Below are 45,980 nucleotides of genomic sequence, written 5' to 3'. Positions count from 1 at the left end.
CCCGCGGAGCGGGTACCACATCGCTGCGCGATGTGCAAGCGGGGCGGTCGCTCCGCTCCCTCCGCCCACGCGGAGCGTGGGCGCCTCCCTCCGCTGCGCTCCTGGAGGCAGTGGGGCCGGCCGCTGCGCGCCCGGATGGCCGCGCGGTGCGCGGCCGGGCCGATGGGGTCGGTGAGTGCAGGTAGTAGGGCCTCCAGTGCGGGAGTTGGGGGAGCGCGGGGCGCTCCCGGCGGGTCCGCTGCGCTCCCCCGCCTGACGGTCCTTCCGGCTGCGCCTCCAGAACCTTGGGGCCCGCTGGCGCGGGCCGGGCTGGCTACGAGGGGTGGCGGTCGCTCGTTCGCGTGAGTTCTAGTGTACCGCGTGCATCAGGTTGATGTGGCATGTACCGTTGGCGGAAACACGGGACACCCACCAACCACCGGGAACCTCCCCGGAATTCCGAGAGGAACGACCGCAGATGACCGGTCACCACGAATTTACCGGACCCGATCCCGCGCTGAGCAGCGATTCTGTGCGCCAGGTGACGCAGTACCAGACGGCGGGCCTGAACGCCCGGTTGAAGGTGTTCGCGCTCCTGGAGGCACAGGGCGTGCCCGCCAGCGAGGCGGACGACCTGGTGGCCGCGCTGGAGGCCGGAGCGGTCGCCGGGGCGCAGTGCCAGGTGGTGGAGCTGGGCGGCATGGCGCCGGCCTCTCGGGGCTCGCTGTTCGCAGACGGGTGGGATGACGGCGTGAGGGCCGTGAGCGAGGCCTTGGTGGGCATCGCGAACCGGGAGTGGTCCCGGCGCGGCGACCGGTCGGCCGGGGCCGCTGAACTGGCCGTGCCCATCGCGGACGTGAGGCAGCGTGAGCGGGCCGACCTGGTGCGGCTGGAGAGGTTCGTCCGGGAGGCCGTGCTGCCGGGCACTCACCCGCACACCACGGCGCGGCGCCGGGTGCTGGAGGCGCTGGGCGAGGCCGGCGGTCTGTGCACGGCCCGGACGCGGAACGCAGACGGGGACGTCGTGGTCTGCACGCTCGATGCCGGGCACTACGACCCGGACGACAAGCCGCCCTTCAAGGACGGAAAGCCGGGCGGCTGGCACAAGGCGGATGCGTCGATCTGGAACGACCTGAGCGCGGCCTGCACTCCGCACGCGGCCCTCTGAAAGGCCACAGGGATAAGAATCGGGGAGGGCTAGAAATGTTTTTGGTTCCACTCAAGGAACACCAGGTCGACCAGAAATTGAGCTTTCGTAGCTGGATTGGATTTCCTGCAAGATCGCCTGTTCCTCCGGAGGGGGCGCGTGCCATGGGGGTGTCCGCGACCGGGTCCGGTAAGACGATCACCACTGCTGCGTGCGCTCTGGAGTACTTCCCGGGCGGGCGGATTTTGGTGATGGTGCCCACGCTGGACCTGATCGTGCAGAGTGCCCAGTCCTGGCGGCGGGTCGGGCACCGGGCGCCGATGGTCGCGGTCTGCTCGGTGGACAAGGATGAGGTCTTGGAGCAGCTCGGAGTGCGCACCACCACCAACCCGATCCAGCTCGCCCTGTGGGCCGGGTCCGGGCCGGTGGTCGTGTTCGCTACGTACGCCTCGCTGGTGGACCGTGAGGACCCCGCCGATGTCACTGGCCGTCGGACTGTTCCTGGGCCGTTGGAATCGGCTCTGGCGGGCGGGGAGCGGCTGTACGGGCAGCGGATGGCTCCGTTCGACCTGGCCATTCTGGACGAGGGGCACATGACCGCGGGGGACATGGGCCGACCGTGGGCAGCGATCCACGACAACAGCCGCATCCCCGTCGACTTCCGGCTCTACCTGACCGCGACCCCGCGGATCCTCGCCGCGCCCCGGCCGCAGCGGGGCCGGGACGGGCGGGAGATGGTGATCGCATCGATGGAGGACGACTCCAGCACCTACGGCACTCGGATTTTCGATCTTGGGCTGGCGGAGGCGGTGGAACGCTCGATTCTTGCGGGGTTCGAGATCGACGTGCTGGAGATCCGCGACCCGGACCCGATCCTGGGCCTGTCCGAGGACGCCCTGCGCGGCCGACGCATGGCCCTGCTCCAAGCCGCGCTGCTCGAGCACGCGGCGCAGCAGAATCTGCACACCACCATGGTGTTCCACCAGCGGGTGGAGGCGGCGGCCGCGTTCGCCGAGCAGATGCCGCGCACGGCCGCTGAGCTGTATACCGCCGAGGCCTCCGCGGCGGCGCTGGTAGGTGCGGAGGAGCTGCCCGCGTCGTCGATCGATGCTGAGCTGTACGAGCTGGAGGAGGGCCGTCATGTGCCTCCGGACCGGGTATGGGCGGACTGGCTGTGCGGGGACCATCCCATCGCGCACCGGCGTGAGGTGATCCACCGGTTCGCCAACGGCATCAATGCCCGGAATCGGCGGGTGCACCGGGCGTTCCTTTCCTCGGTACGGGCGCTCGGGGTCGGGGTCGACATCACCGGACTGCGCGGGGTCGAGGCCGTGTGCATCGTCGGCTCGCGCAGCTCCCAGGTGGACGTCGTCCAGAACATCGGACGCGCTCTGCGCCCCAACCCGGACGGCACGACCAAGACCGCCCGGATCATCATCCCCGTCTTCCTCCAGGCCGGGGAGGACCCGAAGGACATGGTCGCCTCGGCCAGCTACCAGCCCCTGGTCGACATCCTCCAAGCCCTGCGCTCGCACTCGGAACGCATGGTCGACCAGCTCGCCTCCCGCGCCCTGACCCGCGGCACCGAACGGCGGCGCATCCACATCCGGCCCGCGGCCGGCCCGGAGAACGAGGACATGCCCGAGGAGACCAGCCAGGCGCAGCAGGAGGTCGACCGGGTCGCCTCCATCGTGGTCAACTTCGCCTCCCCCCGCGACGCCGCCGACATCGCCGCCCTGACCCGCTGCCGCGTCATCCGGCCCGAGTCACTGGTCTGGCTCGAGGGCTACCAGGCCCTGGTCCGCTGGCGTGCCGAGAACGAGGTCACGGGCCTGTACGCCGTGCCGTACGACACCGAGACCGCAGTCGGCGTGACGAAGGACTACCCCCTGGGCCGGTGGGTGCACCAGCAGCGCCGCGCGCAGCGCGCAGGTGAACTCGACCCCCACCGCAAAGAGCTCCTCGACGACGCCGGGATGGTGTGGGAACCCGGCGACGAAGCGTGGGAGAACAAACTCGCCGCACTCCGGTCCTACCAGCGGGCCACCGGGCACCTCGCACCCCGGCAAGACGCCGTCTGGGGCGAGGGCGAGGCGATGGTGCCCATCGGGCAGCACCTGGCGAACCTCCGGCGGAAGGGGCAGAAGAACGGTCTGGGCAACGACCCGGAGCGAGCAGCGGTGCGTGCCGCGCAGCTGGCGGCGATCGACCCGGACTGGAACTGCCCCTGGCCGCTGGACTGGCAACGCCACTACCGCGTCCTCTCCGACCTCGTCGACGCCGACGGCCACCTACCCCACATCCAGCCCGGCGTGCTCTTCGAGGGCGACGACATCGGACGATGGCTCACACGGCAAAGAGAAGCGAGCACCTGGACACAACTCTCTACCGAACAGCAGGAAAGGCTGACATCGCTGGGCGTGCAGCCCACTGAGGCCCCGTCTCCCGCCCCGACTGCAACGCCTGCAGCGAAGGGGCCGGGCAAAGCGCAGCAGGCGTTCCAGCGCGGGCTGGCGGCCCTCACCCAGTGGGTAGAGCGGGAGGGTGCCCACCGGCCGGTACCCCGTAGCCACACTGAGGAGATCGCGGTTGACGGCGAGACGGAGCCGGTGGTCGTCAAGCTAGGCGTGTGGGTATCGAACACCCGCGGGAGGCGCGACAAGCTCACCGCAGAGCAGCGCGACGCGCTACGGGGGCTCGGCATGGAATGGGCGGCGTAGAGGCAGGGGGAAGCCTGTGCCGGTCGCGCGTGCCGGTGAAACTGTGGAGTGCCAGGTGACGGATTCGTTTTCCCCGTGGCCGGTGGCCGGTGTCGTCCGGCTGGCCCCGCTGGCAGGTGAAACGACGATGTCCTTCGTGAACCGGCTGGCCGCTCGCTACAACGTCACCGTGACGGGCTTGTTGTCTGCGATGGCGGGCCCCGGCGTGCGTGGTGTCTGGGGAAAAGACTGTCTCGTCGGCGAGGTGTTCCTGGCGTCCGCAGTGCGGCGTCGGCTGGCCTCCCTCTGCCAGGTGCCGGAGTCGCATCTGTCCCGCGCGCTGCCTTCCTGGGATGAGGGCGCTGACGCGAAGGCGAACGGTGACCAGCCAAACGTGCGCTTCGCCTCCGGCAGCACGGTTCCTGCCGTCATGCTGGGATGTCGTCTGTGTACGGCGGCCCGGACAGGCGCTCCGTGTTCTGCTCGTCTGTACTCCGGCCTGCGTTCAAGGATCTGCGTCAGGCACCAGTGCTGGTCCCTCGACTCACTCGCGCTGGACAGAGTCACGCTGGTCGAAGGCCAGGTGGGCCTCGCCGGGGTACCGGAGGTGATCCGTGCGCACCAGCGCCTTCTGCCGCTGCTGCGCCGTAGGGGCTCGTGCGAGAACGCTTTTGCCGTGGCCCAGGCGGTCGTTGCCTCCTGGTGGGATGCGCGCTGGCGGGACGAGGTGCTCTGGCCGTCGCGTCTTGGCCGTGTCTGTGTCGATCTCCCCGAGGGTGAGGTAGCAGTGCTCACCCGGGACGTGGTGACGTATCCGGAGGCTGTCGCGGTCACGACGGTTCTTTCTGACCGGTTGTGGCGACAACGGGTCTTGGAGGACACGCGCGGTCAGATGCCGCACACGCTGGCCGAGGTTCCCCGTCTGCTGACCAAGCTGGCTCGCTGTCTGGGCCGACCGTGGCTGGTGGAGCAGCTTGCCTCCTCCAGCGCAGGAGCCTTGTTCGCCTGGGTGCGGGCGTGTGTGCGGCGGGAGCGCGGAGCAGTGCCCGAGGAAGACGTGTGGGCGGTTCCGGTCGCGCACCGGCCTCATGGGCTTGCGGCGCAGGTGCGGGAGCTGCGCCTCCAGCACGTCGGCAGTGCTCCGGTGGGAGGAATGCCGTCCCGTGCAGAGCAGGCGTACCAGGTCGGCTTGGCACACGCCCGTTCATACGCGGCGCGTCACGGGCATCTCGCTGTTCCCAAGTACAGCCGTCACGAGGGATTTGCTCTGGGGCCGTGGCTGGCCAATCAGAGAACCGGAGTAGCAGCGCTCCCCATAGAGCGGGCACAGGCGTTGCATCGCATCGATCCCTGGTGGAATGGTCCCTGGCCCATCTCCTGGCGACGGACGTACCACCGCGCCCTGGTACACGTGCAAAAGCATGGCCTCGTCGACGCCACGGCAGGATTCCCTGGCACCAGTCTCGCCTTGGGCGAGTGGCTCCATGAGCAGTGTTCCCGGTACGACGACCTCCACGTGGGCCAGCAACGCCTGCTCGCAGATCTCGGGATCCGGCCCGCGCACGCCCGCTCAGCACGCCCTCGCCGCAAAAGCCTGGCTCTGGCCTTCGCGACCGGCCTGGACTACGCCCGAGCCTTTGCCGCCGTCCACGGCCACCTCGCCACGTCCAAGAGCACGCGGCAGGACGGTTTTCCTCTTGGGCAATGGCTGATGAGCCAACGCAGCCGGGCCCGGATGGCGGAGAAGGAAACCGACCGGAGCCGTGCACTGTCCGCCATCGACCCGTGGTGGAACCCGCCATGGCCCTTGGCATGGCAACGCGCCTACCACCACGCCCGCAAGCAGTGCGGCAGCCATCAGCCTCTGGTGCCGAGGGATGGCTTCGCCGGGGTGGGGGCGTCTGCCGCGTCATGGCTGTACGCGCAGTGCGCCCTGTTCGAAGAGCTCCACCCCCGCCAGCAAGGTCTACTGCGGGAGATGGGCATCACCGCCGAGTCCGCACAAACGAGGCAGACCGCGCGGTACCGCCGCACCGGCGCTCGGATCGACTTCGCCGTGGGCTTGGCCCATGCCCGGGACTACGCCGGCGTTCACGGCCACCTGGCGCTGCCGCACCCCGTTCAGCACAACGGGTTCCCTCTGGGCAGGTGGCTCGCCAGCAAACGCGGAGAGGCCGGAGCGCACGCGCGCCGCACACCGGCTCCGTGGCCGGGCATGCAGGCCCTCGCTGCTCTGGATCCGTGGTGGTTTCCTCCGTGGGCGTTCGCCTGGCAGCGCGACTACCACCGTGTGCGTCTCCTGCTCATCGCCGGCCTCGAACCACCGCCCAAGCTGCGCTCCTGGATCAGTGAGCAGCTCGCTCAACGCCACGCCTTGTTGCCTGGCCAGCAGCGGCTCCTGCAGGAACTGAGAATCTTCCCGGTCTGACCACGGGTGCAGGAGCTCGGCGTCGCGCCCGCCGTTCACCCGTTCGGGTGGCGGATCCGGATCACGGCGTTCAGCAGCCCACCATGGGCTTGGCTGTTGAGCGTGGAGGGGCACGAGCACAGCAGGCAGGTGCAGCAGGCTGCCGCAGGGGGCGCCGGTGCGGGAATCGAAGCCGCGTTCGCCACGGCCGCCGGGCAGGTGACGCAGTTGCCGTGGGATCAGGCGGCCGCGTCGGTGCGGTTCGAGGACCTCGCGCCGGTATCCGCGTTTCCAATCGTTCCGGGCCGCCGGTGGGGGCCGGGCTGGTGGTGGTCCGCGACTACCGGACGGCACGTCGTACACGGTTCGGCAGCAATGCGCACCCAGCTGATGGTTCTGGACCGGGACCCGGACGTGACCGGCCTGTCCGCACGTCCGGTACGGCTGCTGTGGCGGGATCCCGACGAGCGGGTGCGCTCGTGGGTACCTCAGCTGTTTGCCCGGTACGCCGAGGGCACCGGCCTGCTCGCCGACTGCCCCTCCAGTCCGACCGCCGGGGCAGACAAGGCGCAGCGGGCGCGGATGGTCCTGGAGGCGGCGTGTGCCCGCGTGGGCTGGTCATATCGGCGCCTCGAGCCGCCTCCAGCGGTGGTGGCGGCGAACCTGCGATGGCTGGCCGGCTACCGCCACCCGCGCAATCAGGGCCCGCCCGGGCTGCGGGCCGCGTTGGCTGAGGCGTTCGCCGGGCCCCGGCCGCTGGCCGATGGCGCAGCCGCGGTGGGTGAGCCTCTGCACGTACTGCCGGCTGTCTATCACGCGCTGTGGTGCGGGCATCTGACAACGCCTCTTGATGAGCCGCTGCACGAGGAGACGCTGGTCTGCGCTGACGCAGAACATGGTGGTGGGAGCGTCGAAGAGCGTCTGGACGCCGGGGGCGGCCGAGGAAGGGGTGAGCTCAGTGGGCGGCACACAGGGTAAGAGCCAGCGGCCGGTGGTGGAGGTCGGCGCGCACGTCGCCTACCGGGGACAGACCTGGCAGGTCGCCGCTTTGCAGGGCCAGCGGGTCTACCTGCTGCAGGAGGACGGCGCGGAAATGAGCCTGCTGCTGGGGCGGTTGTTCGCCGATCCGGGCTTCGAAGTAGTGGGCGCATGCAAGCCGGACGCAGTGCCGCAATGGGGACTGTTCGAGACCGTTCCGGTAGCGGCCCAGCAGAGGGCGCTGGCCTGGCTGCCTCATATCCGGGAGGTGGAGACCGGGCTGCCGCACGCCCCGGGCAGCCACGACGGCCAGACGATGCGGCCGGAGTACGACCCCGAGCGGTGGACGCTGGCGCAGCGGGACGCGGCCAAGGCGAAGGAACTGGCGGCGCTTGGCTTCGCGCGGGTGACGCGTACGACGGTGGAGCGGATGCGGCACGCCTACCGCAAGCAGGGCTTGTGGGGGCTGGTCGACAAGCGTGCAGTGCCGGCCCGTGGGCGTCATCCGACGGGGTATGCCGACGAGCGGGTCGTGGCCGCTGTGCTGGAGGCGCTGCGGCGCCAGCGGGGCCGGTCGAAGGGGACGGTGAAGGGACTGCAGGTCCTGGTCGGGCAGATCCTGGAGGACACGCACGGGCGCGGGGTGGTGGAGATGCCGTCGCGGTCGACGTTCTACCGGCTGGTGAGCGTGCTGGCCGACCCGGCCGATCGTCCGGGGCGCCCGGCGCGTACCGCCACCGTACCCGCCCGAGCCTCGTCGGCAGCGCCGGTGGTGCTGCGGCCCGGGGAGCAGGTGCAGATCGACACCACCCGCCTGGACATCATGGCCGTCCTCGAGGACGGCAGCCTGGGCCGGCCGGAGCTGACGATCGCCGTCGACGTCGCCACCCGCTCCATCCTGGCCGCCGTCCTGCGCCCGCACAGCACCAAGGCCGTCGACGCCGCACTGCTCCTGGCCGAGATGGCTGTTCCGCATCCTGCCCGCCCCACCTGGCCCTCAGCGCTGCATCTGTCTCGGGCCGAAGTGCCCTATGAGCGGATGCTGTCGCTGGACGAACGACTGGAGGGCGCGGCCGCGCGGCCGGTGATTGTGCCCGAGACGATCGTCGTCGACCGCGGCAAGATCTACCTCTCGCAGGGCTTCGTCGCCGCCTGCGAGACACTCGGGGTGAGCGTGCAGCCGGCCCCGCCCCGTCGGCCGCAGGCCAAGGCCGTGGTGGAGCGGACCTTCGGCTCGATCAACGACCTGTTCTGCCAGCACGTCGCCGGCCACACCGGCTCCAGCCCCCAGCGCCGCGGCTTCGCGACGGCGGCCGAAGCACGGTGGACGGTCCCGCAGTTGCAGGACGTCCTCGACGAATGGATCACCTGCGGCTGGCAGAACCGGCCCCACGACGGACTGCGCCACCCCGTCCTGCCCAAAACCGCCCTCACCCCGAACCAGATGTGGGCCGCGCTGATCACCATCAGCGGCTACGTGCCGGTGCCGCTGAGCGGGGCCGACTACCTCGAACTGCTGCCCGTTCGCTGGCAGCCCGTCACCGAACGCGGCATCCGCCTCGACTACCGCACCTACAACCGTGACATCCTCGATCCCCACCGCGGCGAGCGCTCTCCCGTCGTGGCCAGGGACGGCAAGTGGGAGGTCCACTACAACCCCCATGACGCGCGCCAGATCTGGGTCCGTCTCACCGACGGACATCTCCACGAAATCCCGTGGATCCACCGCGACCACGTCCACCAGCCCTTCAACGACGCCATCTGGCGCCACGTCCAGGCCGAGGTCGAACTCCGCGGGGATCGCGAGCAGCACGAAGCCGACCTCGCCGACGCCCTCGACCAGCTCCTGCGCCGCACCCGCCACCCCGCCGAGACCGAGCAGAAAACCCGCCGTCGGAGGGCCTCCCGCTCCGGTACGGCAGCACAGTTGCCCGATCTTCCGGGCCAGCGGCGCCCACTCGACGCAGAGACCGCACCGGCCCCGGCACCGGACTGGAGCGAGAGCCTGGACGACCTCATCAGCGTCGACACCGCGACCGAGACCGGCACAAGCGAGCCGGAGGGCGCGAGCGGGCTGCAGGCCGAGGCAGGCGGGTACGGGCTGTGGGACGCCGAAGCGGAGGCCGAGCAGTGGTGAACGCCTCGCCGGGCACGAGCGATACGCGGGCCAGCAAGTCGCTTTCGGCGGCGAGGCGTTCTCCCGGTGCCGCGGCAAGCGCCGGCGGCGACGCCCCTGATCCGCAGCCACAGGCGGTGACCACCTGGGACGGCTTCCATGCCTTCGTCACCACCCCCGCGGCGGCTCCTCCCCCGCCCGGCACGCCGTACCGCAGCCGTGAGGAACGCCTGGCCTATCACTCGCGGTTCATCACCGTGCGCACCCCGGCCATCGGTGCTCTCGCCAAGAACGTGCGCATGCTGATGATCCTCGGCCGCCACCAGGCGGTCACCGCACGGCCGTCCCTCATCGTCACCGGCCCCGCAGGCGCCGGGAAAACCACCGCCCTGCTCCAGGTCGGACGCGCCTGCCATCTCGCCCACATCCGCCGCCACGGCCCCGCGGCTACGGCCGGGCAGATCCCGGTCGCCTACGTCCTGGTCCCGCCCGCCGCCAGCGCGAAGACCCTCGCCGCCGAATTCGCCCGCTACCTCGGCATCCCCGTCACCGCCGGCATGTCCCAGGCTCAGATCACGAACGCCGTCTGCCACACCTATACAGCCGCCCGGGTCCAGCTGGTCATGATCGACGAGATCCACCGGCTCAATCCCCGCACCACCACCGGCGCCCAGAGCGCCGACCTGATCAAAGACCTCACCGAACGCATCGGCGCCACCTTCGTCTACGCCGGAATCGACGTCACCACCACCCCCCTGTTCACCGGCGTGCGCGGTGCACAGCTCGCCGGACGCGCCTCCCTCATCGACTGCGCCGCCTTCCCCGCCCGCCTCGGCGACGAAGAGCCCTTCCGCGACCTCATCACCGCGATGGAGAGCGCGCTCGACCTGCGCCATCACCGGCCCGGAACCCTCCCCAAGCTGGCCCCCTACCTGCACGAGCGCACCGCCGGCCGCATCGGCAGCCTCGCCCGCCTCATCCGCCAGGCCGCCATCACCGCCCTCATCGACGGCACCGAACGCATCACCAAAACCACCCTCGACGCGATCCGCCTCGACCACCTCGCCGAACAGCACCACCGCCCAAGCGGCTGGCCGCGAAGCCCGAACACCAGCAGCCCGTGAGCCGGACAGACGTCACAACCCGCGCCGCGGTCGCAGCGTCCCCCGCCCGGCGCGCCGTTCTCACCACAGAGGTATGGCTGCGGATCCCCTCAGCCGCACCGGGCGTGTTCCGCGTACGTCCACTGCCCGGCGAAACGACCGCCTCCTACGCCCAACGTCTGGCCGACGCCTACCGACTGACGTTGCCCCAGCTCCTCGACAGCGCCGGTATCACCCTCCACGGCCACGGCACCCTGCCGGCTACCGAACTCCACCTCAGCCCCGCCGCCCGCCGTCGCCTCGCCGCCCTGGCCGGCATCTCATTCCCCCATCTGACCCGCGCCCTGCCTCGCCTCGCCCCCAACGACGACGCCCACGACATCGCTGCCACCGCGGGCTGGAAGCGGCTCCAGGCCGACCTGCAGCCTGTCCGCGCCTGCACCCTGTGCACCCGCCACCGCAGTCACGGCGCAACCGGCACCGCCTGGAATCATCGGCCGCCGCACCGGCTGGTGTGCCCACGGCACCACCAAGCAGCCCCCGACCCACGACTCGCCACCACCATCCGCACCCAAGGCGTGCCCGAACTCGCCGCCGCACACCACGCACACCAGCGCCTCCTACGACACCCCCGAGCTGCCACCGCCTGGACCGCGGCGCGGGCCATCACCACCCGCTGGTACGACCACCAGCAACACCTCACCCACCGCTGGCACACCCGCCTGACCCGGCTCTGCGCGACCAACCCCCACCTGACCACCACGGGCAACGCCTCCCCAGCCCTGCTGACCCGCGACCTGGTGACCTATCCCGAAACCGTTGCTCTCGCCCGCACACTCGCCGCCCTCCCGAACCCGCCACACCACACCACCGACGACGCCCTCAGCCTCATCGCCCACCGACTCGGACTGTCCCGCCTCGCCAGCAACGCGAACGATCCCCTCCGGGTCTTCCTCACCCACACACGCCACTGACCAGCATCGTCCGGAACCCCAACCCTCCAGAGAACGCAGCCGCCTATAGACGCACCACCACATTTACGAGAAACCCAAGATCAATCCCACACAACTACCGGACCACAGACCAAGCGCCCGAACGACCAAACCGAACACGCCAGCAGACCACGCCCATCACGCCCGAACACAGCCGCTTCAGCCGTCCTGAGTCCCACCCCAAAGACGGGACACCAGACCAAAACAGTCCAACTCCCTGAACATCACCGATCCGTCACAGAGCAGCAGGAGCGGCTGGCCGCGCTGGGCATCAAAGCCACTGAAGCCCCGTCTCCCGCCCCAGCGAAGGCGTCCGCGGCGAAGGGCCCGAGCAAGGCGCAGCAGGCGTTCCAGCGCGGCCTGGCGGCCCTCGCGCAATGGGTGGAGCGGGAAAGCGCGGACCGGCCGGTACCGCGCGGGCATGGTGAGCCGATCGCGGTCGACGGCGAGGCGGAGCCGGTGATCGTGAAGCTGGGCGTATGGGTCTCCAACACCAAGAGCCGGCGCGACAAGCTCACCCAGGAGCAGCTGGACGCACTACGGAAGCTGGGCGTCGAGTGGGCCTGACCAAGGCACGCGCGACTGTCCATATTGAGCGGCCGGTCCTCACTGCCTGTCTCGGGGCGGGAAGAATCCCTGGCGTACCGAGCCGTCAACGCTGAATGCGTGGACGGCAGCACGCCCCCTGATGCTCGTTGGCGGTGTGGGGTTCTCAATCACGATGACCTGGCCCAGTGGGTTCTCGAGGAGGTCCTGGTAGAAGTTCTCGACGACGTCGGAAGTCATCAGCTCGGGACGTTCTTCTTCCGGGTCTTCGGGCCGGCGGTAGGTGAGGACCGGCGTGTCGAGTACGACGAAGCCCGGGTGGATCAGGTCGCGGGCTGTGTTTCTGCGCGCGAGTGACACTGCGAAGGCGGCGTGGAGGATGGACCGCATGCCCCTGCCGCGGCTCTTTCGTGGCTGCCCGTCAACGGAGAGCTCGGCAGTCGTCGGGTCGTAGATGACGTGGTTGTTCCCCGGAACGTGCCAGGCTTCCAAGGTCGCATGGATCATGCGCTCGAAGTCGGCGACATCGGCGGCGGGAATGCCGTCGGGGCGGGCAGCCGGCAGAGCAGGGGCCACGGTGGACAGCGATGCTTTGAGGTCTTCAAGCTGCTGGATCTGAGCGTGCAGGGCCAGCTCGCTTTCGACCCGTGAACGGACGTTCAGCAGCTCGGTGGTGTCTGTGTCGACCGGCTGCATCCGTTGATCGAGTGCGCGGAGCTCCGCAGCGTTGAGCGTGAGCTGTTCGTCACGGGCGGCGCGGGCCGACTCTATGTCCGCTGCCTGCTCTTCCAGATCTTCGATCATGAGGAGCAGGTCGCTGAGCAGATCGGTTGTCTTGCGTGTCTCCGCAGATACAGACGCTGCCAGCTGAGTGCTCTCGGCGACGTGGTGCTCCGGGTGCTGGTGCTGAGGCTCGGCGCCGCAGAAGACGCAGGTCCCGGTCTGGAAATAGCCCAGGAGGGTTCCGGCTTCACCGACCATCTGTAGCCGGGCCAGGTCTGACTCGTACTGCTCTTTGAGCAGAGCGAATCGCGCCAGCAGCTGCTGGACCTCGGCGGCTTGCTGCTGGGCCGCGAGGTCGATCTCTTCCAGGCCCCGGCGGTCGCGCAGAAGGCCGGTGCGGACCTCAGCGAGCTCGATGGCGGCGGCGGTCACCTCACCCAGGGACGCCTGCAGGCGGTCGAGCCGCTCCCGCAGTTGCGACTGGTTCGCCTCCATCGTGAGCTTCTCGCGGGTCTCGTCGATGAGGTGGTCGATGACCGCAATCTTGCCCTTGCCGAACTGCTTCTCCAGATTGCTGGGCGCGGCAGGGCGCTCCGGCTCCTCCTGTCCGCTGAGGAGAAGTTTGAAGACCGACTTCTCCCTGGTCTCGTTCTGTGGCATCCGGGTGCCGAGCACGGGGGACCTCTGGTCGGCCATGCGTGTGTCGTTGACGACGGCCAAGCGGGCCAAGTCCCGGAAGTTGAGCGGCAACGCCTTGCCGCCCGAGTTCTGGAGAACCCTTCGGCCGTCGATCCCCAGCACGGTCAGCAGGTAGCGGGAGATGTTCTTCTTCGACTTTGCGTTGTGCTTCGACTTGAGGGTCTCGTCCGCTGGCTCCGATGGCACCTCTCGGAGATCGTGGTTGAACACCTCGATGGTGTCGCCGCCGATGGCCCGGGACAGGGTGAGGCTGCGGCCGTCGCTCACGCGCAGGCCCAGAAGGATGCGGGTGTAGCCGTCGCCCTCCGGAACTGACTTGAGTTCGCTGGCGCCCAGCATGTAGTCCACGGCCTCTTCGACGTAGGACTTGCCCGTGTCGGAGGCTCCGTAGATCACCGTCAGTCCAGGGCTGAATTCCATCGCTGCTGGGGGCTTGTCCATGCCGAGGAAGGTCAGGTGTACGAGCGTCAGCCTATTCACAGGACGTCCTCTTCTCCCAGGTCGGCGGTACTCACCTGAAAGCGGCCAGACCAGCGCTGGGTGATCTGCTTCATGCCCTCGCGAACGTCCGTTCCTTCATGCATGTAGGTACTGGTCAGCCAGTCGGCCCGCTCGATGAGCTGGCCGACGTAGGGGGACTCCAGGGCACTGAGGAAGCCCGCTGCCTCGTCCGTGGCCCCGTACATGAAGCCGTCGTCGGTGGTCGTCATGTCGGCGAGGCCAGCACGCAGCAGGACCATGAGACCCTGCTCGATAAGGTGGCGGCGCAGGCCGAGCTCGCCGGGGCCGGCGGGGAGATCGGGGTGGAGGCTGGCCGGTCCGTGGTCGAGGTCGCCGCTGTGGAGCATGGCGTGGTCCAGGTAGACGAGCTGGGCGACGTCCAGCCGACGGGGGAAGGCCTCTGACAGGAGGACCAGAGCGCGCATCCCGGCCTCCACGGGGCTGTTGAGGGGGGTCACAGGGCCTCCTCTTTGCACCAGGTCAGCCGATCATCGTTGGCCAGACGGTGGCACATGCCCTTGAGGTCGATGACCTTCACCACGGGGGCGAGGATGTTCGCCGGGTTCGGTGTGTGGGCGACAGCCGCGTCCAGTACGGCTTCCAGCCGTGCGTAGCCGCTGGCATGGTCGCGGTCTTCGATCTCGATCACGGCGTCGTATAGGTCGGTTTCGATCGCGGTGTAGGTCGCTTCCGGGACGCTCTCCTGGGCGAAACGCCAGAGTGACTCGGCGTGGAAGAAGGCGGCACGCTGTCGGAAGAGATGGCCGCTGACTTTCGCATGGTCGCGGGCCTGTTGCAGCGTCTCCAAGGCGAGGCCGTGCTTCGCGTTGTAGGCGTCCAGCAGCTTGCGGACGTAGACAGCTTCGTGTGGTGCCTGGTCAGGTGGGGCCGGATCGGCGGCAGGGCGCTGCTTAAGCGGTTGTGGGAAGCGCCTAACGTGGTGGGGGGTCGCAGCGTGCAGTTTGAGAATCTCTTCGAGGTTCCGGGCTTCGAACATCGAGAAGTCCGTCGCCTGCGCCAGCGCGCCCACGGCTGTACGCATCTCCGGGGTGAGCTTGGGCTTGGTCCCGAGCTTGGAGTTTTTGTCGTCCCACGCCGCGAAGAACTCGTCCTTCAGCTGGGGTGGGTTGAGCAGGAGTCGTTCGAGTCCCGTGCCAATCTTTGGTGCGACGAAGACATAGCGCGTGGGCAGCTCGTACGTGCCGAGGATCTTCGCGACGAAGATCTTGACCATCTCTGGGAAGGCGTCTGATTGCCCGAGCGGCTTGACGTAGTGCTTGCACTGGTAGCAGTGCCACTCGCCCGCCGTCCCTTGCGCTGAGAGACAGGCTGCGACGTCCGCTCCGCGGTCGCCGGCCCCACCCATCCGCTGCACTCGGACGTAGGGGCGACCAGACCATGAGCCGAACTGGCGGACCCACTCGACGGTGAAGTCCTCCCAGTCGTCCGCGTCATAGATGTACTGCAGGTACACCTGGGGTGTGGGCGTGGGAGCGCTCTGGGTCGGCGGGGCAACCACGACGACCTCTGGTGATTTGGGCTCCGGAAAGCCCTCGAGGACCGGCCGGGCTCCGTCTCTGCCCGGCTGAAGTGCTCCTGCCATATTCCGCCCCCGACCTGTCACATAAGATCACGCACCGCAGTGATATCACTACAGATGGCCTACCAGGAAGCCCACAGCAGATGCTGGCAGTTGCCGTGGGCCCGAACTCATGAAGATGTCAGCGCGGCGCCCGTCCATCGCCTGGCAGGCCGGGCTATTCAGCGGTAGAGGCTTCAGCGGCCATGGCGGGTCAGCCGCTTGCGTATCTCGGCGGCGCCGGGGATGGAACAGACCTCTCTCCTCTGCTTTCGCGTGGGGAGGTGTCGTTTCCAGGCGAGGCTTGCCCAACCGGCCTGCCGTTCTACCGGCGGGCCGCCGCCACGCCGTACCGGATGGCGACGGTTGCTGTCAGTCGTATGCCGAAACCGGTCAGTCGGATGCTGAACGCCTGGCATACCTGGGGCCAGGGCGGCAGAGCGTGCCGCCCAGTGCTCGTGGGAAGGGGCCATGATGCCGGGACGGCGCGGCGAGGACCCTGAAGACGGCCCGGTGGCGGTGTTCCCGCCGGCGTCGGGTCGGGCGGCGGCGATGCCCCGGCTGCTGGACCTCGACGGGCGTGGTGAGCTGAGGGCCGCGCATGTGCGTCTGGTGGCGCAGGCGTTGGGGAAGTCGGAGCGGACGGTGTGGCGGTGGCTGGCCGCTGCCCGGGAGGACCATCGCCTCGCCCGGGTGGAGTCGTCGCATTTCACGGTCACCACGGAAGTGAGGCGGCTGCTGGCGCTGTGGGGCGGTAACGCCTCCCGGGTCCACGCCGAACTGGTGCAGCGGGCGGCCGGGGATCCGGACGCGCCCGCGGTGCCGTCGCTCTCCACGTTGCACCGGGCGATCCGCCGGGACCTGACCCGCGGTGAGCGGGCCGGGCTCAAGAGCGGGGAAGCCGCGCGGCGCGCGCATGACGTGTTCGGGCAGCGGCCGGCCACGCACCGCAACGCGGCGTGGGAAGGGGACCACAAGCACGTGCCCGTCGAAGTCGATGTCGAGGGTGAGCTGGCCACGCCGTGGGTGACCTGGTTCATCGACTGCGCCACCAAGGCGATCACCGGGGTCGCGGTCACCGCACACGCACCGAGCCGGGACGCGGTGCTGGCGTCATTGCGCATCGCGATCACCCGCAGCGAGCCGTTCGGGCCGGTGGGCGGGCTTCCTGGTGAGATCCGGGTGGACCGGGGCAAGGAGTTCCTGTGCCAGGCGGTCAGCGCCGCGATGGGCGCGCTCGCCGTCCCCGTCACCGACCTGCCCGCCTACACACCGCACCTGAAGGGCACTATCGAGGCGCTGAACGACGCGGTGGAGGAGATGTTCCTCGTCTCCCTCCCCCGCTACACCGGCCGCCAGAGACTCACCGGCGGCGCTCTCGCCGACCCCGATGCCCCGCCCCTGACGTATGAGGCGTTCGTGGGGCTGCTGCTGGACTGGGTGACCTGGTGGAACACCCGCCACCACCCGTCCGCGCTCAACGGGAAAACCCCCCTCCAGACGTGGCAGGCCGACGCGACACCACTCACGGACGTGGCCGCGGGGCAGCTGGCGACATTCGCTCTGGAGGACGACGGGCGTACGTACACGATCAGTACCAGCGGGGTGCGGTGGCGCCGCCGGGACTACCTCGCCCCGTGGATGAACGGCCGTACCGGCACCAAGGTGTCAGTACGGCACCTGCCCCATCACGACGACACCATCGAAGTCTTCGACGCCGCAACCGGCCGCCACCTCGGCTCGGCGTTCCTGGCCGCCGCGGCAAGCCGGGAACAGATCCGTTCCGGCCAGGCAGCCGCAGCCGCGATGTCGATGTCATGGTTCTTGTCCCGCCTGCTGTGCCTCATGCTCGGGTCTCCTCCGCTGGTAGTGGTGTCGACGTCTCCTTGGTACGCCGGGTCCGGGGCGCAGTGTGTGCCTGGACCCGGTTCGTCCCGCGCGGTGGCACGGGGACTTCGGCGCCCGTCCCGCCCGCCGGGGCCGGACGCCGGACAGCCCCCTCCGCAACGGGGGCGTGCCCGGCGTTGTGCGCAACCTCAGCGGCCGAGCGTCTCCGGGTAGCGCTGGCGGCGCCGGTCCGGGTCATCCGTGCCGATCTCGTACCAGGGCTCCCGGCGCTTCAGTCGGGGCAGGGTGTTCACCCAGACCTCGATGGTGATGCCGCGGACGTCGGCGGCGAGCGCTTGGGGGCGGTTGTCGAGGAGGTGCTCCGCCTTGCCCGCCAGGACTACATGCAGTCGAGGGAACGTCTCGGAGCGGGTGTAGCGGTGGCGCTGCCAGAACGGGAACGTGCCGCCGATCGTGCCGCGGGCGCCTTCCCAGACGCGGTGCCCGGCGTAGCGCTCGTAGTCCCAGACCTCACGGGCGAGCCGGGCCTGGGGCATGGTGCCGTTGTCGAGCTCGAAGAGGCGCACCTCGCTGGTCTTGGTCGGCCACGCGAGGACGGCGTCGGTGTTGAAGCTGAGGCCGGTCTCCTTGATGGCGTGGTTGACCTCCACCTGCCAGCCGGTCAGATGGTCCCGGCAGCCGAAGGCGAGGATCGTGTCCGCCACCGCGATCCCGTGCGGACCGAACCCGGCCGCGACGGCCTTCGCTCCGGTGCCGGCCTTCGGTCGGGGAGGGAGCTCGTTACCGTCGGCCAAAGCCTTCTGCCCCGCCACTGTCAGGTTCCAGATCGGGTGCCGCCCGGCCTTGCCGTTCGTATCCGCCAGCCCCAGCTCCGCCAGCCTCTTCATCGCCCGACGCACATACGACCGGCCATCCCGACCTTCGGCTGTGCTCACTTGGGCCAGCTGACGGACCGTCGCTACCCGCACACATCCCAGCATCCGCAGCGCGTCAGCCCGTACCTTCCCGGCCGTGGGAGCGGACCTCTTCCCCTTCGCCGACGTCTCAGGGGAAGGGAGAGAGGTGTCGACCTTCCCGGAACCCCTTGGCCGGGCGGTGTGACCTGCGGTGATCGGGACGACGTGGGAATCGTTCGCGGCACCGTTCACGGCACTGGATTCCGAAGCGCCCGGTAGGCGCCCTGCACCCCTTGTCCAGTTCGGAAGCGGCTCCGGGTCGGGCTGCCGGGCGCTGTTGTTGTACATCATGACGTGGCTCCTCACGCAGGTGGCGCGGGGGTCCGGATGGAATCCCCCTCACTTGCTAGAGGTGTCGCGAAAGCCAACGGTGTGACGAATCACTGATCACCGTTACCGAGCCGTGATCATCCGGTAGGCGCCGCGCAGAGCTCGGAGACGATCGCGAACGAGGTCGTCACCATCGGCACCGACATGGCCGGCGGCATCACCGCGTGCGCGGTGTGGCCGTGCACCAGACGGTTGCGGATCCTACGGCCGTCATCGAGGTACTCCGCCTGCCGGGCCGTGAGGAGGCCCGCGTCGGCGCCCTGCTTGATGAGCTGGTGCAGCGGCTTCTTGCCCGCGTCCGGGATCCGGTCGCGCAGCACGATCTCCACCGCGATCAGGGAGTGCATGACCGCCACGGTGGAGAACTCGTAGCAGTAGTACGACTGGCGCAGCAGCTCGCGCGCCGTACGCAGGACCGTCGCCGCGGCCTCGGGCACACCGTCGGGCACGACCAGGTCCTCAACGAGGTCGTGCATGTCGGCGTAGCAGGTGACGAAGTAGTGGGCCCGTTCGTCCGGGACCGGGAACGGCAGGCGCTGCGTGGTCATCCCCGCAGTCTCCCAGCGGCGCGCCCCGGGCGGCAGCGGCTTTCCCCTGGTCATCGCGCAGCGTGCCGGGACGGACAATTCCCCCCTGTTGAAATGGGCGGTATGTCGCATGTAAAGGACGTGGTCAAGGAGAAACGCGGGGCGCGGCCGGGCCGTGGCTGCTCACCGTCGGTGCTCGGACTCTGTCCACAGGGCGCGGATTCGAGGGTGTCTTCGAGGCCGCCGCGATCAGCAGGGCGGCCCGAACGTGGGGAGCTGCCATGCCCGAGAACACCGTCACCACCCCGCTCGCCCCGATGGAGCTGGGCGACGTCGTCGACGCCTTCGCCTACATCCGGGCGCTGCAGTCCGGCGAGATCGACACCGCCGGCGCGGTTGCCAACGACACGGGCCCGGAGATGCGCCGGCTGCTCCTGGATGTCGCCGCGCGCATCTTCATCCCCATCACCGCCGTGGACGACTGCGACGGGGAGCCGTGCGCGCACTCCTTCCTGGCCGCGGCGCTCGGACGGCTGCTGCTGGAGGTCCTGTGCCACGCCGACGGCGCCTGCCTGGCCTTCCCGCCGGGCATCGCCCAGACCATCATCCGCTTCACCGACAACATCCTCACCGAGGACCACGGCGATGTCGCCGACGTCCTGCGCCAGCTGGAGGCCGCGGGGATGAAGCAGGCGGTGGAGGCGGACCCGGTGCACCGCACCACCGCGTAGAGCGCACCAGCGGCGTGTAGGGCGCACCGAGCCCACCGGTGGTGCGCATCGTGCGCGCGCCACCGGTGGGAGGCGCGCGCACGATGCGCACCGTGGACCGCGCCGCGCGCATCCCGTGCGCGCACCCGGCCCCGGGCGCAGCACACGGCAGCGCCAGGCAGGCGGGTTCAGAGGTCCGTGGCGATGCCCCGGTACCCGGGCCCGAGGGCATCCACACCTCCATCCGGGAACGGAAGCCGCCGTCCCGTCGGCCGCTCCTCTCGTCGCTCATCCCTTCCCTCCCTCCCCTGCTCGCCTCTTCCCTTGTCGGCCGCTCCCTCCGTATCGCTTGCCGCACTGCGCTGTCTGTTCGTTCTCAGCCTGGATACCGGCCGTCCCGGCCTCTCCCCGCGTGCCTTTCCACCCCCGCTCCTGTCGACTTCACCGGGCTCCTCAATGCTCCTGGGGGTCCCTGAGAGAAGTAGTCGGCGCAGCCGAACCCCCTTGGCCAAGGCACTGACCTGCCGATTTCCCCGCCCTCCCCATGACATCGAGGCGATTCGTAAGGCGACTCGTAAGGCGACCTGCGGAAGCTGGCGTCTGTCCGTTTTCAGCCTGCTGCCGTCCGTACCGGCCTCTCCCCGCCCCTTTCCGTCCCCGCTCCTGTCGACTTCGCTGGGCTCTTCATTACTCTGGGGGTCTCTGAGAGAAGCAGTCGGCGCAGCCGAACCCCTTTGACCAGGGCGCTGACCTGCTGATTTCTCCGTCCCGCCCATGACGCCGAGGCAAGTCGTAGGGCAACCTGCGGAAGAGGGACGTGGGGACGGGCTCGGTGTCCGTCGCGAGCGGCCCGGCCCCGGGCCGGATCACCGCCATCGGACCGGCAGGGCCAGCGGCTCCTCGGGTGGCCGCCGGTCGGACGCCGGTCGTTTCGGTGGACCAGAGCCATGGGCCGGGCGCCCCAAGGGCCGGTACTGATCAAGGGGGTCCGGTATGTGACGGCTAGACCCTTGACCAGACGGTTCGCACCGGTTCGGAAAGGGGGGAGAAATCTCCGGCCGCTGTCCACAGGGCCTGCGCCCGAGGCTGTCCGAAGCCGTCGTGATCAGCACGGCAGCCCGACGACAGGAGTACCCCTGTGCCTGACACCACCGTCGCCGAATCGCTCACTCCGATGACTCCTCACGCGGTGACGGCCGCCTTCGACCACCTCCGCGCGGTGCAGGCCGGCGCACTCGAAGTCGCCGCCGCCCTCGCCGCCGCCGAACCGCGGACGTCCGCGATCCTGGTGGACGTCGCCACCCGGATCGTCGCCCCCGTCACCGCCCTGCCCGACCCGGACATGGACGCGGCGTGCGCGGACGCCTTCGCCCTCGATGCCCTCGGAGGCGTCTTCCTCAGCGCCCTGCGCACCTGGGAACAGGCGGGCCCGGACGCTGCCGAGGGCATCGCCCGCACCGTCATCCGCTTCACCGCCGACGTCCTCACCGAGGACCACGAGGACATCGACGACATCCTCCGCCAGGCCCTCGACGCACATCCCACACTGGCCGGTGCACATCCGATACGGCCCGGCATCGTGTAGAACGCGGGCGCATCCCCGGCCGGGTGCGGAGGGGTCAAGGCCCGCTGGGTGGTTCACACAACTGGCTGGCCTGCGGGGTTGGTCGCGCCGGGCGAGCCGTTGCACAGGCTGAGCAGGTGCGCCAGCACGGTGATGTGACCCCTATTTGGGGGGGCGAGTGTGTAGCCGTTGAGTGCTGGAGCCGTCGGGGCAGCGATGATCCGACGGCGTGCTTGGCCGGGCCGAGCACGCCGCACCGCCCAGGCGGGTGGGCCTTCGTCCTCTGTGGGCTGAGTGAAGCCGACGCGGGGTGTGCAGGGTTCGGGACCCGGGCGGTGCTATGTGCGGGGCCTGAGGCGCATGTGCAGCCGTTGCGGGCTGAGTGTGAGGGCCAGGGCGGGGCGGACGGGGCGGCCGGGCAGGGGTTCCAGGCGCCATCGTGCGGCGATCGTGGCCAGGATGATGACGGCTTCGGTGATGCCGAACTGGTCGCCGACGCACTTGCGGGCGCCTCCGCCGAACGGGATGAAGGAGCCGTCCGGTGGGTTGAGGTGGCGGGAGCTGCTCCACCGGTCGGGGTCGAATTGCTCGGGGTTGTCGTACTGGTCGGTTCGGTGGTGGATGAGATAGGGGCTGTAGAAGACGGCCGTGCCGGCGCGGACGGGGTGCGTGCCGAGGTGTGTGTCGGTGGTGGTGGTGCGGCTGACGAGCCAGGCTGGCGGATAGCGTCGCAGGGATTCCATGAGGACGCGGCGTGTGTATTCCAGCCTGGGCACGTCGTCGAGTGTGGCTGCGGCGCCGGCGAGAACGCTGTCGGCCTCGGCGTGGAGCTGTTCTTCGATGTGGGGATGCTGGGCCAGTGCGTGCAGTGCCCATGCCAGGGTGGCGGCCGCGGTCTCGATGCCGGCGAAGAAGAAGGCCATCAGCTGGTCGATGATCTCGGCGTCGGAAAGGTTCTGGTCATGGCCGTCTTCGGGGGGATCGGGGCTGCCGAGGAGTACGGACAGCAGGTCGTCGTGGCCGGTGGCGGCGGAGCGGCGGTCTGCGGTGGCGCGGACCATGGTCCGGCGCAGGCGGGATCGGGCCTGGTAGTAGCGGCGGTTGCCGGGGGTGGGGAGCGTGTTCAGGCGCGGTGGTGTGATCATGCGCCGGAAGATGCCGTCCGTGATGGCGCCGAGGTCCTCCAGTACCTCGGTGATGGCGGTGGGGTTGAGGGTGTCGGCGAACATGGTTGCCACCAGGCCCTGGGCGACGATGTTCTGCATCTCGGTATAGGCGTCGATGGTCTGGCCGTCGGTCCACGAGCCGGTGGCGGTGTCGGTCTGTTCGGTCATCAGGCGGGCGTACGCGGGCAGGCGGGCAGGGTGGAAGGCGGGCTGGACCAGCCGTCGCTGGCGGCGGTGGTCGGTATGGGGGCAGAGGGGCAGGCCGTTGCCCAGGACTTCCCTGCCCTGGTCGAATGCCGGGCCGCCTTTGTCGAAGGTGCGGTCGTTGACCAGGACGTGGCGGGTCAGTCCCGGGTCGCACACCAGAAGGGCCTTCTTGGGGCCGATTCGGATGTGGACCAGGTCTCCGCGGGCGGGCAGTGAGGTGAGGAATTTCAGGGGGTCGCGTACCAGTGGCAGGAGGTGGCCGAGGAGAGGCAGCGCTCCCGGTGCCTGGCTGATCGGAACGTCCGTTGTCATAGCTGTCCACTCTCCGGTCGGCGGTGCGGTGGATGAGGCGGGGACGCGGGGTGCGCGGGGCCGGTTGCTGCGGGTGGAGCCTGGTGCCGGATCCGGGGAGGCGGAACCCGCGACCCCGCCGGTTCAACCCGGTGCGCCCTGGGTGCTTGGGGCTTGGCGCGTGCGGGCGTGGAACGGCACTGCCCGGTGACCCGCTGTCCGTCATGGGGCATCCTCGGCGGCGCCGGGCATGGCCGGCGGGGATTCTGTGCGGGGCCTGTGCCGCGGTTGCTGCCGGGGTCGTCAGATGAGTGTGGCGAGGTGCTGCACGGGGCCGGTCGCCGGGTCGCGCGGTCGGTGTAGCGGGCGGTTTCCTCTGCCCAGAGGGCGTTGCCGGTCATCCAGGTCTTGAGTCCTTCGACCATTTCGGTGAGGGCTTGGCGGTCGTCGGGCTGCAGGTGGGGGTAGAGGACGGCCTCGGCGCGGCTCTCGGCGGCGAGGAACCGTCCGACCTGGACGTCGACCCGCTGGGCGACGAGATCGGCGGCTTCCTGCAGGGAGACGTCGAGTTTGCTGGTCAGGACCACGACATAGTTGCAGAGGTCGTTGAGGCGGATCTCCTCGGGCGCGGAGTACAGGTCGTTGACCCAGGCCACGACGTGGGAGGCGGCTTCGCGGATGGTCGCGATGTCCGGGTTGCGGATCAGGTGTTCGGGCACCGGCCTGGCGGTGGCGACCTCGATGAGGTCGGCGGAGACGTACATGGCACTGGTCAGGAGCCGGTGGGCGCAGTACGCGTCCTCGTCGAAGGGGGTTTCGGAGGAGTTGATCTCCGACTGGCGGACGTGCGAGTAGAGGTAGTCGGTCATGTCGTGGACGAGGCGGTTGGTCCACGCGGCGGTCATGCCCGGCCGGGTGCGGGCCCACAGGTCGGCCAGTCCTTCCCGGATCCTCGGCACCGCGAGGACGTCGCCCGCCCGGTGGCGCCCGGTTCGCGGAGCGGTGCCGAGGAAGGGAGCGATGAACTGGTCGGCGATCTCGGTGGCCACCTCCGGGTCGCGGGCCTCCACCGTGTCGTCCAGGACGTCGTCCAGGACGAAGTAGGCGCTCGTCCAGTCCGCCAGGACGTATAAACGGCCGACGGAGGCGTGGGGACAGACCCGGGCGGCCAGCCTTCCGAGCAGGAACGAGTCGCAGACCTCCCGCACTTTCGGGCTGTTGGCGATCATGCCCATTTCCTGTACCCACGCCTGGGTGTGCTGCTGGGTGCGGTCTTCGTGGGGGTGGAGCCCGGACGGCAGATCGAGGCGGAGCCGAGGGACTGCGAGATCCATGAGCACTCCCTGGTCCTCGTCCTGACAGTGGCGGGGCAGCGGCCCGCCGGTTCCTTTCCTTTCAAGAGAGCCAGTCCCACCCCAGGAAGGGAAGGTCTCGGTAACCAAAAGGGCGTGAACGTGTTGAACGATCCCCGGCAGGCGAACCAGGGGGCGGGCCAGACGAAGGCCCGCTAGGAAAAGCACCCTGAGGGCGGGGGGCGAGGCGGATGGTTCTCGGGGATCGCACGCGGATGCGAACGGGGCGAGGTGTGCTGCCCGTCGTTGCTGGTGGGAGAGGCTTCGGTATGGTGCGAGGCGGCTAAGAGATCATCTCATTTGGCCGCGCACCGGCCCGGCGTGCACGGCATCGCCGGTGACGATGCCGTGCATCGCGGGGGACGGTTCCCGTGCATCCGGTCCGCGCCGGGTGCACGGGAACCGGAGTGTCCGGCATCGTCCGGCGATGCCGGACGCTCCCGCACGACGGCCCCCGCCTGCCGGTGGAGACCACTCCGTCCAGTGGACCCCCGCGGCACCGACCGGCCGGTGGGCTCCACTCGCCGGGGTCCGCTCAGCAGCCGGCCCCCGGGCCGCGGTGCGGTCCGGGCTGCTGCGGGCGGTGCGCCTGCGCCTGCTGGTCACCCGCGCGCACCGGCCGCGAGGGCTCGTCGGCATCCCCCTGACCGACGTACTGGGCTGCCCGCTCTCGGGCCTGATCCCTCGCCCGCTCGTACGCCTTCTGGATATGGCGCAGCTGTTCGGCGGTGAGGTCGAGGGCTTCGACATCGGTGCGTGACTTCTTCAGAGCGCGCACCGCGGTCAGGTCGACCGCTTCCCGGGGTTCGGCCTCCTCCGGCTCCTGGTCGTCGTCGCGGTCGGGCTCGGTGGCCGGGGGCGGGAGGAACTGTTCCGGCATGACGGCCTGCTGGTGCGCGACCACGTCGTACCCCCGCCCGGTGGCGGTGAGGGTGGTGCGGAGTTTCTCGCGGACCACCCCGGCGGCGAGGACGGCCCGGTCGTAGCGCAGCGGGACCCTGGGGATCTCCCACTCCCCCGCCACCTGGTCGGGGAGCCGGAGCACGTGCGGGGCACCTGTGTCGGACGGGGCCTCGTCCGGGAGCCGGAGGGTGGGCGGCGTGCCCGTGTCGGCGGGAGCCGGTGGTCCTCATCCGGGATGGCCGGCCGTCGGCGGGCGGGCTTGAGGTCGGCCTCGGTCCAGCGGGTGGTGTAGAGGCGGTGGGCCATGGTGCCGCTGTGCAGCGTCCCGGAGTCGGTGATGTCGAGGCAGTGCGTGGCGATGGCGGCGTCCACGACCTGGTCGTCGAGGCCGGGTTCACGGGGGCGGCCCCTCAGGACGAGGGCGAGGTGGCGTCGCGCTTCGGCGAGGAGGTGACGGCGTTGGAAGGTGCCGTCCTTGTTCATCACGAACAGCACCGCTGCCACGCTGGCGGCGGCCAGGGCGACGTCGACCACGGCCGGGACCCGGGCCAGAACTGTCCGGCAGTGTGCTCGGCTCAGGTGTGGGTGGAGCGGTGTCCGTCGAGGGTGAGGAGGTAGGCGATCGCCATGTCGGTGAGTTCGGCGGCGTAGCGGCGTCTGGCCGTTTCTCCGGTGGCGGGGTCGGGGCGTACGGCGTCGTGGTAGCAGGCGCCGAGGACGGCGCGGGCAGCGGTGTCGAGTGCCTTCTGCGGCTGGGAGCGGCGGATCTGGCCGGTGTACGGGGATGCCGCTTCGAGGAGGAGGTGGTGGAGTGCGGTGATGGTGCGGGCCCCGCGGTCCAGCGACCTGTCCCCCTGTGCGCGCAGCAGCTCCTGGAAGAGGCCGCTGCTGTCGGCGAAGGATTGCAGCAGGGCCTGTGCGTAGGCGTCGATGACGCCTGAGAGTGAGGGCTCGGCGGGTCGTTGTCGCTGGGCCACGTATTCCTCGCGGTGTTCGAGCATTCGCTCGGACAGGGCGGTGATCAGCTGTTCCTTGTCGTCGAAGCGGCGGTAGATCGTGCCGACGGCGACGCCGGCGCGTGCGGCGACGCCGGCCATTGTCAGGTCCTCCAGGCCGTCGGTGGTGGCGATCTCCTCGGCCGCCCGCAGGACGCGGGCCAGGGTCGCGGCGCTGCGGGCCTGCCGGGGTTCCCGGTAGGCCGCTGGACGCTCCGGCTCCTCGGTCATGTCCCACATGGCCCGCCGTACCACCTCCACTGGGCACTGCACTGTTTCCCCGACACTTTCCGCCCCCGCCCCCGTCGACTTCACTGGGCTCCTCAACGCTCCTGGGGGTCCCTGAGAGAAGTAGTCGGCGCAACCGAACCCCCTTGAACAGGGCACTGACCTGCTGATCTCCCCGCCCTGCCCATGACCGTCGAGGCGACTCGTAGAGCAGCCTGCGGAAGCTGGCGGCGGAAGCTGGCGTTGGGCCGGGCCTGGCGTCCCTCGCGAGCGGCTCGGCCCCGGCCGGATCACCGCCGTCGGACCGGCAGGACCGACGGTCGTCGATGTCCTCGTGGTCCTCGCTGAGGATGTCGGCGGTGAACCGGATGACGGTGCGGGCGATGCCCTCGGCAGCGTCCGGGCCCGCCTGTTCCCAGGTGCGCAGGGCGCTGAGGAAGACGCCTCCGAGGGCATCGAGGGCGAAGGCGTCCGCGCACGCCGCGTCGATGTCCGGGTCGGGCAGGGTGGCGACGTTCACCAGGAGCGCGGGCATCCGCGGTTCGGCAGTGGCGAGGGCGGCGGCGGCTTCGAGGTCGCCGGCCTGCACCTCCAGCAGCTCCGAGCCACCGCCCTCCGCCAGGCCCTCGACGCACACTACTGGCAACTGCGGCTATTCGGACTTGCGGAATTACAGGTCGGGATCCGGAGTGTTTCTCTGCATGGTTAGGCCAGCCCACTTCGGTCCCACGATCCTGTCTCCCGTCGTCCGCTGCGGACGAGCGTACTGTCTCGGAGGCATAACGCCAGTTCACAGCCCGCGCGGCTCCGGCCACGGCGGATGGCGTGTGGACTCGACGCCGGAGCGTGGTCTCGCCATCGCACCGGACACCGTCCTGTCGGAGTGCGGGGTGCTCGACACCGGCTCAGGTCTCGGCGGGCAGATGGATGGAGGCCAGTTTGGCAGGGTCGACGACGATGTGTATGCCGGTGATCCGTCCTTCGGTGACGGCGAAGGCGATGAGGGAGAGGGGGGTTCCGTCGGGGTGCCAGGACATGTGGCCGGGGATGCCGTTGACCAGCACGGGCCGATGGCGGGTGACCTCGCCGGAGAACATGCGGGCCCCGGAGGCGACCTTGGTGGCGCCGAGGGTGACGACCATGCCGTCGGATGTGTCGACGGTCAGCTCCACGTTCGGGTCGAGGACACGCAAGAGTGCTTCGAAGTCGCCGCTGCGGGCGGCGGCGCCGAATGCCTGGACGACCTCTCGGTGCTCGCGGCCGGAGCCCGCCGGTCGGTTCGTGGCGTGGACCTTGCGGCGGGCGCGGCTGGCGACCATCTTGGTGGCGGCGGTGGACTTGCCAAGGATCCGGCCGATTTCGTGGAACGGGACTGCGAACATGTCGTGCAGGACGAACGCCAGACGCTCGCTCGGGGTGAGCGAGTCGAGCACGACGAGCAGGGCGAGGCCGACCGAATCGGCCAGCGCCGCCTGTTCGTCCGGCGCGGGGTCCTCGTCGGGTATCACCACGAGGTTCGTGAACTCCTGCTCATAGGCGATTTCGGGGTGGGCTCGGCGGGATCTCAGGAGGTCCAGGCTGATTCGGCCGACCACCGTGGTCAGCCAGCCCGCCAGGTTGCCGATGGTCGCCGCGTCCTGACGGACGAGGCGCATCCAGGCTTCCTGGACCACGTCCTCGGCGTCGGCGTGCGAGCCCAGCACCCGGTACGCGACAGCGCGCAGCCGGTCGCGCTGGGCTTCGAACGCCTCAGCCACGAGAGCGGACGGGTGGGCAGTCACGACTTCCGCTGCTGACGGAGCGAGACCCGGTTGCCGTCCGGATCCACCGCCTCGATGCGGACCCCGAACGGATAGTCCACGGGTTCGGGCTCTTCGAAGACGACGCCGCGTCGGCGCATGATCTCGAAGTCCTTCCGCAGGTCCTTGGATTCGAGGATCAGCGGACCGGGCGCGCCCGTGCCTCCCGGCTGTCCTGCGGCCGGCGCGTGGGACCACAGGATGATCTGCACCGGGCTGTCGGGAACCCCGACGGTAAGGAAACGTCCGTCGGGCCCGGGGAAGTCGAGCTGCTTCTCCAGACCGAGTCCCTCGGTGTAGAACTCCAGCGCGCGGTCCTGATCCGTGACGTAGATCGTCACGTACATGATCTCGTTCAGCATCCTGCTCTCGATTCACTCGTCGATGCGACCGTTCGTGTGCGGTCGTCGCTCTCATGACGAGTGCCGACGGGAGAAGGTAACAAGACCGGTCCGCGGGGGCGGAAACGGAACACGCCTCACCGCTGATGCCTGAGAAGCATCGGGCGGGCTTCGTCTCGCTCTGCGGTCCCTGGGGCCGGACAGGTTCTCTGTGCGACCCCGTCGCCGAGACAGGGTTCGTGTTCGGCGGACCGCCGGTCCGGTGAAGGGATCTTGCTGATGGTCAAGCCCAGCAGCAAGATCCTTCAAGGCCGGTGAGCACGCCCAGTAGTTGGTGCGCAGCTCTTCCCGCTCCCCCGCGTCCCCGCCCGGAGGCCGGGACGCAGCCAGCTCGCCGGGACCTGCCGGGGGCCGCCGGACCGGGCGCAGAGGTTGGTGGGCGGGGCCGGACGGCAAGGCCGGGCACCGCCGCGGCGGTAGCCGGGCTCCGGGCTGCCCGGCGCGGTCTCGCGCGTCGCCACCGCTCGCGCGGGCCCGCCGGATGGAGCCGTGGAGAAGGTTGTTGCCCGCTGGGCGGGAGGAAGAACACAGGTTCGTTGCCGGGGCCTGTGCGGGGCCGCCGGGTCGGGGACGCTGCCGGAGAAGCCCCCTGCGACTTCAGGAGAGTGCGCCCGTGCTGGACCCCGAGGTGGAGATGCCGATCGAGTCGGACACCACGGCGTATGTGCTGTGGCGGGCCCTGGGCGAGGCGGTCGCCACCCACCCGCTCCCCCCACGGCCGGTGCGGGAGGACACCGCAGTCGCGCTCCTGTCCGTCCAGGACACCAGCGACGTCCTGCTCCGGACCCGGGTCCCGATCCCTGGAACCGGCCGAGCGAGGCGCACCTCGCGCAGCGGCTGGCACCACTCCTGCCACGGCTGGCCGAGACCTTCCGGGGACTGGACGGTCTCGCGCCGCTGTTCATGACGGTGTCGGTCGGATGGGCGGACGGTGTGATCCCGCTGGACGAACGGCTCGCGTCGGGGCTCGTAACCCTGGCCCGACAAGCGGCGGCGACCGGGTCCGGCGTCTACGGCGACCATCTCGCCGGAGCGTGCGGGCACTCCGCAGGCACCGGACGTGCCGCAGCATCTGGCAGATCCCAAGCAGGGACTGAGCCGGTACGCCGTCGACCCGCCCCTGCCACCGGGGACCCGGACCGGGGAGTGCGCGACGTCGCCGGGCACGGCACGGGCGGGTACTCGGCATCGTCACTGCGGGCACCGGCTGGGATGTCCCTCACTCACCGCTGACGTGCCATGCGAGCCTCCGGCGCTCAAGAACGGAATCGGTCCGCGCGGTGGCACGGGGACTTCGGGGTCCGTCCCGCTGCGCGGTCCGATGGCTCCCCGGCCGCCGGTGAGGGTTTCCGGTCAGGGCCGCCGACGGAACCAGCCGCGGCGGTGCTTTTCGGCTCCTGGTCGTGTGCGTGCGGGGTTTGGCGTCCGGGGGTGGCGGGGACTCCAGACGCCGGAGGTGGGGCGGGATGAAGCGGATACCGCGGATTCGGACCGCAGGACGGACCCGGGCACGGGTATGGAGGTGGAGGGTGCTGGGGGGTGCGGGTGCGGTGATGTGCGCGATGATGGCGATCGGAGCGGTGTGGACGAGTGTCGGCCCGGTCGGCGCGGCGGCCGGTATCGGGCCGGCCGACGGCGTGTTCACCGTGTCACGCTGCTACGCCACCGAAACGAACCGCAGGTGCGAGGGCTCCTTCGCCCCCGCCGACGGCACGGAACACCGAAACGGGGTGGAGTTGGGTTCGCCCCGGGAGCCGTACACCGGAGGAGAACAGGTGGAGGTCCGGCTGGCCGAAGCCACCGCCTACGAACGCTCCGCCGTCACCGTAGCTTTCACCATCGCGCTGGCCCTGCTCCTGGCCGGCCTGTACGGCGCGACGGCCGCCTGGCTCGGCAAGTCCGCCCGGCGCGGCAGATTCGCGGGCCTCGGCCTCTACGCCGCCGTCATGGCCGTCACAAGCTCCGCCGCGTTGTCTCTTCTCCTCGTGACCGGCCTCCTCGACTGGCTCCTCACCTGACCATCCCCGCCCACCAGGTCGCGACGGCGGCGAGTTCGGACGAGGCCGTCTGAACCGGGCACGAAGTGGTTCGGCATCGCGGTCCACACCACCAAGAGGAGGCAGCACCCGGCGTCCGCCGGCGCGGCAACGACATCCTGATCACCTCCTCCCCCGCCGAGAGAACGGCATTCCGGCCGCGCGGCAGCTGCGCCGCGCAACGACGACGGCGACGGCGACGGCGACGGGCGGGGGTTGACCGATCTCAGCTCGGCACGCGCCGGTGCTCCGCGCGCATACGGATGCGCACCGAGCACCCGGCGCGTGGTCAGATGCGGTGCCGGATGCGGTCCAGGTCCGCGTCGAGGACGGCGAGGTCGGGGTGGTCGCGGAGCTGCTGTTCGCGGGACCACGCGGCGAGGTCGGCCTTGTGGGCGGCCCGTACGGTGTCGTAGCTGGCGCCGGTGAGGGTGGCGATCAGGCCCATCTGGGTGCCGTCGAGGCCGTGGTACCGGTTGGCGGGCGCGTACATGATGACGGCATCGGCCGCGCACTCGAATCCGGCCGCGGCGAGCTTTGCGTGGAGCCGGCGCCGGAACGGGGTGTCCTGGTCCTCCCAGCAGGGACCCCCAGCCGTCGTTCCCGGGTCACGCCGGGCTGCTTGGTCGAGGGCGTCGGCGAACGCGGCGAGCGGCGCGATGTCCGCTTCGGCCAGCTCAATGGTGGGGGAATCAGCCGGTGGTGCCGCCCACGGAGGGCCGCCGTTTGAGGGTTCCCAGGTACCAGTCGACGAAATCGACCAGCCGCTCGCGCGAGAGGGGAGCGTCCATGGAGGTTGCGGTGTGCTGGAGGGTCTCGGCCAGCCCGAAGTGCCTGGTGGCACTCAGGTAGGGCCGGTAGAAGGTGAACGCACGGTCCAGTCGCTGCTCGGCGGGGGTGAACCCGTCGGTGGTGGCGACGAGTACCGGTTCGGGCATGCCCACTCGTTCGGTGATGGCCGACAGGGTGTCGGCCACTGTGGCCTGGGAGATGTTGGACAGGTGGTAGACGCCTGACGGGGCGTCTGCGGCGCTGAGGGTGACGGCACCGCGTGTGACGAGGTTGACCGGGACGAAGTTGACCAGTGCGTCCGCGTCCGCCCTGATCCGCAGGTGCTGCCCTGCGAAGTCCTGGCGGTTGCGGAGCCGCAGTGCCAGCAGGGTTTTGACCATGCCGTACAGGCCGCTGAAGGTGGTGGCACCGAAGGTGGTGTCGTGGCCGATCACACCGCTGGGACGCAGGATCCGCAGGGTGGGGAACCCGCTGGAGGAGACGATCCGCTCACCCAGGACCTTGGAGCGCTCGTACCAATTGTTGGAGCGCACCTGCGGGTCCACCGGCGCGGCGGGGATGTCCCCAGCGCGGTCACCCACCACGAAGGCGGTGCTGATGTGGTTGAACACGCCCACTCCCAGCCGCTGGGCCAGGGCGGCCACGTGGCGGGTGCCTTCCACGTTGCACTGCATGATCGCGTCCTTGGCCTCGTCCTCGAAGGCGAGGGAGGCGGCGGAGTGCCAGACGTGGGAGACGGGGCCGACCTGCGCGCCGCTGGTGCCGCACAGCGGCAGAGTCAGATCCCCGGACACGGCCCGACAGCGCTGCCCGGCGCGTTTGAGCGCGGCCTCGCGCCGGTATGCCGTGGCCGCGTCGCGGAGCGCGGCATCCAGGCGCTCCTGGGCGGGCCTTGCGCCGCGCGGTCGCACCAGGCACACCAACTCGGCGTCGGGATAGTGTTCGAGCAGGTCCAGGGTCAGCATCCCCCCGACGAGCCCGGTTGCCCCGGTGATCAGGTGTCGCTCCATCAGGCCCGTCTCTCTTCATCTGCGCCCGGCACGACGCGATCATCGCCCTTATCGGGCTAAAGACTACAAAGATGACGATATCGCGTGCGCTCACAGGCGGTCCCCTGGCGCGGGGAAGGGCGGTCCGCCGGTACGGGATGTACCGGCGGACCGCCCTCGCGGTGCCGCGCGCGGCTCGTTCGTCTACTTGCCGAAGAAGGCGTTGTACACGGTCACCTTGTGGGAGCCGCCCTGCTTGTCGACGACCTGGGCGCGCAGGGTGATGCCCTTGCCCTTGGCCGGGTTCTTGAGGGTCACCTTGTTCTTGGTGACCCTCAGCTTCTTCCAGGTCTTGCCGCCGTCGTAGGAGACGCGCGCGGTCAGCGACTTGACCTTGTCCTTGGCCGCGCCGTGCACCTCCAGCGGGATGGTCTGGCCGACGCCCGCCGGGGCGGTGCCGGTGAGCCCGGACCGCACACCCGTGAAACGTACGGTGGAAACCGGCAGCCGGAGCTCGCCGTCCGTGGGCGCCGCGTTCGCGCGGAAGGCCCATGCGGAGTCGATCCGGCTGCTCACCAGAGCGGTCGAGGGACTTCGCCGGACCGAGGTGGTGAGCAGGAAGTCTCCCCCTTCGCGGCCGATCTGGAGCCCCTCCTGGCCGGTGACCGGGTCACTGTTCTCGGCGACCTTCGTACCGTTGCGGTACAGCGTGGTCGTGGCCGAGGCGAACTGGGATGTTCCGGTGTTGCCCTGGCCGTCGGCGAACATCGGCACATCGGGGTACAGCATCTCGCCGTAGCGCCAGAATCCCGAGGCGCTGCCGGCCTTCGGGGCGACGGCAGCGGTACCGAGGGTCTCCCGGTGGACCTTGCCCTTGGGGTAGGACGCCGGTTCGCTGTAGTGGCGCACCTCGGGCTCGGGATCGTCTGCCGGGGTGCCCGCCGGGGTCTGGGTCAGCGCGAGCTGCCACTTGGCCCGGTCGCCGGTGGACAGATGCAGCGTGCGCGCGGCGGGTATCTTCCGCGTGGCGGGGGCTCCCCCGAATCCGAAGAGGGTGCTGGGGAGGACCCCGTACGCTTGCAGCAGGCCCTGTTTGTCCTTGGCCGAGGCAGCGAGTCCCACCCTCACCTCGGCGAACTCCGCGGCATTGAAGGTGCGCTTGTACCCGGTGGCGATCCGTGTCACCGGACCGCCGGAGGTGCCGTGGTACTCACTGCGAGCGTCCTTGATCCAGTTGGCGTGCCACTGCTGGTGCAGGGTTCCGTCGGTGACCTGCGGCCCGAGGTGGGCGATGTTCAGCCCGCCGGGTGAGCGCATCGGGAAGCGCACGCCACGGGTGTCCTGCCGGTCGGGCGCTGTTTGCACGTACTCCATCTGCCCGCCGGTGAACTTGGCCTTCACATCGCTCAGCGTCAGCTTCGCGGGTTTGGCCTTGCGGGCGTCGACGGTGACCGTCATCGTCCTGTCGACGGCCAGCTTGGGCTGGATCACGAGGTCGAAGCCCTTGGTCCGGCCGGTCGGGTCGGCGGCGGGATCGATGGGGGCGCTGGCGTCGAGCGCGTACTCGCCCTTGGGCAGACGCTGGACGGTCTCGGGTGTCCCGGACAGGATCATCCCCGGACCGTCGGTCAGGGAGCTGAGGGATGATTCGAAGTGCTTGCTGGGTTTTCCGTCGCGTCCGATGTGTTTGAAGGTGATGTCGTAGGACTCGGCTTCGAGTTCGACGGCGGCGGTGGTGCGGATGGTCTGGTTGTCGCCGGTGGCTTCGACGGTGGCGGCGTAGTGGCCGTGGGTGTCGCCGCCGAGGCGGCTGTCGGCGGTCAGGCCGACGGTGGCGGTGCCGCCGGCGGGGACGGTGATGCGGTCGGCGGCGAGGGTGAAGAATCCGGCCGGTACGGGCTTGCCGCCGGGGCCGTGTGAGGTGACCTTGAGGCCGAGGGGGACATCGGCGGTGCCGCTGTTGCGGTAGGTGATCTTCTTGGTGACCGGCTGGTCGTCGGTGTGCGGCCACAGCAGCTTGCCGAAGGCGATCGAGGTCTCCTGGCCGACGACGCTCTGGGTGATCGCCCGGTCGACGGCGATCCGTCCCGCGCCCTGCTCGTGCGGGGTATATCCGCCGTCCTTCGCGGAGGAGGCCAACGCGGACTTCAGTTCCGCGGCCTTCCAGCCGGGGTGGCGCTGTTTGAGCAGGGCCGCGGCACCGGCGACATGCGGGGCCGCCATCGACGTACCCGAGATGGTCCGCCGGCCGCCGCCCGGTGCGGCGGCGTCGATGTCCACACCCGGTGCGGTCACATCGGGTTTGACCGCGCCGCCCCTGATCCGGGGTCCGGTGCTGGAGAAGTCGGCGAGCTTGTCCGCACGGTCGACGGCGCCGACGGTGAAGGCCTCGTCCGCGCTGCCCGGCGAGCCGATCGAGTTCGGTCCCGAGTTGCCCGCGGCGACGGCGAAGAGGACTCCCTTCTCGGCCGTCACCTTGTTGATCTGCGCTTCCAGCGGATCGATCCCGGAGGTGTCCTCGCGGCCGAGGCTGAGGTTGACGATGTCCGCGCCCTGGGCGACGGCCCAGTCGATCCCGGCGATGATCCCCGAGTCGGAACCGCCGCCCTCGTCGTCCAGGACCTTGGCGTTGATGACCCCGGCCTTCGGCGCGACACCCCTGTGCGTGCCGTTCGACCCGGCACCACTGCCCGCCGCGGTGGAGGCGACATGGGTGCCATGGCCGTCCCGGTCCGCGGCGTCGGGGGCGCCGCTGAAGTTCCGCGCCGCCACCACCCGGCCCTGGAGGTCGGGGTGGGTCTCGTCCACCCCGGTGTCCAGGACGGCGATCCTCACTCCCTCGCCCTCGTAGCCGGTCTCCCATGCCTTCGGCGCGCCGATCTGCCCGGTGCTGGTCTCCAGGGTCGCCCTGTGCAGGCCGTCCAGCCAGACGCGGCTGATCCCGGACGCGGTGGTGCGCGTCTGTCCGTTCGTGCCGCGGGTCAGCGTCTCCCACAGCTCGGGCGTGCTCTTCACCGCCGTTGTGACCGCGTCCGCGTTCAGCGCCTTCAACGAGCGGTTCAGCTCCGTTCCGCCCGCCTCCCGCACCGCACCGCGCGCACTCGCGCCGGCGCCGCCGCCGTAGGCCACGATCAGCCGCAGCCCGTCCCGGTAGGCCTCCCGGCTCTCCGCCCGGCTCAGCTCGGTGACATCGAACAGCCGCCGGTCCAGCTTCCCCTCGGCGACCAGCCGCTGCGCGTCACGGGGCACCACGAAGGTGCGGCCGCCCTCGGTGAAGGTCCGTACGGGGACATCCGCCCGCCCCCGGCCGGCCTCGAAGCCCGCCATCCGGCCCTTCGCGTCGACCCGGACCCGGTCCCCGGTGATCAGAGTGACCTGATGGGCGGGGCCGCCCGCCGGGCGTGTCTGCGCGGTGACCTCGCCGGGCGGCACGGACGCGGTCACGGGCCCCGCACCGGTCAGCCCGGCGACCAGCGCCAGTGAGACCGAGGCGGTCAGCCCCGCGATCCCGGCGTTCCGTCTCCTGCTGAACACATGTCCTCCTGAAGGGAGTTGAACGGTGCCGGTGTGGCGCCACTCACTCTGGGAGAACAGAGAAGTCCGTGGTGCGGGTTGGCCGCGGGGGCGAAGCTGGCCGGAAGGCGCGGGCCCAGGGGCGCATTCGGGCCGGAGCACCCGGCCCCGGTGAACGTCCGGGCCCTCCCCCGCATCTCAGGGGGGTGGGCAGCCCGCTGCCGCCGCCCCGGACGGGCGGCGCAACCCCTTCCCGGCTGCCTCCGACAGGGGCGGTCCGGATCCAGTTCGGCGGGGTGCTCCGCGGCGCGCACCTCGTCCGACGACCGGGTGGATACGCGCCCGGCACCGCACGGCGATAACGGCACGGTCGTGGCGCAGCGGAACCCGGGCATGTCCCACTCCCCCGTGTCCAGCGGGAGCCGGTGCGCGGCGCCGTCGGGGTCGGCCGGGAGCTGGGACTCGGAGTCAGGGGCGGGGCCGGGTGTGGGGCGGTGGCGGGTGTGGGGCGGTGGCGGGTCGAGGCGGGGTCGGTGAGGAGCCAGCGGGCGGTGTCGAGGCGGTCGGACCCCCCCCAACCGGCACCGCTCCAGGAGCCGCTTCCCGAACGTCAGAAGTGCGAACCCACACCACCTCGCCGGTCAGTTGCCGCCGTGGCTTGGGGCTCTTCCTGACCGGTTGGGCGTTCCGCGCCGCCCACCAGCCAAGCCTCTGTACATCCAAGCCCTCCGCGTCCAGGAGCAGGCGGGCAAGAGCGGGGCCACCACGTCCTGGACGGGGCAAGCCGTCAGGAAAGGAGGTTGCGTCCGGCTTCGTAGAGGTACTGGGCGAGGCCGTCGGTGGAATGTCGCACAAGAGTGTCCGTCAGCCCTTCCAGGGCGCGGCGTACACGGCCTGGCTCAGGGGCTGGGCGGGTGCTCTCCTCTTCGAGGAACGCAGCGTCGCGAACGATCTGTGCGCGGAGCTCGTCGGTGGTGTCGACGCGAGTTGCGGCGGTGAGGACCTGGCGGGCGAAGTCGGCGAACTGGGCGGGATCGAAGCCGAAGGTGTTGTTCTGGGTGTTGCCGGAGCCGACCTGGGCGGTTCCGCCGTGGATGTTGGTGGTATAGGTCGGATGGTGTCCGTTCTGCATGAGGAAGTCCTTCACGGATAGTGGGCTCTCGGCACATTGGATGCCTACCTGAGTCAGCGTCAGGAGGGCTTGAAGGGGGTGCTGAGCATCTCCTTCGTGAACGGTAGCGAGGCCCTGTTCCGCGAGGTACAGCGCTGCTGCGCGGACTTCGTCGGGTGACAGGTGCTCGCTGAGCATGACCGCTTCGGGTGTCGTGAGGAATGCCTCCAGTTCGATGGTGGGACTGTAGGACGCGCGGGATGCCACTGACATCAGACCGTTGCGGGCGTGCTGCTGGCGCCCTTCGGGATCGCGTCGCAGGTGCAGGAGCCGTCGTGCCTCCAGCTGGCCGGCGTGGGTGAGCCGGTAGAGGTGGCCTTTGCGTAGCACGAAGACCCGTTCCAGCTGGCTCTGGCGGACCAGTTCGTTCAGGTCGCGCTGGAGCCTGAAACGGGCGGCGCGTCGCCATTCTTCGGGGATGTCGTCCGTGCCGGCCAGGTCTCCGTCGCCTGCCATACCGCGCTCGTACATCCAGACCAGTAAGTAGGCTTCCGCGCCAGCTTCCGTCATGAGGCCGATGCTACGGCCACATCACTTGCCACCACAGCGGTCAGCACCAGGTGGCATGTTCGCCTTCGGAGCAGGAGCGAGGTGTGCCACGGGTGAGGTGGCCCACCGGGTACTGCCGGGAGAAACGGCGGCGACCGACGGCGCGTTTGGCGCCGTGTGTCCCCCGCACCATCGCCCCTCCCGGCCGACCTCGGGGCAGGTTGCCGGACGCGGCCGGGAGCCGACGCGGTGACTTCAACGCTCAGCGGCGCTCACGGCGTACGGCGTGCCGTGAGCGTCGTGCGCTGCCCGAAGGTCAGGTCCGGGTCGGCCGTACACAAGCGCCTGGTGGCGCAGCGGCGACGCGGTTCTTCTCGGCATAGGGGTCGACCGTTGCCCACTTGTCGGCCTTTTTGAGGTCGTCGTGGAAGAGCGGGTGGATGAATCCGTCGGCCGGCGCGGTGCAGTCGTCGTTGACTATCGCCGCCGAGTGCGTCTGCGGGTGCAGCTTTCCGTTTCGGACGAGAACGTCGAGCTGTCGGTGGACGATCACCCTGGAGACCTCGTAGCCGTGGTCGTTGATCTCCTTGGCTCCACTCGTCTTCACCAGCGCGTGGACGAAGGTGTAGTCGGCCCGCACCAGCAGCTCGCCCGACGGTGCGGCCTCGTACGTCATGGTGCCGTCGGTCCTGATCAGTTCTTGCTCCGGTGAGCGCACCTCGTCCGGGTCGAACCGGGTGACGAACCGGAGCGGTTCCCGTCCGGAGCCGGGGTCGGTGTACGCCGCTTCCAGTTGCCGCCGTACCGGATCGCCCGGCGCCAGGAGGTCCAGTGCTTCGACGGGCTTCGCGCCGGCGAGGGTCCGGCTGGAGATGTTGGTGGCGACAAGGAAGTCCTTGACCAACCAGAGGCTGGTGTGGACCTCTTGGAGAGTCAGACCGGCAACGGCTTTGGCTTGGGGAATGCGTATGCCGTGGGAGCTGGGCTCCCAGGCGGCGGCGGGTGAACCCCGGAAGGGGATGTTGGTGGTGGCCGGCCACGCGTCCGGCCACAGGTGCTCCGCCAGCATGCGGGGGGCGTAGGGCTCGTTCGCGGGCCGCTTACCCGTGGCGTCTGCGAGCCAGACACCGAGGCCCCCGAGAGCCAGGACCCCCGCGCCCGCTCCGAGCAGCGTCTTGCGGCGACGGGCTACCCGCTCTCGGCGCAGCCTTTCCTCACGGTCCGGAGCGTTCTGTTCCGCCCGCAGACGGGCCGCGAAATCCGCAGGATCGATCGACATGCTGTCCCTCCCCTTCACGCCGTCCCCACGGCGTGTCGAGCGGAGCTTCTCATACCCTGACCTGGACTCTTCTCACCAGCCTGCGAGTGGGGTGGGCGACTTCCGCCTGCCAGTCGGCGTGGCCGGCCGCCCCGGCCCGGTGGAAGGCGATGACGGTGTCGACCAGGGCGAGGCCGTGCTCCCGCAGGCCCGTCCTGCCGGATGCGACGCGCTTCCCGGTGGCCCCGGCCGGCCGTCGGCGCGAGCTCACCGGAGGCCGCGGCCTCGGCGAGTCCTGCCGGGGTGCAGTACCAGTAGCTCTGCTGGGCCCGGTGGGCACGGCCGACCAGGGCCGGGGATTCTGCGCGGAGGTTCCGCAGCGCCAGACGGATGTAGTCGGTGTCCTGTTGGTGCGGCAGGAGCAGCGTCTTGAGTCGGAGGGGTGTGGCCAGGCGGAGCCGGGCGAGGGTGAGCAAGGCTTGGCCGCGGATGTCCGCTCCGGCCCTCGCCGCGGTCTTCTTCCGACGCCGGGACGCTTCTCCCGGCACATTCATGCGGGGAGAAGAGGAGTTGCAACCGGCCAGGGAGGGTGAGTACGTGGGCTGACCAGCGGCAACGGTGAAGGGGCGGCCCGGGGCTGCGGGGTCGGCAGCAGGGTCCGCCGCAGGACTCACCGTGGGGCTCGCTGTCGCGGGCAGCCTCCGCCGGGGTGTGCGTGGTGGGTGTGGTGGTCATCGGATCCTCGGGGTTCCTCCGGCCGTCACGGGCCGGATCGGTGACAGGTCCAACCCGCACACGCCAGGGCGTGCGGGCCGGACTCACCGTGCCGCCACCACCAGGCGGCTTCGCCCGCTTCCTGCCGGAGGCCCAGCGGATCTCCGCGACCTCGTCCTCCAGCCACTCCAACACCTTCGCGATCGCGCGTTCGTGCGCCCGCTCGATCACCCGACGCGGCGCCTCGTCGCCCAGCACCCACAGCACCAGCAGCAGCAGCAGCAGCAGCAGCAGCAGCAGCGACGCCTGCGGCCGGAACACAAACTCCAAACCGAGCAGCGGAACCAGATCCCGCTGCTCGATCTCCTCGACCGGCTGCCCCAGAACCGTGGCAGACCGCGCCGCGGCCGGGGTGACACCCCCGGCCAGGCCCTCCCGCTCCAGCCGGTCCGCGTCCGGATGCCGCAGCCCCCGAACATCAACTCCACCTCCCGCTCCCCCACCACCGCCCCCGCGGCCAGCCCCAACCCCGCCAGGCCACGCCCCCACTCACACCCCCGGCGGGATCCCCGCCCGCTCCTGAGCGTCCTTCAGCGACTGACCAACCGGAAGGCGGCCATCCCCGAACGCGACTCCGCGCACGAAGTACCGCCACGCATTACGCCTCTGAATCTTCGCGACACTCAGCATCCCCCCAGAGGACACCCACTCTGACCTGCGCCAAAGCGCGATCCCGCGAGGCGGGACAGTTCACCGGAACTTCACCGCCCATCCCGCCCGGCGGGAACCGACGGCCATGTCACGCCCGCCAGGGGGACACCGGCCGGGCCATGCAAATGCTGTGCGGCGAGCACTACACCAGCCACACCAGCCTCAAAGACGCCAAGTATCAGATTCCTTCGCCACCACGCGTATACCTACGCGCCACTCCCCCACCCGACGGCTGAAGAAGCCCCCCCCACAGCGTCACCAACCCCGACCCGAGCGAGACACCCACGGCCCCCGGCAACGCCGGGGGCTTCGTGCTGCCCGGAGGACACCGTGCCCACGTACGAGACCACCACCCGCTTCACCCACGACCTGGACCGGCACACCCCCGCCCAACGCGACCGCTTCCGCCGGGTCGTACGCACGGCCTTCGTCCCCGACCTCCACACCGGCCGCGCCTTCCGTACCGGGCTCCGCGTGAAACGCGTACGGACCACGCCGGGCGTATACGAATTCTCCTGGTCCATGGGCACCGGGTGTCCGGGGCGCGCGACGTGGGGGTACGGCCCGCCGATAGTTCCCGGGCAGCCCCACATCGTCTGGCGACGCATCGGCGGGCACGACATCATCACCGGGGCCCGTGATTTGAGGGCTCGGCCCTGGGATTGCTGGGCTCTGGCCGAGACTCCCCATAGCGAGCACAGAGCGGGCCGGGTTGCGGGCCGTGGCGGGGTCCGTCTCCAGCACCACCGACACCGAGGGTGCCAGCAGCGGGCCGTCGCCGAGGACCTCGCGGGTGTACGCGGTGTGGCCGGCGTCCGTGAGGTGCGGCTGGAGACCGGCGGTACGGGCGGCGGCCAGGCGCGTCATCTGCGGGCCGTGGGCGCACAGCAGCCGGGCCGACCGGGGAACCGGTGCGTGCAGGCCGTCCAGCTCGTCGAGGTAGTCGTAGAGGGACGTGTACGGGTGGTGGTAGTCTTGGTCGACCCTGGGGTGGCCCACGCCGAGGCCGAGGAGCAGCCGGTCCCGCGTCCGCGCCGGCAGCGCGTGATACGCCGCCGCGAGAGCGAGGGCGTGCTGGTGCCAGATGGATACGCAGGCGGGACTCACCACTGCGTGGTTCGTCGCGGCGAGCAGCTCGGCCGTGGTCACGAGGTCAGCGCGGGGATTGCCTCCCGGGTTGCCGCCCCACCGGAGAGTGCCGTAGCTCAGCTCCTCCAGTTCGGCGGCCGCCTCACGAGCCGCGCCTCGGTCTCCGTGGGTGAAGGCCAGGCTCCAGATACCGATGCATCCCAGGTCCATGGCCCGTGTGTACCTTCCGGCAGTACAGCCCGAGGGCGGCCGGGTTTCCGTGACCGGAACAGTGAGGGCATTCGTCCGAGAGCCCACTCCTGACCGGATTTCCGACGTCCGCACCGCCCATACCGCCAGCGGGTGGGGTCGGCGACCGCGGCCGGGGGCCGGGCCTGTCCCGCACACCCCCGCGCCGGTAGGAGGCTGGGCCGCCTCGCCTGCGGCCGGGGCACCGGCGGTGCCCCGGATGCGGGGGCGGTCTGGAGTCCGGTGTGCGGCAAGGGCCTGGCCAGCCCACCGGCAGGCTCGGGGGGCGGGGTCGAGGGGGAGACCGAGCCGACGGCGCGCGTCGGCGGTGGCCGGGCTGATCTGGGAGAGGGCGGCGGTGAGGACGTCGATCGCGTCCAGCATGCCCTCGGCCGCCGCGCTCTAGGCGGTGGGCGTGAGGGCGTGAGGGCGTCGGCAAGATGACAGGCGCTTTCGACCGTCAGCTCGGCCCGCTGCTCGACGCCGGGCGCGGCCCGCGCGTTCAGTCCCATACCCGGGTCAAGACGCGGGTGGCGGAAATGATCGCCTCCTTCGCGCCGGTGTCCGGGGTGTTCGCATCACCTCTGCCAGGGCTGCCTGCCCAGGGCCGGAGACGGAAGCCGCCCCCGGAGATGCAGGCCCCGGGGACAGGCTGGCTACCGGCGGCGAGGTAGATCGACGTCACTATGGGTCCCGCTTCCCGTGATCCAGACCCAGCACGGGCCGTAGCCCAGACGGCTGAGCGCCAAGAGTACGGAGCGGGACCGACATCGGGCCTTCCGCGTCCGGAACCCTGAGGGGGTGCCCACCCGGTTCGTGGCCGGGGCAGGGACGGTTGGGTGACGGGAAACTACTCGGAGGCAGCGCCCCCGGGGCTATGCGGGCCGGGGTGATCGAGGGGCAGGCAGCACATTCCTTCCTCCCCGAGGGCCGGAACATAGCCGTACGACTCAGGGCAGGGGTCCATGACGCTGATCGTGTAGGGAGTCGCGGACCCGTCGCCCCATCCTGCCCACCAGTAGACCGCTACCAACTCCCCTTCTTGATCGGTTGAGGCAGACATCTCCTCCTGAACGCCGTAGATGTGCGTGCCGGAGTGACCCGGTTCGTACTCGCAGCCCATGACGGCGGGCACTTCGTTGGTCCCCATGGGCATCTCACGGAATCGCTGCAAGTCCTCGGGGCGGGTGGAGACGAAGGAAGGGCATAAATTGCGTTCGCTCATGGTGGGGGAACCTACACGGACACCGGACGGGCGCGACTCCCCTGGGGCAGTGGGTGGCGGAGCAGCGGCGGGCGCACGGGGGCGGGTGGACGACCGGCCAACGTGCCCGGCGGCTGGCACAGTTGGGCATGGTGTGGTCGCTGGTGGATGAGCGGTTCCAGGAGAACCTGGCGGCGGCCCGGGTGTACTTCGCGGGGCACTGGACTCCGTGCGCTCCCCGGTCGGCGCTCCGACAGGCCGGTGGGACAGTGGCTGTCCAACCTGCGCCGTCCGGGGGCGCTGGAGGGGCGGCCGGAGTGGGAGGCGGGCATTCGCAGGCCGGCTTCCGCCTCAGCTCCACCGCCGCTCGATCACCCGCTCAGGCGACGTTGGGGAGCCGGCGGGCCCGGCTGTGCTGACGGGCACGGTTCTGCCGGGCAGGACTGTTCAGAGGTTGAGGTCCAGGAATTCCTGAAGCGGCCCTGGGGAGACCGCTCCGATCCTGGTGGCCACCACCGCTCCGTCCTTGAACAGCAGGAGGGTCGGCAAGGAGGTCACGCCGTACGCGGGCGGGGTGACAGGGTTCTGGCCGCCGACGTCGGCGGACGGCCGTCCAGGCCGGTGCCGGCGGGGCGATATCACACAGGGGTGCCGAGCGGCGGATGCTCAAGTACGCGAGGTTTGTACTCGACCAGCTGGATGCGGCCGTCGAAAGTACGGTGCTCGATCATCTCAAGGGCGACGTCCGGATAGCCGTCGTAGATGCGTTCTTCGCCCGTGGCCCCGGTGATCACCGGGAACATCACGACACGAAAGCGGTCGACGAGTCCGGCACGCAGCAGGGACCGGCACAGACTGAGGCTTCCGATCGTACTCAGGAGCCCCGAGCCACTCGCTTTCATGGCGCGGACCGACTCGACGGCGTCGTCCCGGACGAGCGAGGAGTTGGCCCACGTCAGTGGCACCTCGAGCGAGGAGGAGAACACCACCTTGGACGCTCGCGTGAGCTCGTCGACGGACGCCTCCTCCTCGGGCCTGAACTCGTCCTGTCCCTCCGGGACCTCGCCTGCGGCGAAACCCGACATCAGACGGTAGGTGTTCGCTCCCATCAGATACGTGGCCTCGGGCTGCTCCCCGAGCCATGCGAGGTACTCCGGGCCCTCCAGGCCCCAGAACCCGGGCCACCCCTCCCCCGACGCATGGCCGTCGAGAGAGGTGATGAAGTCGACAAGAAGCTCCGACATGACCGTGTCCCTTCCTTAGGTGTCACGAAAGGTGTCACGAACTTGGACCGGCCGCGAACCACAGACTCATCGGTCGCGATGTCGGGGGATCTACAGCTGGAAGTCGAGGTGCTCGATGTCGGTGAAGCGGACCTCCTCCAGGCCGCCGGCCCGGCGGCCGTTGTCCTGGAAGTAGGTCTCCTTGAGTGCTTCGGCGGCGATCTCCTTCAGCCGGTCCTCACTGGCGCCTTGTTCGCGTGCTTCGAAGATCTTCGCGGCGTGCCGCGGGGGGAGGGCGACGGTGAGGTGGCGGATGCGGTCCTGGTCGGTGGAGCCGATCGGGGCGGTGTAGCCGAGGCGGGCGCGGGTGTCGATGACGATGCCGCCGGTGGTGGCCGCGGTCTTCTTCGCCTTCTCCTTGATCTGCGGCTGCCAGCGGGATCGCACCGCGCGCTCCAGGCGGGCGGCGAGCTGCTTGCGGGGCTTCCTGATCTGGTCGTTCACGTACCGCTCCACGGTGCGCTGGGAGACGCCGAGCAGGTCGGCGACAGCCCGGGTGCCCTTGTGCTGGCGGACCAGGTACCGCATTCGCGCGCCCGCGCTCTTGGGCATGGGGCGGGTGAACGTCTTCTCCAGTGCCTTGTCGAGACTGTCCCCGAACATGCTCATCGCCCGCTACTCCCCGTTGTCGGCGTTGGTGACGGTGCCGTCCTTGATGTACCGGGCGAGGTTGAGCTCCGGGGCGTCGAACTGCTCCCGGACTCCCTCGCCCCACAGCACGCTCTGCGTGCCTTCCCATTTCACGAGGCCGGGGTTGATGCCGAGCTTGAACCCGCCCGGCAGCGGCTTGCCGTCCCGGTAGGGCAGGAAGTCCAGCGGCGAAGGCCCGTCGGCGGCGTAGACGACGCAGTCGGAGAGGATCGCGACCGGGTACTGTCCGGTGAACGCCGCGTGCTTCACGATCTTGCGGTGCAGGTTGATCCGGGTGCGGGAGATGACCGCCGCGCGGATGTCCGGCCGCCAGGTGGGACGGGACAGGGCGCGCCACGGCTCGCCCGGCCGCCAGCCCTCCCCGCGGGGGCGCTCGCGGAGCTTGCCCAGGCCTCCCTTGACGGTCGCCTTGACCGCCGAGACGACGATCGCCAGCTGAGGGTCGCGGGCCTTGTAGCCGTCCATCGCCGTCAGGAAGTCGCCCGGGGCGAGGTCGGCGTCGACGCCGAGGTCGGCCATCGTGGCGAGGTAGGCGTCACGCAGCCGCTGGTACCAGGCGTCCAGGTAGCGGCCGTTCTCGTACCGCACCCACGCTTCGGTTGGCGCGACGTCGTAGCCGAGCTCCTGGGCGTACGCCACCGTCGGCGTCGCATACCAGGCCGGCCCTTCTGGGCGCTCGCCCTTCGGCGTGAACGGGGACGGCAGCAAGCCGCCGTCCAGCTCCACCCACTCCTTCCCGGCCTTCACCCGCGACAGATCGACGTGCGACAGATCCACCAGCCACGAGCCCGGGAGCTTCGGATCGAACACCGGGTCCACGACATGCGTCGGCACGCCCAGGCCCACCGGCACGCCGTTCGCACCGGCGGCGAACGCCATGTTCACGTCCAGGCCCACCAGGTGCCGCTTGGTGCATTCGCAGTCGGTGAGCGGGCGCGCCCAGTCGTACGCCTCCTCGAACAGCTTCTCCGCAGGGCCGCGGACATGGAAGCGCGGCAGGTCCGTGAGGAGGGGGTGGCCGTCGGGGGCCTCGCACGGCGCCGGATCGACCGGGTCCTTGCCCAGGCTGCCGGGGTTGTGCTCGGAGTGCCGCTTGCCGTCGATGC

At 70.1% G+C, this 45,980-nt stretch carries 35 protein-coding genes and 1 pseudogene (1 of these 36 cut by a window edge); 14 read left to right on the top strand and 22 right to left on the bottom strand.

Annotated features, from left to right (window positions below; genetic code table 11):
* The first annotated feature begins 457 nt into the window (after positions 1–457).
* From AB852_RS26490 to AB852_RS26455, 8 genes and pseudogenes are all read left to right on the top strand, one after another.
* Positions 458–1,147 carry a hypothetical protein gene (locus AB852_RS26490; protein ID WP_073792700.1) on the top strand — a complete coding sequence of 230 codons (690 nt, stop codon included), beginning with the start codon at positions 458–460 and terminating at the stop codon, positions 1,145–1,147.
* 35 nt (positions 1,148–1,182) lie between these two features.
* Entirely contained in the window at positions 1,183–3,846 is a 2,664-nt protein-coding gene (locus tag AB852_RS26485) for a DEAD/DEAH box helicase (RefSeq protein ID WP_079184938.1), read from the top strand.
* A gap of 55 nt (positions 3,847–3,901) precedes the next feature.
* Positions 3,902–6,253 (top strand): Helicase associated domain protein, encoded by a 2,352-nt coding sequence (locus AB852_RS26480; protein ID WP_073792744.1) that lies wholly within the window; start codon positions 3,902–3,904, stop codon positions 6,251–6,253.
* Between the two features lie 102 nt (positions 6,254–6,355).
* On the top strand, positions 6,356–7,210 hold the full coding sequence (locus AB852_RS26475; RefSeq protein ID WP_073792743.1) for a TnsA-like heteromeric transposase endonuclease subunit: 855 nt from the start codon (positions 6,356–6,358) through the stop codon (positions 7,208–7,210).
* Positions 7,211–7,223: 13 nt separating this feature from the next.
* The gene (locus tag AB852_RS26470) at positions 7,224–9,347 is read left to right on the top strand and encodes a Mu transposase C-terminal domain-containing protein (protein WP_079184950.1); all 2,124 of its coding nucleotides are present in this window, start codon (positions 7,224–7,226) and stop codon (positions 9,345–9,347) included.
* A 116-nt stretch (positions 9,348–9,463) separates the two neighbouring features.
* A complete protein-coding gene (locus tag AB852_RS26465; RefSeq protein WP_073792697.1) occupies positions 9,464–10,450 on the top strand; it encodes a TniB family NTP-binding protein in 987 nt (328 codons plus the stop codon).
* Positions 10,447–11,403: a TniQ family protein gene (locus AB852_RS39940; protein ID WP_079184937.1), complete on the top strand. Its 957-nt coding sequence runs from the start codon at positions 10,447–10,449 to the stop codon at positions 11,401–11,403. The genes AB852_RS26465 and AB852_RS39940 overlap by 4 nt, the downstream gene beginning before the upstream one ends.
* 255 nt (positions 11,404–11,658) lie before the next feature.
* Positions 11,659–11,988 (top strand): annotated as a pseudogene (locus AB852_RS26455) (helicase associated domain-containing protein); the annotation flags it as partial.
* A gap of 39 nt (positions 11,989–12,027) precedes the next feature.
* On the opposite strand, the gene AB852_RS26450 reads toward AB852_RS26455, so the two are convergent.
* Genes AB852_RS26450 through AB852_RS26440 form a run of 3 tightly spaced genes read right to left on the bottom strand, consistent with a single transcriptional unit; the run spans position 12,028 to position 15,364 of the window.
* Positions 12,028–13,869, bottom strand: a complete 1,842-nt coding sequence (locus AB852_RS26450) for a coiled-coil domain-containing protein (RefSeq protein WP_079184936.1) — start codon at positions 13,867–13,869, stop codon at positions 12,028–12,030.
* The gene (locus AB852_RS26445; protein ID WP_107499353.1) at positions 13,866–14,348 is read right to left on the bottom strand and encodes an ABC-three component system middle component 2; all 483 of its coding nucleotides are present in this window, start codon (positions 14,346–14,348) and stop codon (positions 13,866–13,868) included. Before AB852_RS26445 ends, AB852_RS26450 begins: the two co-directional genes overlap by 4 nt.
* Positions 14,345–15,364, bottom strand: a complete 1,020-nt coding sequence (locus tag AB852_RS26440) for an ABC-three component system protein (protein ID WP_143201285.1) — start codon at positions 15,362–15,364, stop codon at positions 14,345–14,347. Before AB852_RS26440 ends, AB852_RS26445 begins: the two co-directional genes overlap by 4 nt.
* 618 nt (positions 15,365–15,982) lie before the next feature.
* Here AB852_RS26440 and AB852_RS26435 point away from each other — a divergent pair.
* On the top strand, positions 15,983–17,530 hold the full coding sequence (locus AB852_RS26435) for a Mu transposase C-terminal domain-containing protein (protein WP_178391121.1): 1,548 nt from the start codon (positions 15,983–15,985) through the stop codon (positions 17,528–17,530).
* Here the strand turns inward: AB852_RS26435 and AB852_RS26430 are convergent.
* Both AB852_RS26430 and AB852_RS26425 read right to left on the bottom strand, forming a co-directional pair.
* Positions 17,506–18,297: a replication-relaxation family protein gene (locus tag AB852_RS26430; RefSeq protein WP_073792694.1), complete on the bottom strand. Its 792-nt coding sequence runs from the start codon at positions 18,295–18,297 to the stop codon at positions 17,506–17,508. The two genes, AB852_RS26435 and AB852_RS26430, sit on opposite strands and share 25 nt — an antisense overlap.
* 383 nt (positions 18,298–18,680) lie before the next feature.
* On the bottom strand, positions 18,681–19,151 hold the full coding sequence (locus AB852_RS26425) for a hypothetical protein (RefSeq protein ID WP_073792693.1): 471 nt from the start codon (positions 19,149–19,151) through the stop codon (positions 18,681–18,683).
* 260 nt (positions 19,152–19,411) lie between these two features.
* On the opposite strand from AB852_RS26425, the gene AB852_RS26420 reads away from it, so the two are divergent.
* Together AB852_RS26420 and AB852_RS26415 are read left to right on the top strand one after the other, a co-directional pair.
* The gene (locus AB852_RS26420; protein ID WP_073792692.1) at positions 19,412–19,861 is read left to right on the top strand and encodes a hypothetical protein; all 450 of its coding nucleotides are present in this window, start codon (positions 19,412–19,414) and stop codon (positions 19,859–19,861) included.
* 1,117 nt (positions 19,862–20,978) lie between these two features.
* Complete coding sequence (locus AB852_RS26415) at positions 20,979–21,425, top strand: hypothetical protein (RefSeq protein WP_073792691.1); 447 nt, start codon at positions 20,979–20,981, stop codon at positions 21,423–21,425.
* A 317-nt stretch (positions 21,426–21,742) separates the two neighbouring features.
* On the opposite strand, the gene AB852_RS26410 is transcribed toward AB852_RS26415, so the two are convergent.
* The 4 genes from AB852_RS26410 to AB852_RS26390 all read right to left on the bottom strand — a co-directional run bounded on the left by AB852_RS26410 (position 21,743) and on the right by AB852_RS26390 (position 26,549).
* Positions 21,743–23,089: a cytochrome P450 gene (locus tag AB852_RS26410; protein WP_073792690.1), complete on the bottom strand. Its 1,347-nt coding sequence runs from the start codon at positions 23,087–23,089 to the stop codon at positions 21,743–21,745.
* The gene (locus tag AB852_RS39935) at positions 23,086–24,402 is read right to left on the bottom strand and encodes a terpene synthase family protein (RefSeq protein WP_073792689.1); all 1,317 of its coding nucleotides are present in this window, start codon (positions 24,400–24,402) and stop codon (positions 23,086–23,088) included. Before AB852_RS39935 ends, AB852_RS26410 begins: the two co-directional genes overlap by 4 nt.
* Before the next feature lie 553 nt (positions 24,403–24,955).
* Complete coding sequence (locus tag AB852_RS26400; protein WP_245876928.1) at positions 24,956–25,465, bottom strand: hypothetical protein; 510 nt, start codon at positions 25,463–25,465, stop codon at positions 24,956–24,958.
* Positions 25,466–25,898: 433 nt separating this feature from the next.
* Positions 25,899–26,549, bottom strand: a complete 651-nt coding sequence (locus AB852_RS26390) for a TetR/AcrR family transcriptional regulator (protein WP_245876927.1) — start codon at positions 26,547–26,549, stop codon at positions 25,899–25,901.
* A 331-nt stretch (positions 26,550–26,880) separates the two neighbouring features.
* Here AB852_RS26390 and AB852_RS26385 point away from each other — a divergent pair, with 331 nt between their 5' ends.
* A complete protein-coding gene (locus tag AB852_RS26385; protein ID WP_073792687.1) occupies positions 26,881–27,255 on the top strand; it encodes a hypothetical protein in 375 nt (124 codons plus the stop codon).
* 196 nt (positions 27,256–27,451) lie between these two features.
* Here the strand turns inward: AB852_RS26385 and AB852_RS26380 are convergent, their stop codons facing one another.
* Positions 27,452–28,327, bottom strand: coding sequence for a sigma-70 family RNA polymerase sigma factor (locus AB852_RS26380; RefSeq protein WP_073792686.1), 876 nt, complete (start codon positions 28,325–28,327; stop codon positions 27,452–27,454).
* Complete coding sequence (locus tag AB852_RS26375) at positions 28,324–28,707, bottom strand: VOC family protein (RefSeq protein WP_073792685.1); 384 nt, start codon at positions 28,705–28,707, stop codon at positions 28,324–28,326. Before AB852_RS26375 ends, AB852_RS26380 begins: the two co-directional genes overlap by 4 nt.
* A 652-nt stretch (positions 28,708–29,359) precedes the next feature.
* Between AB852_RS26375 and AB852_RS26370 the strand changes: the two genes are divergently transcribed.
* A complete protein-coding gene (locus AB852_RS26370; protein WP_073792684.1) occupies positions 29,360–29,653 on the top strand; it encodes a hypothetical protein in 294 nt (97 codons plus the stop codon).
* Positions 29,654–30,275: 622 nt separating this feature from the next.
* Positions 30,276–30,764, top strand: coding sequence for a hypothetical protein (locus tag AB852_RS26365; protein ID WP_073792683.1), 489 nt, complete (start codon positions 30,276–30,278; stop codon positions 30,762–30,764).
* 307 nt (positions 30,765–31,071) lie between these two features.
* Here the strand turns inward: AB852_RS26365 and AB852_RS26360 are convergent, their stop codons facing one another.
* The 11 genes from AB852_RS26360 to tap form a co-directional block, all read right to left on the bottom strand.
* Positions 31,072–31,275, bottom strand: coding sequence for a hypothetical protein (locus tag AB852_RS26360; RefSeq protein WP_073792682.1), 204 nt, complete (start codon positions 31,273–31,275; stop codon positions 31,072–31,074).
* A gap of 199 nt (positions 31,276–31,474) precedes the next feature.
* Positions 31,475–32,584 carry an SDR family oxidoreductase gene (locus AB852_RS26355; protein WP_073792681.1) on the bottom strand — a complete coding sequence of 370 codons (1,110 nt, stop codon included), beginning with the start codon at positions 32,582–32,584 and terminating at the stop codon, positions 31,475–31,477.
* 183 nt (positions 32,585–32,767) lie between these two features.
* On the bottom strand, positions 32,768–36,097 hold the full coding sequence (locus tag AB852_RS26350; RefSeq protein WP_245876926.1) for a S8 family peptidase: 3,330 nt from the start codon (positions 36,095–36,097) through the stop codon (positions 32,768–32,770).
* A 766-nt stretch (positions 36,098–36,863) separates the two neighbouring features.
* The gene (locus AB852_RS26345) at positions 36,864–37,757 is read right to left on the bottom strand and encodes a hypothetical protein (protein ID WP_073792680.1); all 894 of its coding nucleotides are present in this window, start codon (positions 37,755–37,757) and stop codon (positions 36,864–36,866) included.
* Between the two features lie 295 nt (positions 37,758–38,052).
* Entirely contained in the window at positions 38,053–39,015 is a 963-nt protein-coding gene (locus tag AB852_RS26340; RefSeq protein ID WP_073792679.1) for a hypothetical protein, read from the bottom strand.
* A gap of 246 nt (positions 39,016–39,261) precedes the next feature.
* Complete coding sequence (locus AB852_RS41680) at positions 39,262–39,939, bottom strand: hypothetical protein (protein ID WP_245876932.1); 678 nt, start codon at positions 39,937–39,939, stop codon at positions 39,262–39,264.
* A 735-nt stretch (positions 39,940–40,674) separates the two neighbouring features.
* A complete protein-coding gene (locus AB852_RS39930) occupies positions 40,675–41,718 on the bottom strand; it encodes a hypothetical protein (protein ID WP_073792677.1) in 1,044 nt (347 codons plus the stop codon).
* A gap of 868 nt (positions 41,719–42,586) precedes the next feature.
* Entirely contained in the window at positions 42,587–42,961 is a 375-nt protein-coding gene (locus tag AB852_RS40290; RefSeq protein ID WP_218623286.1) for a hypothetical protein, read from the bottom strand.
* A gap of 617 nt (positions 42,962–43,578) precedes the next feature.
* On the bottom strand, positions 43,579–44,184 hold the full coding sequence (locus tag AB852_RS26315) for a dihydrofolate reductase family protein (RefSeq protein ID WP_073792675.1): 606 nt from the start codon (positions 44,182–44,184) through the stop codon (positions 43,579–43,581).
* Positions 44,185–44,274: 90 nt separating this feature from the next.
* Positions 44,275–44,832, bottom strand: a complete 558-nt coding sequence (tpg, locus tag AB852_RS26310; protein WP_073792674.1) for a telomere-protecting terminal protein Tpg — start codon at positions 44,830–44,832, stop codon at positions 44,275–44,277.
* A 6-nt stretch (positions 44,833–44,838) separates the two neighbouring features.
* A protein-coding gene (tap, locus tag AB852_RS26305) for a telomere-associated protein Tap (RefSeq protein WP_073792673.1) crosses the window boundary here: on the bottom strand, positions 44,839–45,980 show its 3' portion. The gene runs 1,114 nt beyond the window's last position; 1,142 of the gene's 2,256 nt are visible here — the last part of the coding sequence; its start codon lies off the right edge, out of view; it ends in the stop codon at positions 44,839–44,841.

Origin of the sequence: Streptomyces uncialis (genome assembly GCF_001905345.1) — a bacterium.
GTDB classification, from domain to species: domain Bacteria; phylum Actinomycetota; class Actinomycetes; order Streptomycetales; family Streptomycetaceae; genus Streptomyces; species Streptomyces uncialis.
This window is presented reverse-complemented; position numbering and strand designations above follow the sequence as displayed.

Excerpts from the sequence above, each read along its gene's own strand:
- AB852_RS26430 (WP_073792694.1), bottom strand. The coding sequence starts at position 18,297 with ATGCTGGGATGTGTGCGGGTAGCGACGGTCCGTCAGCTGGCCCAAGTG.
- AB852_RS39930 (WP_073792677.1), bottom strand. The coding sequence starts at position 41,718 with ATGGACCTGGGATGCATCGGTATCTGGAGCCTGGCCTTCACCCACGGA.
- AB852_RS26315 (WP_073792675.1), bottom strand. The coding sequence starts at position 44,184 with ATGTCGGAGCTTCTTGTCGACTTCATCACCTCTCTCGACGGCCATGCG.
- tpg (WP_073792674.1), bottom strand. The coding sequence starts at position 44,832 with ATGAGCATGTTCGGGGACAGTCTCGACAAGGCACTGGAGAAGACGTTC.
- AB852_RS26340 (WP_073792679.1), bottom strand. The coding sequence starts at position 39,015 with ATGTCGATCGATCCTGCGGATTTCGCGGCCCGTCTGCGGGCGGAACAG.
- AB852_RS26410 (WP_073792690.1), bottom strand. The coding sequence starts at position 23,089 with ATGACAACGGACGTTCCGATCAGCCAGGCACCGGGAGCGCTGCCTCTC.
- AB852_RS40290 (WP_218623286.1), bottom strand. The coding sequence starts at position 42,961 with ATGAGCGAACGCAATTTATGCCCTTCCTTCGTCTCCACCCGCCCCGAG.
- AB852_RS26360 (WP_073792682.1), bottom strand. The coding sequence starts at position 31,275 with ATGTACGCGCCCGCCAACCGGTACCACGGCCTCGACGGCACCCAGATG.
- AB852_RS26490 (WP_073792700.1), top strand. The coding sequence starts at position 458 with ATGACCGGTCACCACGAATTTACCGGACCCGATCCCGCGCTGAGCAGC.
- AB852_RS26355 (WP_073792681.1), bottom strand. The coding sequence starts at position 32,584 with ATGGAGCGACACCTGATCACCGGGGCAACCGGGCTCGTCGGGGGGATG.
- AB852_RS26420 (WP_073792692.1), top strand. The coding sequence starts at position 19,412 with ATGCCCGAGAACACCGTCACCACCCCGCTCGCCCCGATGGAGCTGGGC.
- AB852_RS26390 (WP_245876927.1), bottom strand. The coding sequence starts at position 26,549 with ATGACCGAGGAGCCGGAGCGTCCAGCGGCCTACCGGGAACCCCGGCAG.
- AB852_RS26375 (WP_073792685.1), bottom strand. The coding sequence starts at position 28,707 with ATGCTGAACGAGATCATGTACGTGACGATCTACGTCACGGATCAGGAC.
- AB852_RS26485 (WP_079184938.1), top strand. The coding sequence starts at position 1,183 with ATGTTTTTGGTTCCACTCAAGGAACACCAGGTCGACCAGAAATTGAGC.
- AB852_RS26425 (WP_073792693.1), bottom strand. The coding sequence starts at position 19,151 with ATGACCACGCAGCGCCTGCCGTTCCCGGTCCCGGACGAACGGGCCCAC.
- AB852_RS26345 (WP_073792680.1), bottom strand. The coding sequence starts at position 37,757 with ATGACGGAAGCTGGCGCGGAAGCCTACTTACTGGTCTGGATGTACGAG.
- AB852_RS39935 (WP_073792689.1), bottom strand. The coding sequence starts at position 24,402 with ATGGATCTCGCAGTCCCTCGGCTCCGCCTCGATCTGCCGTCCGGGCTC.